General features: G+C 70.9%; 48 protein-coding genes and 2 pseudogenes (1 of these 50 only partly in view). 31 read left to right on the forward strand and 19 right to left on the reverse strand.

Annotated features, from left to right (window positions below; translation table 11 throughout):
- Positions 1-7 precede the first annotated feature (7 nt).
- Positions 8-100 (forward strand): annotated as a pseudogene (locus ACWC21_RS28960) (gluconokinase); the annotation flags it as partial.
- Positions 101-120: 20 nt separating this feature from the next.
- Here the strand turns inward: ACWC21_RS28960 and ACWC21_RS28965 are convergent.
- Complete coding sequence (locus ACWC21_RS28965) at positions 121-405, reverse strand: hypothetical protein (protein ID WP_450886091.1); 285 nt, start codon at positions 403-405, stop codon at positions 121-123.
- 265 nt (positions 406-670) lie between these two features.
- Between ACWC21_RS28965 and ACWC21_RS28970 the strand changes: the two genes are divergently transcribed.
- Both ACWC21_RS28970 and ACWC21_RS28975 read left to right on the forward strand, forming a co-directional pair.
- A complete protein-coding gene (locus tag ACWC21_RS28970) occupies positions 671-1,033 on the forward strand; it encodes an arsenate reductase family protein (RefSeq protein WP_450885941.1) in 363 nt (120 codons plus the stop codon).
- Between the two features lie 120 nt (positions 1,034-1,153).
- Positions 1,154-1,858: a hypothetical protein gene (locus ACWC21_RS28975; RefSeq protein WP_450885943.1), complete on the forward strand. Its 705-nt coding sequence runs from the start codon at positions 1,154-1,156 to the stop codon at positions 1,856-1,858.
- Positions 1,859-1,861: 3 nt separating this feature from the next.
- Here ACWC21_RS28975 and ACWC21_RS28980 read toward each other — a convergent pair whose 3' ends face one another.
- The gene (locus ACWC21_RS28980) at positions 1,862-2,668 is read right to left on the reverse strand and encodes an alpha/beta fold hydrolase (RefSeq protein WP_450886093.1); all 807 of its coding nucleotides are present in this window, start codon (positions 2,666-2,668) and stop codon (positions 1,862-1,864) included.
- A 127-nt stretch (positions 2,669-2,795) separates the two neighbouring features.
- Here ACWC21_RS28980 and ACWC21_RS28985 point away from each other — a divergent pair, with 127 nt between their 5' ends.
- The 7 genes from ACWC21_RS28985 to ACWC21_RS29015 all read left to right on the forward strand — a co-directional run bounded on the left by ACWC21_RS28985 (position 2,796) and on the right by ACWC21_RS29015 (position 10,120).
- Entirely contained in the window at positions 2,796-3,251 is a 456-nt protein-coding gene (locus ACWC21_RS28985; RefSeq protein ID WP_450885945.1) for a MarR family winged helix-turn-helix transcriptional regulator, read from the forward strand.
- 193 nt (positions 3,252-3,444) lie between these two features.
- Positions 3,445-4,473, forward strand: a complete 1,029-nt coding sequence (gene glnII / locus ACWC21_RS28990) for a glutamine synthetase (protein ID WP_450885947.1) — start codon at positions 3,445-3,447, stop codon at positions 4,471-4,473.
- A 275-nt stretch (positions 4,474-4,748) separates the two neighbouring features.
- On the forward strand, positions 4,749-5,330 hold the full coding sequence (locus ACWC21_RS28995) for a winged helix-turn-helix domain-containing protein (RefSeq protein ID WP_450885949.1): 582 nt from the start codon (positions 4,749-4,751) through the stop codon (positions 5,328-5,330).
- A gap of 60 nt (positions 5,331-5,390) precedes the next feature.
- Positions 5,391-6,410 carry an SDR family oxidoreductase gene (locus ACWC21_RS29000; protein WP_450885950.1) on the forward strand — a complete coding sequence of 340 codons (1,020 nt, stop codon included), beginning with the start codon at positions 5,391-5,393 and terminating at the stop codon, positions 6,408-6,410.
- A 53-nt stretch (positions 6,411-6,463) separates the two neighbouring features.
- Complete coding sequence (locus ACWC21_RS29005; protein ID WP_450885951.1) at positions 6,464-7,729, forward strand: sensor histidine kinase; 1,266 nt, start codon at positions 6,464-6,466, stop codon at positions 7,727-7,729.
- Complete coding sequence (locus ACWC21_RS29010; RefSeq protein ID WP_450885953.1) at positions 7,714-8,370, forward strand: LuxR C-terminal-related transcriptional regulator; 657 nt, start codon at positions 7,714-7,716, stop codon at positions 8,368-8,370. Before ACWC21_RS29005 ends, ACWC21_RS29010 begins: the two co-directional genes overlap by 16 nt.
- A 181-nt stretch (positions 8,371-8,551) precedes the next feature.
- Complete coding sequence (locus ACWC21_RS29015; RefSeq protein ID WP_450885954.1) at positions 8,552-10,120, forward strand: DUF1996 domain-containing protein; 1,569 nt, start codon at positions 8,552-8,554, stop codon at positions 10,118-10,120.
- Positions 10,121-10,198: 78 nt separating this feature from the next.
- Here the strand turns inward: ACWC21_RS29015 and ACWC21_RS29020 are convergent, their stop codons facing one another.
- Positions 10,199-10,615, reverse strand: a complete 417-nt coding sequence (locus tag ACWC21_RS29020) for a hypothetical protein (RefSeq protein WP_450885956.1) — start codon at positions 10,613-10,615, stop codon at positions 10,199-10,201.
- A gap of 138 nt (positions 10,616-10,753) precedes the next feature.
- Here ACWC21_RS29020 and ACWC21_RS29025 point away from each other — a divergent pair, with 138 nt between their 5' ends.
- From ACWC21_RS29025 to ACWC21_RS29035, 3 genes are all read left to right on the forward strand, one after another.
- On the forward strand, positions 10,754-11,254 hold the full coding sequence (locus ACWC21_RS29025) for a tetratricopeptide repeat protein (protein ID WP_450885958.1): 501 nt from the start codon (positions 10,754-10,756) through the stop codon (positions 11,252-11,254).
- Positions 11,255-11,325: 71 nt separating this feature from the next.
- Positions 11,326-13,254, forward strand: a complete 1,929-nt coding sequence (locus tag ACWC21_RS29030) for a hypothetical protein (protein WP_450885959.1) — start codon at positions 11,326-11,328, stop codon at positions 13,252-13,254.
- A 64-nt stretch (positions 13,255-13,318) separates the two neighbouring features.
- Positions 13,319-14,035: a TetR/AcrR family transcriptional regulator gene (locus ACWC21_RS29035; RefSeq protein WP_450885961.1), complete on the forward strand. Its 717-nt coding sequence runs from the start codon at positions 13,319-13,321 to the stop codon at positions 14,033-14,035.
- Between the two features lie 3 nt (positions 14,036-14,038).
- Here ACWC21_RS29035 and ACWC21_RS29040 read toward each other — a convergent pair whose 3' ends face one another.
- On the reverse strand, positions 14,039-14,401 hold the full coding sequence (locus ACWC21_RS29040; RefSeq protein ID WP_450885963.1) for a 5-carboxymethyl-2-hydroxymuconate Delta-isomerase: 363 nt from the start codon (positions 14,399-14,401) through the stop codon (positions 14,039-14,041).
- Between the two features lie 91 nt (positions 14,402-14,492).
- Complete coding sequence (pulA, locus tag ACWC21_RS29045) at positions 14,493-19,901, reverse strand: pullulanase-type alpha-1,6-glucosidase (RefSeq protein ID WP_450885965.1); 5,409 nt, start codon at positions 19,899-19,901, stop codon at positions 14,493-14,495.
- Between the two features lie 253 nt (positions 19,902-20,154).
- Between pulA and ACWC21_RS29050 the strand changes: the two genes are divergently transcribed.
- Positions 20,155-21,591: a hypothetical protein gene (locus ACWC21_RS29050; protein WP_450885966.1), complete on the forward strand. Its 1,437-nt coding sequence runs from the start codon at positions 20,155-20,157 to the stop codon at positions 21,589-21,591.
- Here the strand turns inward: ACWC21_RS29050 and ACWC21_RS29055 are convergent.
- The 6 genes from ACWC21_RS29055 to ACWC21_RS29080 all read right to left on the reverse strand — a co-directional run bounded on the left by ACWC21_RS29055 (position 21,566) and on the right by ACWC21_RS29080 (position 29,650).
- A complete protein-coding gene (locus ACWC21_RS29055; protein WP_450885968.1) occupies positions 21,566-23,026 on the reverse strand; it encodes a hypothetical protein in 1,461 nt (486 codons plus the stop codon). The genes ACWC21_RS29050 and ACWC21_RS29055 overlap by 26 nt on opposite strands.
- A 61-nt stretch (positions 23,027-23,087) precedes the next feature.
- Complete coding sequence (locus tag ACWC21_RS29060) at positions 23,088-24,458, reverse strand: alpha-amylase (protein WP_450885969.1); 1,371 nt, start codon at positions 24,456-24,458, stop codon at positions 23,088-23,090.
- Between the two features lie 133 nt (positions 24,459-24,591).
- The gene (locus ACWC21_RS29065) at positions 24,592-26,283 is read right to left on the reverse strand and encodes a glycoside hydrolase family 13 protein (protein ID WP_450885971.1); all 1,692 of its coding nucleotides are present in this window, start codon (positions 26,281-26,283) and stop codon (positions 24,592-24,594) included.
- 54 nt (positions 26,284-26,337) lie between these two features.
- On the reverse strand, positions 26,338-27,243 hold the full coding sequence (locus ACWC21_RS29070; RefSeq protein WP_450885972.1) for a sugar ABC transporter permease: 906 nt from the start codon (positions 27,241-27,243) through the stop codon (positions 26,338-26,340).
- Positions 27,244-27,262: 19 nt separating this feature from the next.
- Complete coding sequence (locus ACWC21_RS29075) at positions 27,263-28,267, reverse strand: carbohydrate ABC transporter permease (protein WP_450885974.1); 1,005 nt, start codon at positions 28,265-28,267, stop codon at positions 27,263-27,265.
- Between the two features lie 108 nt (positions 28,268-28,375).
- On the reverse strand, positions 28,376-29,650 hold the full coding sequence (locus ACWC21_RS29080) for an extracellular solute-binding protein (protein WP_450885975.1): 1,275 nt from the start codon (positions 29,648-29,650) through the stop codon (positions 28,376-28,378).
- 394 nt (positions 29,651-30,044) lie between these two features.
- On the opposite strand from ACWC21_RS29080, the gene ACWC21_RS29085 reads away from it, so the two are divergent.
- Positions 30,045-31,079, forward strand: a complete 1,035-nt coding sequence (locus ACWC21_RS29085; RefSeq protein WP_450885977.1) for a LacI family DNA-binding transcriptional regulator — start codon at positions 30,045-30,047, stop codon at positions 31,077-31,079.
- Between the two features lie 119 nt (positions 31,080-31,198).
- Positions 31,199-32,062 (forward strand): phosphatase PAP2 family protein, encoded by an 864-nt coding sequence (locus ACWC21_RS29090; protein WP_450885979.1) that lies wholly within the window; start codon positions 31,199-31,201, stop codon positions 32,060-32,062.
- A 76-nt stretch (positions 32,063-32,138) separates the two neighbouring features.
- On the opposite strand, the gene ACWC21_RS29095 is transcribed toward ACWC21_RS29090, so the two are convergent.
- Both ACWC21_RS29095 and ACWC21_RS29100 read right to left on the reverse strand, forming a co-directional pair.
- A complete protein-coding gene (locus tag ACWC21_RS29095; RefSeq protein ID WP_450885981.1) occupies positions 32,139-35,123 on the reverse strand; it encodes a bifunctional [glutamine synthetase] adenylyltransferase/[glutamine synthetase]-adenylyl-L-tyrosine phosphorylase in 2,985 nt (994 codons plus the stop codon).
- Positions 35,124-35,162: 39 nt separating this feature from the next.
- A complete protein-coding gene (locus ACWC21_RS29100) occupies positions 35,163-35,633 on the reverse strand; it encodes a MarR family winged helix-turn-helix transcriptional regulator (protein WP_450885983.1) in 471 nt (156 codons plus the stop codon).
- Between the two features lie 58 nt (positions 35,634-35,691).
- Between ACWC21_RS29100 and ACWC21_RS29105 the strand changes: the two genes are divergently transcribed.
- Positions 35,692-36,102, forward strand: coding sequence for a VOC family protein (locus tag ACWC21_RS29105; RefSeq protein WP_450885985.1), 411 nt, complete (start codon positions 35,692-35,694; stop codon positions 36,100-36,102).
- Between the two features lie 213 nt (positions 36,103-36,315).
- Here ACWC21_RS29105 and ACWC21_RS29110 read toward each other — a convergent pair whose 3' ends face one another.
- On the reverse strand, positions 36,316-37,245 hold the full coding sequence (locus tag ACWC21_RS29110) for a DUF72 domain-containing protein (protein ID WP_450885987.1): 930 nt from the start codon (positions 37,243-37,245) through the stop codon (positions 36,316-36,318).
- 90 nt (positions 37,246-37,335) lie between these two features.
- A pseudogene (locus ACWC21_RS29115) lies at positions 37,336-38,135 on the reverse strand (phosphotransferase).
- A gap of 334 nt (positions 38,136-38,469) precedes the next feature.
- Between ACWC21_RS29115 and ACWC21_RS29120 the strand changes: the two are divergent.
- The 12 genes from ACWC21_RS29120 to ACWC21_RS29175 all read left to right on the forward strand — a co-directional run bounded on the left by ACWC21_RS29120 (position 38,470) and on the right by ACWC21_RS29175 (position 51,315).
- Complete coding sequence (locus ACWC21_RS29120) at positions 38,470-39,294, forward strand: helix-turn-helix transcriptional regulator (protein WP_450885988.1); 825 nt, start codon at positions 38,470-38,472, stop codon at positions 39,292-39,294.
- Positions 39,295-39,588: 294 nt separating this feature from the next.
- Positions 39,589-40,533, forward strand: coding sequence for an NADP-dependent oxidoreductase (locus tag ACWC21_RS29125; RefSeq protein ID WP_450885990.1), 945 nt, complete (start codon positions 39,589-39,591; stop codon positions 40,531-40,533).
- A gap of 39 nt (positions 40,534-40,572) precedes the next feature.
- On the forward strand, positions 40,573-41,517 hold the full coding sequence (locus ACWC21_RS29130) for an alpha/beta hydrolase (RefSeq protein WP_450885991.1): 945 nt from the start codon (positions 40,573-40,575) through the stop codon (positions 41,515-41,517).
- 42 nt (positions 41,518-41,559) lie between these two features.
- Positions 41,560-42,501, forward strand: coding sequence for an NmrA/HSCARG family protein (locus tag ACWC21_RS29135; RefSeq protein ID WP_450885993.1), 942 nt, complete (start codon positions 41,560-41,562; stop codon positions 42,499-42,501).
- Positions 42,502-42,531: 30 nt separating this feature from the next.
- Positions 42,532-43,875, forward strand: coding sequence for an FAD-binding oxidoreductase (locus ACWC21_RS29140; RefSeq protein ID WP_450885994.1), 1,344 nt, complete (start codon positions 42,532-42,534; stop codon positions 43,873-43,875).
- Positions 43,876-44,087: 212 nt separating this feature from the next.
- Positions 44,088-44,984, forward strand: coding sequence for an alkaline phosphatase family protein (locus ACWC21_RS29145; RefSeq protein ID WP_450885995.1), 897 nt, complete (start codon positions 44,088-44,090; stop codon positions 44,982-44,984).
- 1 nt (position 44,985) lies between these two features.
- Positions 44,986-46,257, forward strand: coding sequence for an MFS transporter (locus tag ACWC21_RS29150; RefSeq protein ID WP_450885996.1), 1,272 nt, complete (start codon positions 44,986-44,988; stop codon positions 46,255-46,257).
- Positions 46,254-47,273, forward strand: a complete 1,020-nt coding sequence (locus tag ACWC21_RS29155; RefSeq protein ID WP_450885997.1) for a TolB family protein — start codon at positions 46,254-46,256, stop codon at positions 47,271-47,273. The genes ACWC21_RS29150 and ACWC21_RS29155 overlap by 4 nt, the downstream gene beginning before the upstream one ends.
- A 125-nt stretch (positions 47,274-47,398) precedes the next feature.
- Complete coding sequence (locus ACWC21_RS29160) at positions 47,399-48,253, forward strand: helix-turn-helix domain-containing protein (RefSeq protein ID WP_450885998.1); 855 nt, start codon at positions 47,399-47,401, stop codon at positions 48,251-48,253.
- Positions 48,250-48,450, forward strand: a complete 201-nt coding sequence (locus tag ACWC21_RS29165; RefSeq protein WP_450886000.1) for a DUF397 domain-containing protein — start codon at positions 48,250-48,252, stop codon at positions 48,448-48,450. Before ACWC21_RS29160 ends, ACWC21_RS29165 begins: the two co-directional genes overlap by 4 nt.
- 204 nt (positions 48,451-48,654) lie before the next feature.
- Positions 48,655-50,208 carry an alpha/beta hydrolase gene (locus ACWC21_RS29170; protein WP_450886002.1) on the forward strand — a complete coding sequence of 518 codons (1,554 nt, stop codon included), beginning with the start codon at positions 48,655-48,657 and terminating at the stop codon, positions 50,206-50,208.
- Positions 50,209-50,562: 354 nt separating this feature from the next.
- Complete coding sequence (locus ACWC21_RS29175) at positions 50,563-51,315, forward strand: hypothetical protein (RefSeq protein ID WP_450886004.1); 753 nt, start codon at positions 50,563-50,565, stop codon at positions 51,313-51,315.
- Between the two features lie 10 nt (positions 51,316-51,325).
- On the opposite strand, the gene ACWC21_RS29180 is transcribed toward ACWC21_RS29175, so the two are convergent.
- Both ACWC21_RS29180 and ACWC21_RS29185 read right to left on the reverse strand, forming a co-directional pair.
- A complete protein-coding gene (locus tag ACWC21_RS29180; RefSeq protein WP_450886006.1) occupies positions 51,326-51,763 on the reverse strand; it encodes a type II toxin-antitoxin system VapC family toxin in 438 nt (145 codons plus the stop codon).
- Complete coding sequence (locus ACWC21_RS29185) at positions 51,760-52,029, reverse strand: ribbon-helix-helix domain-containing protein (RefSeq protein WP_450886007.1); 270 nt, start codon at positions 52,027-52,029, stop codon at positions 51,760-51,762. The genes ACWC21_RS29180 and ACWC21_RS29185 overlap by 4 nt, the downstream gene beginning before the upstream one ends.
- A gap of 170 nt (positions 52,030-52,199) precedes the next feature.
- On the opposite strand from ACWC21_RS29185, the gene ACWC21_RS29190 reads away from it, so the two are divergent.
- Positions 52,200-54,569 carry an Orn/Lys/Arg family decarboxylase gene (locus ACWC21_RS29190; protein WP_450886009.1) on the forward strand — a complete coding sequence of 790 codons (2,370 nt, stop codon included), beginning with the start codon at positions 52,200-52,202 and terminating at the stop codon, positions 54,567-54,569.
- 411 nt (positions 54,570-54,980) lie between these two features.
- Here ACWC21_RS29190 and glnA read toward each other — a convergent pair whose 3' ends face one another.
- Together glnA and ACWC21_RS29200 are read right to left on the reverse strand one after the other, a co-directional pair.
- Positions 54,981-56,342, reverse strand: a complete 1,362-nt coding sequence (gene glnA, locus ACWC21_RS29195) for a type I glutamate--ammonia ligase (protein ID WP_361437730.1) — start codon at positions 56,340-56,342, stop codon at positions 54,981-54,983.
- 23 nt (positions 56,343-56,365) lie between these two features.
- On the reverse strand, positions 56,366-56,515 hold the full coding sequence (locus ACWC21_RS29200; RefSeq protein ID WP_450886011.1) for a hypothetical protein: 150 nt from the start codon (positions 56,513-56,515) through the stop codon (positions 56,366-56,368).
- 165 nt (positions 56,516-56,680) lie between these two features.
- Here ACWC21_RS29200 and ACWC21_RS29205 point away from each other — a divergent pair, with 165 nt between their 5' ends.
- A protein-coding gene (locus tag ACWC21_RS29205; RefSeq protein ID WP_450886013.1) for a globin domain-containing protein crosses the window boundary here: on the forward strand, positions 56,681-57,015 show its beginning. Its footprint extends 862 nt past the window's final position; only the first 335 of its 1,197 coding nucleotides appear in the window; the start codon lies at positions 56,681-56,683; the stop codon falls past the right edge of the window.

A 57,015-nucleotide genomic window follows, 5' to 3' on the forward strand; every position in this document is an offset into this window, starting at 1 on the left:
GGCAGAGATGCGCACCCCCCACGTCGTCGTGGTCATGGGCGTCGCCGGCACGGGCAAGACCACCATCGGTCCACTGCTCGCCGCCCGGCTCGGCGCGCCCCCAGACCCCGCCGCGACAGCTCAGCGCGAGTACCGCATCAGCGCGCGGACCATGTGGCAGGTCGTGGCCGACGGCGGGTGGATGCCGATGCGCTCCGCCGTGCTCCGGATCGTCTCGTCGCGGGCCTGGTTCGGCACGTAGACACCGGAGTCGAGCAGGGCGATGGCGAGGCGCATGGCCTTGAGGCGGCGGTTGTGGGTGACGTACCACTCCCGGGGGCGTCCGGGCGGCAGCGGGCGCTTCGCCACGGGCGAGGCGCTGGAGTGGACGGACTTCGGCTTGGGCTTCAGTGCGGCAGCGGGCACGGGCATCCTCCTGTCGCGGTCGGGGCACTCCGCCGGGGGTCCGGCGATTCCCTCGAACACTGCTACCAGTCTACCGATCCCCACTGACATTCAGGGAGTCCACCGAGGCTGCCAAAGGACCAGGTGAGCAACGGAACTGGCGTCGTGTCACACCCGATCCGGGAGGGAAGCAGGGGACCCCAGGAAATTCGAACAAAGCCCCTGGACTACCGGCGGCTGACCCGCCTGCCCGGCGGGCGCGGGCAGGCCCGGTTACCGTGAGCCCATGGAAATCTGGATCAACCCCGCCTGCTCCAAATGCCGCAGCGCCATCAGCCTGCTCGACGCCGAGGGTGCCGAGTACACCGTCCGCCGCTACCTGGAGGACGTACCGAGCCAGGACGAGATCAGGGAGGTGCTGGAGCGTCTCGGGCTCGAACCGTGGGACATCACCCGCACCCAGGAGGCGGCGGCCAAGGAGCTCGGGCTGAAGGAGTGGCCGCGGGACCACTCCGCGCGCGACCGCTGGATCACCGCGCTCGCCGAGCACCCGAAGCTCATCCAGCGTCCCATCATCACGGCGGACGACGGCACCGCGGTGGTGGGCCGCACGGACGAGGCGGTGCAGGACGCACTCCGCAGGAAGTGACTCCCCTGTGACCCCCCTGTGACACAGGACACTTGAGAAGACTCCCGCAACCACTGAGTAACTTCGTTCGGTATCTCGTACATAGCGGCGTACGCTCCCCTACCTCTTCAGGAGGCGCGCATGTCGCGTAGGAGAAAGCTCGGTACGAAGAAGAAGATCGCTCTGCTGGTCAGCGCCGCGGCGGTGGCGGGAGGCGGGGCCTTCGCCATGGCGTCCACCTCGAACGCCGCGCAGAGTCCGCAGCAGGCCAAGACCCTGTCGTCGGCCGCGGACTCGACCGTCTGCCAGGGGCTGGCCACGGCCCTCGGCAACAACCAGAAGTTCATCGACGGTCAGAAGGCCGCCCCGGACGCCCAGTCGGCGGCCAGGATCGCCAACCGCCAGGCGGTCATCGACCAGATCAAGGTGCAGCAGAAGGCGTCCGGATGCGTCGTTGGGGAGTCGGCTCAGGGCTCCCAGGCGACGCAGCCGGCGCAGTCCGCGCCGCCGGCGCAGTCCGCCCAGCCCTCCCGGACGGCCGCCGCGGGCGACCCGGGCGGAGCGGGAAACGCCGGCAGCGGCACTGCCGCGGCCTCCGGCCGGCAGGTCTGCAAGGGCTCCACCGTCACGCTCTCCGGCGAGGGCGGTGCCCCGGCGGCCTCCAGCAACCAGTTCCCGGCGGGGACCACGCTGAAGGTCACCAACCTGGACAACAACAAGTCCACGACGGTGAAGGTCACCTCGGTGTCCGGCAGTTGTGTACTGCTGAACAACGCGGCCTTCGAACAGGTCCGGGAGCCCGGCAAGTTCCTGATCCGCCGTGCCGTCATCGAAAAGGTGGGGTGAGGCTCAGGCCGACAGGAACCGACTGAGGTGACCGGCCAGGCCCGCGGGCGCGGCCTGCGGCAACGCATGGTGCGAAACCCCCTCGAGCACCACCGTCTCCGCGTCCGGCAGCACCGCGCCGGCCCGGTCCGCCACCTCGTACGGGTCATGTGTCCTGCTGCTCCCGGCCAGGAGCAGCAGGACCGGCACGTCCAGGCCGCGCAGGGCGTCCGGCGCCGGTCGCGGTCCGGTCACCGGCTTCGCGGAGGGGAAGCCGGCGGCCGCCTCCTGGAGGCGGAGCCAGTCGGGGTCCAGGACCGTTCCGCCGGTCTCCCACTCCAGGAAGGCCCGCACGCGGCGGGGTGAGGGCCGCAGCAGCATCGGCAGGGCGTGGAGCAGGTACGCCGCCTTGTACCCGGCGAAGCACTGGGTCGGGTCCAGGAGGAACAGGCGGCGTACCCGGCCGGGGGAGCGCAGCGCGTGGTGCAGCGCGATCCAGGCGCCGTACGAATGCCCGCCGAGGTCGGTCTCCGCCAGGCCGAGGCCGTCGAGCAGCCCGTCCAGCCAGGCCGCCAGGTCGGCGACCGTACGGGGGTGACGGTCGGCGGCCGGAACGCTGCGGCCGGGGAAGCCGATCAGGTCGGCGGCGAGGACGCGGTGGGTACGGGCCAGGTCGGCCGCCTGGGCGAACCAGGAGGCCGAGGTCGCGCCGCCGCCGCCCGGCAGGAGGAGCAACGGGGGTGCCTCGCGCGGCCCGCAGGCGTGGACGTGTGTCTCGCCGAACGGGGTGGCCACGGTCACCTCCTCCCGCTCTCCCGGCCATTTCGCCATGACCTTGTCGTACGCAACCCGGAAGGCATCGGTGTCGAACCCGGCCACTGGAACCCCCTAATATCTCGTTCGGCGAGATACTCGCCGAACGAGACGAGATGATAGCCGCCCCTCCGGAGGACTCCGCATGCCGACCGCCGAACCGGGCCCCGAGCTGGAGATCGTCCACCTGCTGCGCGCGGTGACGGTCGAACTGGGGCTGCACAGCGCGAGGTTCGCCGACCGCAACGGCATGCACCCGACCGACGTACGCGCCCTGATCGCTCTCATGGACGCCCGCCGGGCCGGGGACGAGATGACCGCCGGGCGGCTCGGCGCGGGGCTGGGGCTCAACTCGGCGGGGACCACGGCGCTGCTGGACCGGCTGGAGCGGGCGGGGCACGTACGGCGGGTGCGCGGCGAGCGGGACCGGCGGAAGGTCGTCGTCGAGGTGGACGAGCGTGCCGTCGAGCTGGGCCGGGCGTTCTTCGGGCCGCTGATCGAGCGGTCGGTGGAGCTGCTGCGTGGGTACGACGAACGCCAGCTGGCCGCGATCCGGGGCTTCCTCGGCGGGGTGCGCGACACGGTCACCGGTGCGGAGTGACCCTTGATACCCCGCTCGGCCCCGCTCACCACGTGAGTCCGGACACAGAACCACCAGGTAACACGGGGTTCACAGTCGGGCAATGATCGGGAAATCGCCCGTTGACAGGCTGCCGGGCATCGACGGCGCCCCAGTGCCGTAGCGCCGCAGCACCCGCAAGTGCGCCCAGACACACCCCGAAGGATGTGGCCCCGTGAGCTTCAAGGCTGAGTACATCTGGATCGACGGCACCGAGCCGACGGCCAAGCTGCGTTCCAAGACGAAGATCCTCGGGGACTCCGCAAAGGGCCAGGAACTGCCGATCTGGGGCTTCGACGGATCCTCCACCAACCAGGCCGAGGGCCACGCCTCGGACTGTGTGCTCAAGCCGGTCTTCTCCTGCCCGGACCCGATCCGCGGCGGCGACGACATCCTCGTGCTCTGCGAGGTCCAGAACATCGACTTCACCCCGCACGCCTCCAACACGCGCGCCGCGCTGGCCGAGGTGGCCGAGCGGTTCGCCGCTCAGGAGCCGATCTTCGGCATCGAGCAGGAATACACCTTCTTCGACGGCTCCCGCCCGCTGGGCTTCCCCGAGGGCGGCTTCCCCGCACCCCAGGGCGGCTACTACTGCGGCGTCGGCGCCGACGAGATCTTCGGCCGGGAGATCGTCGAGGCGCACCTGGACAACTGCCTGAAGGCGGGCCTGGGCATCTCCGGCATCAACGCCGAGGTCATGCCGGGCCAGTGGGAGTTCCAGGTCGGCCCGCTCTCCCCGCTCGAGGTCGCCGACCAGCTGTGGGTGGCCCGCTGGCTGCTGTACCGCACCGCCGAGGACTTCGGCATCTCCGCCACCCTGGACCCCAAGCCGGTCAAGGGCGACTGGAACGGCGCCGGCGCGCACACCAACTTCTCCACCAAGGCGATGCGCGAGGGCTACGACGCGATCATCACCGCGTGCGAGGCGCTGGGAGAGGGCTCCAAGCCGCTCGACCACGTCAAGAACTACGGCGCCGGCATCGACGACCGCCTGACCGGCCTGCACGAGACCGCCCCGTGGAACGAATACTCCTACGGCGTCTCCAACCGCGGCGCCTCGGTCCGCATCCCGTGGCAGGTCGAGAAGGACGGCAAGGGCTACATCGAGGACCGCCGTCCCAACGCCAACGTCGACCCGTACGTGGTCACCCGCCTGATCGTCGACACCTGCTGCACCGCGCTGGAGAAGGCCGGCCAGGCCTGATTCCCGGACTCGCCCGAGGGGGCGCCCGCCGTCATGGCGGGCGCCCCCTCATGTCTGCTTCAATGAGCACATGGCCAGCTTCCGGAAGTGCACCGCGACGGGTCGCCATGACCTCGAGCCCTTCTGGCCGTCCCGTCAGCACCACGACTTCGACCGGGTGTGTTGCCGCGCGGAGAACGCGCGGGCCCTCTAAAGCCGTACCCCCGGCCTTCGGCCAGCGCGACACGACGTACGTCCCTCTCGACGACCTCCTCGCGCGAAAGAGCTGATCTCTCATGGCGACCACCCGTTCCCTCCCCACCCCCACCACCGCCTCCACCGCCCCTTCGGCCCACGGTTCCCGGCACCGGCTGCGCGCCGTGGACCGGGACGAGGTGGTCGACGTCGCGGATTTCCTGCCGCCGGGCGCCACCTGGCTGCCCGCCCCGCAGCACACGCTGCCCACCCTGCCGGGCCGGCCGCCGATGATCGGCTACCTGGTGCTGGTCCCGGCCGACCAGCAGCCGCCGTTCCTGCCCGTCGCGGTGCCCGACCGTCCCGGCACGGCGGACGGCACGGACGCCGACCCGCTGGTGCGGATCGACGCCGTGCAGCGGACCGCGAGCGTGGACGGACGTGAACTCGAGCTGACGTACCTGGAGTTCGAGCTGCTGGCACACCTGGTGGCGCACCCGAACCGGGTGCACACCCGCGACCAGCTGGTCACCACGGTGTGGGGCTACGGCCATGTGGGCGACGGCCGTACGGTCGACGTGCACATCGCCCGGTTGCGCCGCAAGCTCGGAGCCGCGCACCGCGGGACCATCCGGACGGTGCGCCGGGTCGGCTACAAGTACTCACCTCCGGCCGGTCGTTGACGATCTGCTGACGGCAGAGCGCCGTTCCGTTCCGCGGCCCCGGCGGGCAGAGTCACCGGCATGAGACTTCTGACGCTGGGTGGTACGGAGTTCGCGGGACGGGCCGTGGTGGAGGCGGCGCTCGGACGGGGCTGGGACGTCACCGTCCTCAACCGGGGACGGCACGAGCCCCTCCCCGGGGCCAAGGCGCTGCGCGGCGACCGCACCACGCCCGACGGGCTCGGCGCCCTGGCCGAGGGCGAGTGGGACGTCGTCGTCGACACCTGGTCGTGGGCGCCGCGCGCGGTGCGGGACGCGGCGCGGCTGCTGCGGGGCCGCGCCGAGCGGTACGTGTACGTGTCGAGCTGCTCGGTGTACGCCTGGGCCCCGCCCGCCGGGTACACCGAGGACGCTCCCCTGGTCGAGGGCGCCCAGGCCGACGCCGAGCAGACCCGGTACCAGCAGGACAAACTGGGCGGTGAGCTGGCCGCGCTGGACGCCTTCGGCGCGGACCGCTCGCTGTTCGTGCGGGCGGGGCTGATCCTCGGGCCGTACGAGAACGTCGGCCGGCTGCCCTGGTGGCTGTCCCGGATCGCGCGCGGCGGGCCCGTGCTGGCGCCCGGCCCGCGCGCTCTGCCCCTGCAGTACATCGACGTCGGCGACCTCGCCGAGTGGATCGTCGACGCGGCGGAGGCGGGGCTGAGCGGGCCGTACAACCTGATGAGTCCGCAGGGCCACGCCACCATGGGTGAGTTGCTCGACGCGTGTGTGAACGTGACCGGCACGGACGCCGAGCTGCGCTGGACCGACCCGGACGTGGTGCTCGACGCGGGCATCCAGCCGTGGACCCAGCTGCCCGTGTGGACGCCACCGGGCACCGACATGCACGACGCCGTGCACGGCGCGGACGTCTCGCGCGCCGTGGCAGCGGGCCTGCGCTGCCGGCCCGTGACCGAGACCGTGACCGACACCTGGAAGTGGCTGCGGTCCATCGGCGGCACCGCGCCGCAACGCCCGGACCGCCCGCCGCTGGGGCTCGACCCCGAGGTGGAGGCGAAGGTGCTCGCGGCGACCGGAGGTGTACCTGGCCCCACCCTCTGACCGGGGGCTTCGGGCCAGTGACCCGTACTCCCCCGCCGGGAGAGACTGACGGTATGAACACCACCACGAAGAGCGACACGCTCGCGACGCGCACGCGGGCGGCCTTACTGGCCGGCGTACGGGGTCTCGCCCTCTCCTTGTCGATGCTGCCGGTCGCGGTCCTGTGCTTCACGCTGGCCCTGGTCTCGATGGCACTGATCCCGATCGGTATCGGCCTCTTCACGACACCGGCGATCCTGGGCGCCGTACGGAAGTTCGCGGACGTGCGGCGCAGACTCGCGGCCGAGTGGTGCGGGATCGGCATCCCGTCGGCGTACCGGCCGATACCCGCGGACGCCAAGCCCTGGACGCGCACCTACGCCATGCTGCGTGACCCGGCGGTCTGGCGGGACCTGCGGTGGCTGCAGGTCGACATGACGGCGGGGTTCGTCACGGCGCTGCTGCCGGTGATGGTCCTCCTCTACCCGCTGGAGGGGTTCCTGGTCGCCGGCCTGTGGCGGTCGCTCTCCGGGCTCGACGGGTACTGGTACGGCTTCGTGCACGTCACCGACCAGAGCTCCGCGTTCGGCGCTGGAGCCCTGGCCGCCGCGCTCCTGCTCCTCGCTCCCCTGGCCCCGCGGTTGCTGGCCGTCCACTTCAAGCTCACCCGTGCCGTACTCGGTGCGAGCGAGGCCGAACTGGCCGAGCGGGTGCGGGTGCTGACGGAGAGCCGGCGGGACGCCGTCGACACCTCCGCCGCCGAACTGCGCCGCATCGAGCGGGACCTGCACGACGGGGCGCAGGCCCGGCTGGTCGCCATGGGCATGGATCTGGGGACCGTCGAGATGCTCCTCGACAAGGATCCGGCGAAGGCCAGGCAGCTGCTCGCACAGGCCCGCCAGTCCTCCGCCGACGCCCTCACCGAGCTGCGCGACCTGGTCCGCGGTATCCACCCGCCGGTGCTGGCCGAGCGCGGACTCGGCGACGCGGTCAGGGCCTTGGCACTGCGGCTGCCGGTGGCCACCGAGGTGAGCGTGGAACTGCCCGGCCGGGTGGACGCCCCGGTCGAGTCGGCCGCCTACTTCGCGGTGAGCGAGCTGCTCACCAACGCGGTCAAGCACTCCGGCGCCGACCGGATCTGGGTCGACGTCCACCACGCCGAGGGCATGCTGCGGATCACGGTGACCGACAACGGCAGGGGCGGGGCGGTGGCCGGGGCCGGTTCCGGGCTCTCGGGGATCGAGCGGCGGCTGGGTACATTCGACGGCGTCCTGGCCGTCAGCTCTCCCGCGGGCGGCCCCACCATGGTCACCATGGAGATTCCGTGCGCGTTGTCCTAGCCGAAGACCTGTTCCTGTTGCGCGACGGGCTGGTCCGGCTGCTGGAGGCCTACGACTTCGAGATCGTGGCCGCCGTGGAGTCCGGCCCCGAACTCGCCCGTGCCTTCGCTGAGTTGCAGCCGGACGTCGCCGTGGTCGACGTCCGGCTGCCGCCCACCCACACCGACGAGGGCCTGCAGTGCGCGCTGCGGGCCCGCCGGGACCGGCCGGGGCTGCCCGTGCTGGTCCTCTCGCAGCACGTGGAGCAGCTCTACGCCCGGGAACTCCTGGCCGACGGCAGCGGCGGGGTGGGCTATCTGCTCAAGGACCGGGTATTCGACGCGGAGCAGTTCGTGGACGCCGTACGGCGGGTGGCGGCGGGCGGTACGGCGATGGACCCTCAGGTGATCCAGCAGCTGCTGTCCCGGCGGGCGGCCGGCGACGACCAGCCGATGGGCCGGCTGACGCCCCGGGAGCGGGAGGTGCTCGAGCTGATGGCGCAGGGCCGGTCCAACACGGCGATCGCCGCCCAGCTGGTGGTGACGGAACGGGCGATCGCCAAGCACACCGCCAACATCTTCACCAAACTGGGACTCGAGGTGTCGGACGATGACAACCGGCGCGTACTGGCGGTGCTCGCGTATCTGGACCGGGACCGCTGACAGAACGCGGTTTTTTGTAACTTCCGCTGGTCAGACGGAGGTTGGCGGGGCTCGTGCAGAGATTCTCTGATGAATTTGTGAGACGGCTGAACACCTCTGGGGCGGCGCCCGTATGGAATGGCGCCGCTTCACTCCTGTCGGGCGCCTCGATGCTGCCCCGCAAGGAAGTCAGAGGAGTTCCATGGGACGCAACACACGCAAACGCCGTACGCCGCTGGCCACCAAGGCCATCGCCGCCTCGGCAGCCCTAGCGCTCGGCGGGGGCGGGCTGATCTGGGCGAATTTCTACGCTTCGGCGCATGAGTCGAACGACTCGGCGCAGAACCAGGTCAAGTCGGCCGCCGCGCAGCAGGTCGCGACGATCGCCTGCCCGGACGTGGGCCAGAAGCTGACGAACGTACCGGCCAACGCCCAGAAGGGCGTGGCAGTGGAGCTGGCGAACCTCGACAAGCAGGTCACCGAGGCCTACGCCAGGCTCGCCTCCACGCGCCAGGCGCAGGCCGGCGACGCCAGCTTCGTCCAGAACGCGATCGTCGGGCCCCTGAAGGAGAAGCGGGCCGCGACGATCGACCGGATCCGGATCGACATCCAGCGCGTCGGTGGCCAGTTCAACACCTCGCTGGCCCAGCTCGCCGCCTGCACGACGATGACCGCCAACCAGACCACCGCGGGTGGCCAGCAGAACGGCGGCCAGCAGCAGGGCGGTCAGCAGCAGAACGGTGGCCAGCAGCAGGGTGGCCAGCAGCAGAACGGCGGCCAGCAGAACGGTGGCCAGCAGCAGGGCGGTCAGCAGAACGGCGGCCAGCAGCAGGGCAACAACGGCCAGGCCGGCAACGGTCCGACCGCGGCCGACTTCGTGGACATCACGAAGGTCCCGGCCAACGTCCAGGGCAAGCCGCAGAACGGCGGCAACGCCTCCAAGGGCACCTTCACCACCAAGTGCGGTGTGAACGCCAACAAGAACCACAACACCGACAACGTCATCGTGGCGCCCGGCGTGGCCAACGGCGCGCACCACCTGCACGACTACGTCGGCAACCAGAAGGTCAACGCCTTCTCCAGCAACCAGACGTTCCTGCAGGGCGGCACCAGCTGCCAGAACAAGAACGACCTGTCCTCGTACTACTGGCCGGTCGTCCGCATCCAGGACGGCACGCAGGACTTCGACCAGAACAAGGACGGCGGTGGCAAGGAAGGCAACGTCGGCAAGATCCTGACCCCCGTCCAGGCGGAGATCAAGTACGTCGGCAACCCGCAGAGCAAGGTCACCGCGATGCCGCAGTTCCTGCGCATCATCACCGGTGACGCCAAGACCACCACCAACGGTCTGGCGAACGCCAACGCGCACTGGAGCTGCACCGGCTTCGAGAACAAGGTCCAGCTGACCACGCAGTACCCGATCTGCCCGAAGGGCAGCCAGGTGGTCCGCACCTTCGCCTTCCAGAGCTGCTGGGACGGCAAGAACATCGACAGCGCCAACCACCGCACGCACGTGGCCTTCGCCGACCCGGCGAGCGGTGCCTGCGGCAACGGCTTCAAGGCGATCCCGCAGCTGACGATGCGCCTGGTCTACAACATCAACCCGCCGACCATCCAGAACGGCGTCGTGAAGAACGCCTTCGCGGTGGACGGGTTCCCGGACCAGCTGCACAAGGCGGCCACCGACCACGACGACTTCATCAGCGTCACGACCGGCGGCCTGGCGAACAAGATCGCCAACTGCATCAACAGCGGTCAGCAGTGCCAGTGACCCACTGAGGTGGGCCGATGAAGAAGGCCGGTGGCGGGTCCCTCCCGCCACCGGCCTTCGCCGTGTGCGCACCTGACGTCAGCTGTCGTGGGATCCGTGGGCCTTGTGGTTGGTGCCGATCTCCACGTCGCCGCCGAGCTTCTTGCGCAGCGCCTTGACCACCCCGTCGTCGCCGACGGCGACCCACTTGCGGCCCACGAGGTAGTAACCGCCGTAGTCCTTGGCGTCGTTGATCCACTCGCGCTGGCCGCGGTCGGTGGCGAAGGTGGCGAGGATGAACCGGCCGTCGGTGTTCTTGCAGATGGCCTGGCGGAGTTCGTCGGCGTCCGTCTGGATGTTCGGCGAGCACTTCACCTCGGCGGCCAGGCTCTCCAGGCTGCCGGTGGCCGTGGTCGGCACCGCGTCCTTGGCCTTGGTGCCGCCGGAGCCGCAGCCCGCGAGCGCCAGTACGGCGGCGGCGCCCGTCAGGACGAGCATCGGTCGGGTGAGCCTCATCTGTTTCCTCCGGTACCGTCGGGCGAGAAGCATGCCGCAGAGAGCCCCGGCGAGGGGCCCCGCCCTTCGATACGGGCCCTGTGCCCGCTGTACTCAAATCCGGTGCGGCCGCTGGCACACCCGTGCGAAGGTGTGCCGGTGAACCAAGACTGGGAAGATCGCGTCATCGCCGCATGGGCCACCTTCGACGACTATCCGGAGGAGCGTGCGGACGAGTTCCGAGCCGTGATCGACAAGCTCGTCGCGGAGCTGCCCGAGGGCAGCCCGCTCGGCCCGTTCGAGCAGGCCTGCGCCTGGGACTCCACCGGCCACTCGGACAAGGCGGCACCGCTGTACCGGGAGGCGCTCGCGCGGGGGCTGAGCGGCTACAAGGGCCGCCGGGCCAAGATCCAGCTGTCCAGCTCCCTGCGGAACATCGGCCGCGCGGAGGAGGGCGTCGAACTGCTCACCCCCGAACTGGACGCGCCCTCGGACGAGCTGGACGACGCGGTACGAGCCTGCCTCGCCCTGTGTCTGTCCAGCCTCGGCCGGGACCGGGAGGGCCTGTCCCTGGTCCTCGGCGCGCTGGCCCCGCACCTGCCCCGCTACCAGCGGTCGATGGCCAACTACGCGCGGGCCCTGGTCGAGACCGGGGACTGAACCACCCGATCCGGGGGGCACGATCACCCGGATGGCGGGTGACCATCCCCCACCTCGCTCGTTTTCCGGACGTGCAGTCACAGGATGTAGCCCAGCAGCACTCACCCGCCTCCTCCCCGGCCGCCGGCCCGGTCGTCGACGTCGAACAGGCCGAGGCCGCCCTCGTCGAGCACTACCCCCGGCTCGTCCGGCTCGCCTACCTGGTGCTGCCGCCCGGCACCGGCCGGGGCAGGCGCGTCCTGACCGCGCACGCGCTGACCCAGCGCGCCCTGCCCCGGGGCCGGAAGTCGTCCTCGGTGATCCCGGCCCAGTCGACCGGCCGTGACGGCGACCCGGGGTACGCCTTCGTCCGCCTCCAGGTGGTGCGTACGGCCCTGGAGGCGGGCCCGCACCCGGGGCGCAGGCTGTGGCCCACCCGTTCCCAGCTCCCGCCGCTGCTGCCCCAGGTGTGGGGTCTGCGCCTCTTCCCGCGCTCCGGCGGCGCCGACGAACTCGCCCTGGACCAGCAGCTGGCCGCCCTGTCCGGGCCGGCCCGCGCCGCGTACGTGCTGCGCGGCCTGGAGAAGCTCCCCGACGCCGACGTACGCGCGCTGCTGACCGCGGCCGGCGTCCCCGACCCGGACGCGGCGCTGCGCGAGGCCGACGGCATCCCCGCCCAGCACGCGCTGCTCGGCTCCCCCGAGTTCGACCCCTGCTCGCTCCAGGCCCGGCCCACCGACCTGATGCGGCGCAGACAGCAGAGCAAGGCGGCGCTCGCCGCGGCGGCCGCGCTCGCGGTGTGCGGCGCGCTGGTCCTGCTGCCGAGCGGCGGCTGGGGTCCCGACGGCGCGGCCGCCCCCGTGTACGCGCGCAACCCGGCGGCCGAGGCCGCCCTGGACCCGGGACGGCTGGTCCGGGTCTCCCCCACCGCCTGGCGGACCGCCGCCCGCACCGACTTCTCGGTGTGGCCGGCGCGCGGCTCCCTCACCAGGGACACCGCCCTGCTGCGCCGCGCCCTCGCCGTCTGGGCCCGTCCCGGTGGGACGGTCCAGGTCTCGGCGACCCCCGGCACCCAGACCGGCGGCCCGGCCGGGCCGCCGCAGCTGCTGTACGCGGGCGAGGTCGACAACGCCCGCGTGGTGCTGCTGTACGACGGTCTGCGCATCGCCCGCTACGCCGAGCCGAAGGACGGCACGGCGGGCGCAGCGCTCGACTTCGCCCGCGTCGACGGGGCCCGCAAGGCCGAGGCCGGCGCCCTCGTGCTCAGCCGGTCCGACGAGAACGTCCGTTACCTGACCGCTCCCTGGGTCCAGAAGGCGGCCGAACGGGATCTGGCCAAGCCCGGCGCGGGAGCCATGGACCTCAACCTGACCGACGGGGTCACCTCACCGCTGGCCAGCCCGGCCCTGCGGTCGGGTGCCTGCACCTCCTGGAACGTGCTCCAGCTGACCGACGCCTCCGGCACCCGCCTCGTCACCGACCTCGGCGAGCTGACCCCGGCCCGGCTCACCTTCGGGCGGCCCGGCAGGACCGGTGAGGCGTCGGGGGCCCAGGCGCTGCACACCTGGGCGCCGTTCGCCTGTTCGCTGGCCGCCCAGCGCTCCGCCGGGGTGCGCAGCGTCAACGCCTGGTCCTTCGCCGACCAGCCGTTGCCCGACGCGAGCGGCACGGGCAGCTGGGTGTGCACCCGGGCCGAAACCTGGCGCGGCGACGGCACGCTGGTCCTGGCGCAGTTCCAGACGCCGCGCGTGCGGTACGGGGCGGTCGCGGCCAAGGGCACGGACGTGACGGCGTGCGGTCCGCGTGATCCCCATGTGCTGGCCGGTGTGCTGTGGAAGTCCGGCGCGGGGGCCTGGTACCTGCTGACCGCGGGTGGCTCGGACACCGCGTCGATCCGTACGACCGGCGGAGTCACCGCGACCACCGAGGGCAACCTGCTCGCCGTACGGGCGAAGCGGGGAGCCCAGGTGGAGTTGCAGGGCACCCTGAAGGACGGCACCCCGATCAACGGCCTGCGCTGACGCGTCGTCCTCGTCGCCCGACATGTGAACATCCACGGCCGAATTCGATCGGTAAGGTGTTCGCATGACTACCGGGGTTCGCCGCAGGATGGGCGTCGAGGAGCGGCGGCAGCAGCTGATCGGCGTCGCCCTCGAGCTGTTCAGCCGGCGCTCGCCGGACGAGGTCTCCATCGACGAGATAGCGTCCGCGGCGGGTATTTCGCGCCCACTGGTCTACCACTACTTCCCCGGCAAAGTCAGCCTGTACGAAGCGGCGTTGAAGCGTGCCTCGGAAGATCTGGCGGGCCGGTTCGCGGAGCCGTGCGAGGGTCCGCTGGGGGCGCGGCTGCTGCGCGTGATGCGCCGCTACTTCGATTTCGTCGACGAGCACGGGCCCGGTTTCTCGGCGCTGATGCGCGGCGGCCCGGCCGTCTCCGTGGGCGGATCCCACTCGGTGAGCCACGTTTCGGCCACCCACGCGATCGTCGACTCCGTCCGGCAGGCCGCGTACGACCAGATCCTTGTCCACCTGGGGGTCTCCGAGCCGCCCGCGCGACTGGAACTGGTCGTCCGCTCCTGGATCTCGCTCGCCGAGTCGACGGCCCTGATCTGGCTGGACGGCCGGCGCATCCCACGCGCCGAGCTGGAGGTCCAGCTCGTGCACGACTTCGCCGCGCTGGCCGCCGTGAGCGCCGCCTACGACGAGGAGATGTCCGCCCTCCTGCGCGGCATGCTGAAGGAGGAGCCGGCGGACGGCCCCTTCAGCGACCTGGTGACCCGGCTGATCGCCCTCGGTTCCTGAACCTCAGCGCTCGAACTTGCGGTAGGAGGCGTCGAGTTCGCGTACCTCGGCGGAGGCGTGCAGAACGAACCCGTCGTCCGCCACATGCTCGCGCAGCAGCTCGAGGACGGTCTCGGTCAGTTTCGCCTTGGTCTCTTCGGTACGGCCGGCCAGCAGGCCGATCGTGACATGGACGATGGCGTGCTGCTCGTCCTCGGGGTCCTCGTAGCCGAAGGCCGTGAACGCACTGGGGCGGAACTGCGCCTTGCAGGCCTCCGGCTTGGCGGCCGCGATCTCGACCGTCGCGGTGTGCAGGGCGTGGGCGAAACCGGCGCGGTCGAAGGCCGGAGCCATCACGGCGGAGTAGTCGACGGTGATCTGCGGCATGGCGGCGCACTCCTGTTCTATGACAACGAGGTCACCCTAATCCGCCCGGCCCGCCGGTCGTAGGGCGGCGTCGCGATGTCTCGCGCGTTGGTCAACGCCGCGTGAAGACCGCCACGGTGCGCCCCGGCACGGCGAAGGTACCCGATTCCGCCGTGTACGCCGCCGACCTGACGACCGGGTCCGCGCCCGAGGCCTGCTCGGGATGGAGACGGTAGTGCTGCCCGGCGAGCTCGGCGATCCGCTGCTCCTGCTTCTCGGGCGTCGCGTTGAACACCACGACGAGGTCGCCGAGCCGCATGGTGATCACTCCTGGTGTCTCGTCCTTGCCGGACAGCGGGAAGGACAGCCGTGACTGCACCCGGTCGGCCGTGCCGAGGGAGAAGGCCCGCTCCGTCGTGCGGATCCTCAGCAGGTCCCGGTACGCGGCGGAGGCTCCCTCGATCTGCGGGCAGCCGACCCGCACCGTACTCAACAGGGGCTTGGCGTAGGGCCACTTGGACCGGTTGTCGGCCGCCATGGGCAGGCCCCGGCCGAACCCGTTGCCGTCCGCGCAGTTCCAGTGGACGGCGTTGAACCAGTCGCCGCTGTCGAAGGAGTTGCGGTCCAGTGACTTCGAGCGCAGCAGATCGGTGCCGGCCTGGGAGAGCGCCGGGCCCTGCGAGAGGGTGGCGGTGGCCATCGCCAGGACCTGCATACGGGCCCGGTCGGAAGCGGAGGTGTTCCGCGGCAGCTTGTAGGTGAGGGCGTCGAACAGCGACTCGTTGTCGTGCGCGTCGGCATAGGCGAGCGCGTCGCCCAGGGCCTTGGCGTACCCGGCGGGCGCTCCGTTGTAGTCGATCTCCGCGCCGGTGACCTTCTTGCCGCCGGAGTCCGTGAAGCGGTAGGCGGCGAGGTTGCCGGTCAGGCCCACCTTGATCAGGTCCTGGTAGTGCAGGAGGCGGGCCTTCTGCTCCGCCTTCGTTCCGTTGGCCGTCGAGGAGTTGGGGTCGGTGTACAGCCCGGACGCGAAGCCCTGGACGCCGGGGTCGGGGTCGAAGGGGCTGCCGCCGCGCACCGCGTCGCGGGCGCGGTCGGAGAAGGTCGCGACGCCGGTGCCGGCCATGTTCTGCTGCGTGGCCTGTACGAAGCGGGCGTCGTCGGCGACCTCGCCGAAGTTCCAGCCCTCGCCGTACAGGATGATCTTCTTGCCGTCGACGCCGTCCTTGTCGACGGTCAGCGCGTCGAGGGCCTTGCGGACGGCGAGGATGTTGGCCTTCGGATGGTGGCCCATCAGGTCGAAGCGGAACCCGTCGACCTTGTACTGCCTGGCCCAGGTGACGATCGAGTCCACCACCAGCTTGCCCATCATCGCGTTCTCCGGCGCGGTGTTCGCACAGCAGGTGCTGGTGGCCACCGAACCGTCGGCGAGCAGGCGCTGGTAGTAGCCGGGCACGATCCTGTCGAGCACGCTGGTGTCCGCCTGGCCGCTCGCCGCCGTGTGGTTGTAGACGACGTCCATGACGACCCTGAGGCCGTCCTGGTTGAGCGCCTGCACCATCCGGCGGAACTGGACCGTGCGGGCCGTGCCGTCCGGGTCGGTGGCGTACGAGCCCTCGGGGACCGTGTAGTGGTACGGGTCGTAGCCCCAGTTGTAGGCGTCCTTCGCCGCGGTCCTGGCGACGCACTCCTGCTGCTGGTCGGAGTCGGCCGGATAGGAGGCCAGGTCGCAGTCCGGCGCGGCCTGGTCGGCCTTCCGCTCGGGGATGGTGGCGATGTCGAAGGCGGGCAGGAGATGGACGTACGAGGTGCCCGACTTCGCGAGCTCGCGCAGGTGCCTGGAACCGTCGCTGTCCTGGTCGGTGAAGGCCAGGTAGGTGCCCTGGTCCTTGACCGGGACGGTCGGGTCGGCGATCGAGAAGTCCCGGATGTGCAGTTCCTGGATCTGCGCGTCCTTCAGCGGTACGGCCCTGGGCTTGCGCAGGGCCGACCAGCCGTCCGGGGCGAGGGACCTGTCGTTCAGGTCGGCGACGAGGCTGCGCCGGGAGTCCGCGGTGAGGGCGACCGAGTACGGGTCGGTGACCTCGTTGGTGACCACCCTGCGGACGCTGGGCGCCCAGACCTTGACGACGTACCGGTAGGGCTTGCCCTTCCAGGCCTTCGGGCCGGTCACGGACCATACGCCGGTGGCCGCGTCGCGGCGCATCCGCACGGTGGTGCCGTCGACGTCCAGCGACACCTTCTGCGCGGTGGGCGCCCAGACGGCGAGGGTCGGCCTACCGTCCCGGAACACCGGCCCGAGCTTCGCCTTGGTCGCGCCCGGGTACAGGTCGTCGAGCACCCCCGCGATCTGCACGCCGGTCGCTGCCAGGACGGCACCGTTCGCGGCGCGCTGCGAGGCGACCAGCTGACCTTCCAGTGCCTGCCGCACCCGGTCCCGGTCGCGCGGGTCGACGGACCAGGCGGTGTAGTCCTTCAGGTGCGGGAACTTCGCCTTCTGGGCGTCGGTGAGCGTGGTCTTCGACAGCCGCAGCCAGCGTTCGTCGTCGCTGGCCAGCGTCCCGTCCTTGACGGTGATCGAGCCGTCGCGGGAGTACAGCAGCTGGGTGGAGGCGGCACCGTCGGCGCCGTTCCAGGCGAGCGTGTTCCGGTCGATCCAGATCGCCTTGGAGGTGGTCAGGTCGAGGGCGGCGGCACTGCCCGCGGGCTGCGGCAGCAGGTACTTCTCCTGGCCGTTCAACAGCCACACCTCGTAGCCGTTGTTCTTGAGGTCCAGCGACTGGTCGGTGGGGAGATCCTTGTCGTCGCCCTTGTGGATGATGTAGCTGAGGCTGGTGGCACCCTCGTTGAGCGGTACCTCGAAGACCGCGCCATAGGCGTCAGTCTTCACCGGTTTCAGGGGGTTCGACCAGTCGGTGGGGTTCGCGGCACCCGTCCAGACGTGCAGGCCCCATCCGTCGTAGTTCCTGTCCGCGCGGTGGTAGTGGATGACCGCCTTGGTCCTGTCCTGCGCCGGGTAGCCGGGCTTCTCGGTCAGTACGTCCGTCTTCCCCTGCTCGACCCACACCTCACCCGTCCTGGTGACGTCGATGGACCGGTCGGCGGAGACGTCCTTGTTGCCGTCCTTGTCGACGACCAGGAAGCCGACGTTCGAGGCGCCCGGCTTGAGCCTGACGTAGGCGAAGGCGCCGTAGGCGTCCCGGCCGGTGAAGGGGTGACCGGCGGGCCAGGTGGTGGACTCGCCGTCGGCGATGTCGCCCCAGGCGTACAGGCCCCAGTCGGCGTAGTCGCCGTCGGTGCGCTTGTAGTGGACGATGGCGTAGTCCCGGGAGGAAGCCGTGGGGACCTCGGGCGCGGGCGGGGTGCCGGTGGTGCTTTCGGCGGTGGCGCTCGCGGTGCGCCCGGCGGAGTCGACGACGACCGCCTTGTAGCGCAGGGCGGTTCCGGCGGGCACGTCCTCGCCGATGACCTGGGTGACCTTGTACGGGGCGTGGTCGGCGGAGCCGAGGATGTGCCACTTGCCGTTTCCGGCCTGGGCGGCGAAGACGACGCGGTCGAGCTGTCCCCCGGTGACGTCGGCGGACAGCTCGACGGTCCCGGTGGCACCGGACTCCGGGGCCTTGAGGATGATGGTGGGCTTGGTAGCGGGCTCGGCGAGGGGGCCGGCGGCCTTGTAGACGACGGCCGAACCGGCGGGGACGGTGAGCGTGAGCCTGTGGTCGCCGTCGGACTCCACGGTGTCCTTCGTCCCGTACACGCCCCGGTACGACATACCGGCCGAGCCGGTCGCGAAGGCGGCCCTCCGCACCTCCCCCGCGTTGTTGAGGGCGACGACGTACTCCTGGCCCGTCCTGGCGTCCGTACGGGTGAAGGCGTAGATCCCGGCGCCGTCGGCCGCGTACCGCTCGGTCTGGACTCCGTCCGTCAGCGCCGGGTTGGCCTTGCGGAGCCTGGAGAGGGCGGCGATCTCCCGGTAGAGCGGTGCCCCGGTGTCGTAGGAGTCGCTCGCGTGGGTGCGGTCGGTGCCGATCTCGTCGTCGTCGAGGTAGTCGGCGACCCTGGAGGCGAACATGGTCTGGCGGGCGTCCTTGTCGCCGCCGGAGCCGGTGAAGCCCTGCTCGTCGCCGTAGTAGACGACCGGGTTGCCGCGGCTGAGGAACATCAGCTCGTTGGCCAGCCTGTCCTTGGCCAGCAGTGCGGCGTCGGACGCCTTCGGGTTGTCCTGGTTCAGGAAGTACCCGATCCGCCCCATGTCGTGGTTGCCGAGGAAGGTGACCTGCTCGTAGGCGTTGGCCTTGCCGGTCGTGTACTTGTAGTCGTCGCCGAAGACCGACGCCAGCTTCCGCGCGCTGCCGCCCTGGGAGGCGTACGAGCGGGCCGCGTCCTGGAAGGGGAAGTCGAGCGTGGCGTCGAGGCGGCCGCGGGTGACGTACGGCGACGTGACCGACGTGTCGGCGGAGTAGACCTCGCCGAACATGAAGAAGTTCCTCCGGCCGTGCGCGGCGGCGTACTTGTCGAGCGCCGTCGCCCACTGGGTCCAGAACTCCATGTTCACGTGCTTGACGGTGTCGATCCGGAATCCGTCGACACCGAAGTCCCTCACCCACCGCTCGTAGATCTTCTCCATGCCGTGGACGACCTCGGGACGTTCGGTCCACAGGTCGTCGAGGCCGGAGAAGTCGCCGTAGGTCGCGGACTCGCCGGCGTAGGTGGAGTCGCCCCGGTTGTGGTACATCGTCGGGTCGTTGAGCCAGGCCGGGACCTTGCTGTCGCCGGTGACCCGCGGGGTGCGCGGGAAGGAGCCGGCGTCCACGGACGGGAACCTCCTGCGGCCGTCCGCGTAGTCGGCGTCGTCGAACGGCCGCCCGTCCTTCGTCAGGTAGGGGAAGGCGCCCTTGGACAGGTAGTCGTACGATTTCTCCTGATAGTCGACGACGTCGGCGGTGTGGTTGGTGATGACGTCGAAGAAGACCTTCATGCCCTTGGCGTGCGCCTTGGAGATAAGGGTCCGCAGGTCCTTGCCGGTGCCGAAGTGCGGGTCGACCTGGGTGAAGTCGGTGATCCAGTAGCCGTGGTAGCCGGCGGAGACTCCGGTACCCCCACTGCCCGTGCCCTGCACGGGGCGGTTCCTGAAGATCGGCGCCATCCAGATGGCCGTGGTGCCGAGCCCCTTGATGTAGTCGAGCCGCCTGGTCAGGCCCTTGAGGTCGCCGCCCTGGTAGAAGCCCTTGTCGGTGGGGTCGTAGCCGGTACTGAGACGTGAGCCGGTCAGGCCACCGCGGTCGTTGGACGCGTCTCCGTTGGCGAAACGATCCGGCATGACGAAGTAGAACTGCTCGCGCGTGTCGTCGTGCCGGGCCGGCTGGGCGGCGAGCGCGGCGTCGGAGGGCGGTGGCGGCGGGGTGGCGGCGTGAGCCGCCGTCGGCTGGATCAGGGCGGCCGCGAGAGCGGCGGCGGTGACCGTCGCGGCCCGTCTCGCTTGGCGCGTACGGCGCCACCGAGGCGCCGGCCATCTCGGTATCACAGGCGGTAACTCCTTGCGGCTACGGCTCTCTTGGGCCCGACCCCGACACCGCGGACGCGGCTGCCCACCGGGCGACCGCGTGACCGTACCGCCGACGAAATACTTACAGCAAGAGGCATGAAAGCAACGGCAAGAAGTTTCACTCCGGTTGCCGGATGCGCCTAACGGGTGAAGAGTGGCTTATGTGACGCATGTCGGCCCGTAACGAACGAAGGGTCGCCCTCGGCGACTTCCGCCCGCACCTGGACGCACCATGGCCAGACTCCCCCGGCGACACATCCTGCACCTGACCGGCATATCCGCCGTGACCGCCGCGGCGCTCGCGCTGCCCTTGACCCCGATGGCGTCAACGCCGCCCTCACCTGGGCCTTCGTCGCCGCCTTCGCCCGGCCCGTCGACGCCCGGCGCGTCACCGCCAGGTCAGTCGCCGCCGGACACCACCCCTTCGCCCCCGCCCTCCCCGGCCGATACGCCCGGGACACCGAGCCCGTCCGATACGGGGGGTTCGGACGGTTCGCCGGGGAATGGCGAGTCGCCCCCTTCTGCCGGTGACGACACCCCGGACTCCCAGGCTCCGAAGCAGCAGAAGAAAGAGCTTGACGACGCAACAAAGGTTCTGGAGCAGAAGAAGGCGGAAGTCCCGGGGGAACTGGCCCCGAGCGTCGAGCAACTGACCGCCACGCTGCGCGCGGTGGACGCCCCGGGGACGCCGCCCCAGAACCGCGACGCGGTCATCCGGACCGCACGGTCGGTGAGCTCCGCCCTGGCGGTGATCGACGATCCGGGGACGCCGCGTGCGGTGCGGGCGCAGTTGACCGAGCTCGTGAAACAGGTGGCCTCCACCGTGGGGGCGGCGGACAGCCCGGGGATACGACCTGAGATGCGGCGCGCGTATTTCTATGCCGCGGACAAGTCGGCAAACGCCTATCGCCTGATCGACAACCCCGAGACACCGCCGGCGGTGGCACACGCCGCGAACAGGATCATTGCGAACCTGGCCCGATCCGCGCAGCACGACGCGAAAGGGAAGTCTTTCAAGGAGCAGAGCTCGACGCGCACCGGCCAGGAGCCCGGACCGGCTGTGCTGCAACTGGCGACGGTCCTGGCAGCACTCGGCGACCAGCACTCGTCCGACGACGGAGGCCGGAGCTCTTTGGCCCAGACGGCGGGCGAGGCGAGTTCGTCGCTGGACGGATCGAACGATCCTGGGGCATCGGACGATGCACAAGAGCAAGCGCGACAGGAACTGCAGAAGCAGCTCACTGAACTGGAGAAGGGGTTCGACAAGTACCTGTCCGCTCAGCCCCTGCCGTCCGAACAGCTGGGCAAGGCAGCCGAGGTCTGCACCAACGCCATTTTCGAGACAGCCTCGGAGGGAACGCTGGCCAGATACCTGGAGAGCGTTCTTCCGCATACGTGGAACACGGCGGGCGTCAGCGATTTCTGGAAATCCGAAGAAAAAGGGAACGATTCCCTCGAAATCTTCACCCAGTTGCGGAACGAGCACATCACCGACGCCCCGATGGCCATCAAGCAACTCGTCCCCAAGCTCGCCGACTCGGTGCCGGCAAGCCAGCTTTTCACCGCTGTCGGCAGCTCGGCGCTGCACTGCCTACGGGCCGCTTCGCAGCTCGACCAGAACGGGATCGATTCGGGGACCTGGGTCAAGATGGCCGAGGAGCAGAAATAGAACGCGTCAGTTCCGCCAGGGACACCTCCGTTCTGGTGTAGACCGTGGACAGGCCGAATCTCTCGACTTCCCTCCTCTCCTCCTGGAGAGGGGGCGCTCCCGGTTTCTCGAAGTGGTACGAAGAAACGGAGTATTCCGGGGGAGCGCTCGGGCCCCAGCCCGCCAACACATAGCGAGGGCCGTGTGTCACGTTGACCAGGTTGTTGTTGTGGCGCACCTTGCCGAGGTACAAGAGGCGATTCCGGCACCAGCCCGTCAGGCAGCAGAACTTTCCCTCTCTCGCGTGCCAGGACGGGTGCTGCACTTCGAACGCACTCACATCGATCCGTCCTCGGTCCTTCCTCATGAAGGTGAGCTGGAGGTCGACGCTCAGCAGGTCGTACTGGGCGCTTCTGGGAACCTGGAGAACGTGCTCCCGAGTGTCCTCCTGCCCGCTTTCGAGTACTTGCCCGGGCTCATAGAAACGCCCTCTGCTGAGGGCGGTGTAGGACAGCTGATCAACATTGGTTTCCGAATCCTCGGCGTTCTTCTGGCGGTCGACACTCCGCTCCCACTCGTCCGCCGACGTGTCCCCCTTCTCGGAGTACTTCGCAGTCCTTCCGTAGACCGAGAAGTCATCGATGACGATGTACACCGAATACGCTCCGGTGTTCTTCACGGAAAGCTTCAGCGGCACCTGAAGGAATGGGTGCCGGGGATCCGCACGTGCCGTACCGAATTCGGCATTGAGAGTGAAATGCAGGGGGGCCGCTGTGGGGGCGTACATGGTCGAGTACGTCAGACTCAAAGCGGTGAAGAGAGTCGATACGGCCACTCCGGCGGCGAATTTCCTGGGATGCGGAACTCCCTTCCAGGATCTTTCCCGGAGCAACAGGCACAGTGCCCACACGGACCAGAGCCAGAGAGGCATGAACGCCAGCATGTAGGGCGTGTATTCCCTCTCGTCCAGCCACATGAGTATGAGCAGGCTGTCGGTGGCCAGCGCTATGAGGACGCCGAGCAGTGAGAGCGCACCGGAGATTCCGGACCGCCGTTTTCCCCACTGATCGATTGCCGCCGCCGCTGCCGCGATCTGCACCAGACCGGACAGGACGAGCACGGCCCCGGTCACCCGTTGCGCGAAGGTCAGTGCGCCGAAGACGTCCGGCCTTCCGATCGTCACGTTGAGGACCGCGGAAGCGAGCAGTCCCGTCGCCATCAGGACGCTGACCGCCCGCCTTCTCCAGGTCCGGTCCGGCCACGTGTCGCTGCCCCCGCCGCGCCAGTACACGTACGCCGGGTCGTCCACGTCCACGTCGGGGTGTCCGAGACGGGTCAGCAGTTTCCGCAGTTCGCGCAGCGTCCAGACACCGCCGACAGCGTCGCCGCCTACGGTGACCCGGCGCAGACCCCGGCCGTCCGGTGCCTCGACGACGATCCAGGGACGGATGCTCATGGAGCAAGCCTCGGACCGGAGCGGGGACGGCGCACGCGCGGTTGCTCCGGTCGGGCGAGGTTCAGCAGCTCGACTTGCCGGCGTAGATCGCCAGCGCCATGTTCGAGCCGAGAGTGGCGGTGAACTGCCCGCCGGAGTCGACGGTGACCGTCGTGTTGCTCTGGACGTTGCAGTACGTGCCCGCCGGCAGCGAGGTCCGGTAGGTCCGGCTGAGGGACGAGGACTCGTGGTTGACGGCCACGTAGCCCTTGCCGCCCCGCCCGAAGGCGATCGCGTTGTTGCCGTCGTCCCACCAGTCGGTGACGGCCTGCCCCCGGGTCGCGTTGCGGAAGGCGACCATCGACCTGATCTCCGGCCAGGCGTGCTGGCACTTCCAGCCGTCCCGCCAGCAGGCGTTCACGGTGCCTCCGTTCGGCGGTCCGGCGTCGGCGTCCGTCCACTCGTACCCGGAGTTGATGTCCGGGGCGCCGTAGGGCCAGGCCAGCATGAAGACGTTGGCGAGGGTGTAGTCGGCGCCGTCCTTGTAGTTCAGGGTGGAGCCGTTGCGCTCGGTGTCGTGGTTGTCGACGAAGACGCCGGCGACCGAACTGCTGAGGTAGCCCCAGCCCTCGCCGTAGTTCTTCAGGTAGGCGAGCTTCTCGTTGTGGAAGACGCGCTTGAGATCGTAGGCGTAGCGGAACTCCTGGACGTCCCCGTTGCCGGTGTACTCGGACGGCTGGACCGCCTCGCCGGCGCCGTAGATGACCTCCTGCTTCCAGTAGGCGGAAGGGTTGTTCAGACGGGACTTGATGTTGGCCAGGTCGTCCGCCGGGATGTGCTTGGCGGCGTCGATGCGGAAGCCGTCGACGCCGAGGGAGAGCAGGTCGTTCAGGTAGCCGGCGATGGTCTTGCGGACGTACTCCTCGCCGGTGTCCAGGTCGGCCAGGCCGACGAGTTCGCAGTGCTGGACGTTCCAGCGGTCGGAGTAGTCCGTCACCGGGGAGGTGCAGTCGTCGAAGTCGTGGACGGAATACAGTCCGGGGTAGTCGTACTTCGTGTACGAGGAGCCGCCGGTGCCGGTGCCGGAGCCCGCCGACATGTGGTTGACGACCGTGTCCACCACGACTTTCACGCCTGCCGCGTGGCAGGTGTTCACCATGTCCTGGAAGGCCGCGCGGTCGCCCAGCCGTCCGGCGATCCGGTAGCTCACCGGCTGGTACGACGTCCACCACTGCGGGCCCTGGATGTGCTCGGCGGGCGGGGAGACCTGGACGTAGCCGTAGCCGGCCGGGCCCAGCGTGCTGGTGCACTCCTTGGCGACCGAGGCGTACTTCCACTCGAACAGGACGGCGGTGACGTCCTTGGTGCCGGGTGGGGAGGCGTGCGCGATAGTCGGGTTCATGACAAGGGTCGCCGTGAGGGCCAGCGCCCCGAGAAGAGTTCTGCGTGCCATGTGGGGTCCTTCACCGTTGAAGGCGCTTGCTGAAAAATTCCAGCCACGTTGCGATGACGCAGATGTTAAAGGCCCGCCGCCTGAAAAGGCAGCGGGCCGGGTGAAGTTGATGCAAGAACTTGCCGAGGGACCGTCAGACGGCCGTGAACCACACCGTCGTGTCGGCCGGCACCTTCGCCTCGCCGTCGGCCTCGGTCACCTCACCGCTGGTGAGCAGCACCCGGCCGTACGCCGGGGTCGTCACCGCCTCCCCCGTGGTGTTCGCGACGCACACGAACTCCCCGCGCCGGAACGCGAGGACGCCCTCGGGGGCGCGCAGCCACTCCACCGCGTCGCCCGCACCGAGCGCGGGGTGTTCCCGGCGGGCGGCGATCGCGGCGCGGTACAGCTCCAGCGTCGAGTCCGGCACACCGGTCTGCGCCTCGACGCTCAGCTCCCCCCAGCTCGACGGCTGCGGAAGCCAGCTGCCGCCGCTGCCGAAGCCGTACGAGGATCCCGTGCGGGTCCACGGGATCGGCACCCGGCAGCCGTCGCGGAAGCCGTCCTGGCCGGCGCCCCGGAAGTACGCCGGGTCCTGGCGCACCTCGTCGGGCAGGTCGACGACGTCGGGGAGACCGAGTTCCTCGCCCTGGTAGACGTACGCCGAGCCGGGCAGGGCGAGCATCAGCAGGGTGGCAGCGCGCGCCCGGCGCAGGCCCAGCGCACGGTCGCCCGCCGCGCGGATCTGGGTGCCGAGGCCGGGCGGGTTGGCGAAGCGGGTGGCGTGCCGGGTGACGTCGTGGTTGGACAGCACCCAGGTGGACGGGGCGCCGACCGGGCGCATGGCCTCGAGGGTGCGGTCGATGACCTGGCGGAGTTCGTCCGCGTCCCACGAGGTGCTCAGGTACTGGAAGTTGAAGGCCTGGTGGAGTTCGTCCGGACGGACGTAGTGGGCGGTGCGCTCGACGGTCGGGGTCCAGGCCTCGGCGACGAAGATCCTGTCCTCGGAGTACTCGTCGAGGATCAGCCGCCACCGGCGGTAGATCTCGTGCACGCCGTCCTGGTCGAAGAACGGCATGACATCGTTGCCCAGCAGCTTCACCTGGTCGTGGACGCCGAGGTCGGGCAGCCCCGCCGCCTTGACGAGGCCGTGGGCCACGTCGATGCGGAAGCCGTCCACGCCCATGTCCAGCCAGAAGCGCAGGATCGAGCGGAACTCGTCCCCCACCGCCGGGTGGTCCCAGTTGAAGTCGGGCTGTTCCGGCGCGAAGAGGTGCAGGTACCACTCTCCGGGCGTGCCGTCCGGTTCGGTGACCCGGGTCCACGCCGGGCCGCCGAAGATGGACTCCCAGTCGTTGGGCGGGAGCGCGCCGTCCTTCCCCTTGCCCGGGCGGAAGTGGTAGCGGTCCCGCAGCGGCGAGCCGGGGCCCTCGGCGAGCGCCCGCTTGAACCACTCGTGCCGGTCGGAGGAGTGGTTGGGCACGATGTCGACGATGACTTTGAGACCGAGCCCGTGCGCGTCGCGGATCAGGGCGTCGGCGTCCAGCAGGTTGCCGAACATGGGGTCGACGGCGCGGTAGTCGGCCACGTCGTAGCCGGCGTCGGCCTGCGGCGAGGCGTAGAACGGGCTGAGCCACACGGCGTCCACGCCGAGGTCGCGCAGATAGGGGAGTCTGGAGCGCACGCCCTCCAGGTCGCCCATGCCGTCGCCGTTGCTGTCGGCGAAGCTGCGCGGATAGACCTGGTAGATCACCGCGTCCCGCCACCAGTCGCGGCGCTGGGCGACGGTGGCGACGGCTGACTCGGTAACAGGGCTGGATGCCGGGTCGGCGGAGTGCTGGCTCATGGCGTCCTTGTGATGGGTGCTTGCAGTTCGGTGAAGAGGCGTCCGCGGTCCGGTTCAGCCCTTCGTGCCGCCGGCGGTGAGGCCGGTCACCAGGTTTTTCTGGACAAGGTAGAAGAACACGGACACGGGTATCGAGATCAACACTGCGGTGGCGGCCATATAGTTCCACTGCGCGTCGTGCTCGCTGACGAAGCTCTGCAGCCCGACGGCGAAGGTGTACTTCGAGTCGTCGAGCATGAAGGTGGTCGCGAAGGCGACCTCGCCGACGGCCGTGATGAAGTTGTAGAAGGCGGCGACGGCCAGCCCCGGGCGGGCCAGCGGCAGGATGAGCCGCGCGAAGGTCCCGAAGGGTGTGAGCCCGTCCACGCGGCCCGCTTCGTCGATCTCGAAGGGGATGGTGTCGAAGTATCCCTTGAGCAGCCAGGCGCTGTACGGCACGGCGGTCGTGCAGTTGATGACGATCAGGGCCCAGTAGGTGTCGATGAGGCCGAGCTCGCTGAAGATCTCGTACATCGGCACGATCAGGATGGCGATCGGGAAGGCCTGGGTGAGCAGCAGCACCCACATCAGCGGCCTGTAGCCGGGGAAGCGCATCCGCGAGACGGCGTAGCCGGTGGTGGCGGCGACGAAGACGCCGATCAGGGTGGTGCCGAGGGCCACGATCATCGTCGACTTGAGCCAGTCGAAGAAGGCGGTGTGCCGCAGCACGAAGTCGTAGTTGGAGAAGGTGAGCTCGCCCAGGATCTTGCCCGGGTGCAGGTAGTCGTCCTTGTCGGGGCCGAGGGACAGGAAGATCAGCCAGGCCACCGGGGCGAGCGCGACGAGACTCGCGAGGGTGAGGCCGGTGTGCAGGAGGGCGGCGCCGAGCGGGCCGCGCTCGCCGCGCCGGCGGTCGCGGCGGGCGGGCCGCGCGGCGGGGGCGGGCCCGGCGGGTGTCTTTTCCAGGGTCGTGGTGCTCATGGCGGCGGCTCCTGCGGCGTCAGACGGCGAGCTGGTCATTGCGCTTCAGCCAGCGGAAGTAGAAGGAGGTGAAGACGGTGAGGACGGACAGCAGCAGTACGCCGTACGCGGCGGACTGGGCGAAGTCGCGCGGCTGCTGCCCGAAGCCCAGGTAGTAGGCCCAGGTGACGAGGATCTGGGCGTCGGGCGCGCTGGTGGGGCCGAACAGCAGGAAGATGATCGCGAACTGGTTGAACGTCCATATGACGCCGAGCAGCACCACGGTGGAGCTGACCGAGCGCAGGCCCGGCAGGGTGACGTGCCGGAAGCGCTGCCAGGCGCTCGCGCCGTCCATCTCGGCGGCCTCGTAGAGCGAGGAGTCGATGGACTGCAGGCCGCCGAGCAGGGAGAGCATCTGGAACGGCACGCCGCACCAGGTGTTGACCATGATCGCGGCGAACCGCTGCCAGAAGGTGTCCTCCAGCCACTGCGGCTGGGGCAGGTGCAGCGCGTGGAGGGCCTGGTTGAGCACGCCGGAGTCGGAGAGCATGATCCGCCAGGAGAACACGGTGACGAAGGTCGGCACGGCCCAGGGCAGGACCAGCAGCACCCGGTAGAGGGTGCGGCCGCGCAGCTTCTCGTTGAGCATCAGCGCGAGGCCGAGGCCGATGGTGTAGTGCAGGGTCACGCAGGCGACCGTCCAGAAGACGGTCCACAGGAAGTGCGACCAGAACCGGTCGTAGGACAAGGGGCCGAACAGGATGTCCTTGTAGTTGTCGAGCCCGATGAACCGGTACGTGGCGTCGATGTGGTTGACGCCGATGGTGCGCGCCGAGTTGAGGCTGTTGGCGTCGGTCAGGGTCAGGTAGAAGCCGCGTATCAGCGGGTAGCCCACGATGACGCCGAGCACGAGGACCACCGGTGCGATCATCGCGTAGGCGTACCAGTGCTTGCTGAATCCGTGTCTGACGCGCTGCCCCAGCCCGGGCCGGGGCGCGCGGTCACCGCGGCGCTCGCCGGTCGCGCGGTCGATGGCGACTGTCATGGTTCGACAACCTTCTCAAGGGCCTGTGGATCAGGGGACGGGCTGGGGCACGGGCCGGTGGCCGCCGGATCTCTCCCCCCCCTGTAGGGATCCGACGGCCACGCGGGGTCACTTGCCGAAGTCGGGCACCAGCTTGGTGATGGCGACCTCGGCGTTGCCCAGGCCCTTGTCCAGCGACTCCTTGCCACCGGCGATCTTGGGGAGCTCGATGTCCAGCGGCCCCCACAGGGAGCTGTACTCGGGCAGCGCCGGGCGCGGCTGGGCGGCGGCGAGGACGCCCTGGTAGCCGGCGATACCGGGGTCGGCCTTGACCTGGGCGGTGTAGGCGTCGTCCCGTGTGGGCAGCGTGGAGTTCTTCAGGGCGATGGCCGACTGGGACTTCGCCGAGGTCATGAAGTTCACGAACTTCAGCGCCGCTTCCTGGTGGGCCTTGTCCGAGCCGGCGTAGACGGACAGGTTGTGGCCTCCGGTCGGGGCGCCCGCCTTGCCGGTGGAACCGGCCGGGACGGTCGCGATGCCGAGGTTGGACTTGTCCTTGAAGGCGGAGCCCTTGTAGAAGTTCGTGATCTCCCAGGGGCCCTGGATGATCGCGGCGACCTTGCCGTTGACGAAGGCGTCCTGGATGTGGGCGTAGGCGTCGGCCGTGGTGTCGGCCTTGTGCAGGCCCTTGCCGGAGAAGAGGCCGAGCCAGGTGCCGTAGGCCTTCTTCGCGGCGGCGGAGTCGACGGTGATCTTCTTGGCGGAGGCGTCGACGGTGTCGGTGCCCTCGCCGTAGAGGAAGGTCTGCGCGTAGTAGGCCTGGGTGGAGCCCCAGTAGCCGTCGACACCGGTCCTGGCCTTGACCTTGGCGGCGTCCGACCTCAGCTCGTCCCAGGTCTTGGGGGCCTCGGTGACGCCGGCCTTCTTGAACAGGGCCTTGTTGTAGACGAGCGCCAGGGTGTCGGTGACCAGCGGCACGCCGTACGTCTTGCCGTCGTACTGCGCCTGGGTGATCAGGCTGGACTTGAACTTGTCCTTGTCCGCGAGGGCCTCGGTGCCGTCCAGCGGCAGGAAGTAGCCCTTCTTGGCGAAGGCGGGGGTCCAGCCGACCTCGGAGCGCAGGATGTCCGGGGCGCCCTGAGAGCCGGCGGCGGTGTCGAACTTGTTCTGCGCCTGGTCGAAGGGCACGTTGACGTACTTGACCTTGATGTTCTTGTGGGCGGCCTCGAACTGCTTGATCAGGGCCTGGTACGTCGGCGCCTCATTGGTGGCGTTGGAGGTGTCCCACCATGTGAGGGTCACCGGGCCGTCCGACTTTCCGCTGTCGCCGTCGCTCCCACCGCACGCCGTCGCCGTGAGGGCGAGGGACGCCACCAGCGCGGAGGCCGCTATGCCACGCCGCATGAGTTCTCCTTGAGGGTTGAGCCCGCGTGCCGCGGGGGGGCGGTCCCGTCCGCCACCCCTGCCGTCTTGCCGACTGCGCCGTTCCGGGCGGCCGGGCGACTGGGAAAGTAACAGCGATGCAAGCGCCGCGAAAGACCTTGCAGCAAAAAAATGCAAGACGGTGGGCGGGTTACCGTGTCGTGACCTGTCCTCGACCCGCTCGCAACCGGGTTTCCGGGCCGCTCAGCGGGGAGGGGGACACTTGTGCAAGACTCTGCAAGCTCTTTCCACGCGAGGCCGACCAGAAGGACGAGGGAGCGCGATGACGCAGCAACCGGCAGCGGGCCGTCCGACCGCCCGTGCACGGCGTCCGATCGGTGGGCAAGGCGATTCCAGGCCGGTACAGTCCATGCCTGTGACCACACGGCTTGCGGACATCGCTGCGCAGGCGGGGGTGAGCGAAGCGACCGTCAGCCGCGTCCTCAACGGGAAGCCGGGCGTCGCCGCCACCACCCGTCAGTCCGTGCTCGCCGCGCTGGACGTGCTCGGCTACGAGCGCCCGGTCCGGCTGCGGCAGCGCAGCGAGGGCCTGGTGGGCCTGATCACCCCTGAGCTGGAGAACCCGATATTCCCCGCCCTGGCGCAGGTCATCGGCCAGGCGCTGACCCGGCAGGGCTACACACCGGTGCTGGCGACCCAGACCCCGGGCGGGTCGACGGAGGACGAGCTGACCGAGATGCTCGTCGACCGGGGGGTCGCCGGGATCATCTACGTCTCCGGACTGCACGCGGACACCACCGCCGACATGGAGCGCTACGAGCGGCTGCGGGCACAGGGTGTGCCGTACGTGCTGGTCGACGGCTTCTCGCCGAAGGTGCAGGCGCCGTTCATCTCCCCCGACGACCGGGCGGCGATGACCCTGGCGGTGACCCACCTGGTCTCGCTGGGCCACACCCGGATCGGCCTGGCACTCGGACCGAAACGGTTCGTCCCGGTGCAGCGCAAGATCGAGGGCTTCGTGCGCGCCATGCAGGACCAGCTGGGCCTGGGCGCCGAGGCCGTCGAGTCGGAGCTCGTGCAGCACTCCCTCTACACGCTGGAGGGCGGCCAGGCCGCCGCCACCGCGCTGATCGACCGGGACTGCACGGCCGTGGTCTGCGCCAGCGACATGATGGCCCTGGGCGCGATACGGGCCACCCGGCAGCGCGGCCTGCGGGTCCCCCAGGACGTGTCGGTGGTGGGTTTCGACGACTCCCCGCTGGTCGCGTTCACCGACCCGCCGCTGACCACCATCCGCAAGCCGGTCCCGGCGATGGGCCAGGCGGCGGTGCGGACGCTGCTGGAGGAGATCGGCGGGACCCCCGCGCCGCACAGCGAGTTCGTGTTCATGCCGGAACTGGTGGTACGCGGGTCGACCGCGTCGGCCCCCGGGGACCGGAAACGCCCCTAGGGCGACCGGACCGACCTCGGTGGCCCGGGACCCCGAGTGCCCTCGTTGTACGACGCGCGAACGGGGCACGGCCGCGCGATGATCCGACCTTGACCGCTTTTCTGGCAGACTCTGTGCCTATGGGCGATTCGACCGTGACTGAGCCGGAAGGTCGCGAACAGAAGACCGTTCCGCACCCTGTCACGGACGGAGTGGCCGCCGGTGTGCTCCGCCGGATGCGCGTTCCGCGCCACCCCCGGCTGTGGTTCGAGATGCTGCTCATCACGGTCAGTTACTGGACGTACTCGATGGTCCGCAACGCGGTTCCGGAACAGCGCGGTGAGGCACTGCGCAACGCCGACTGGATCTGGCAGCTGGAGCACCGCCTCGGGGTCGCCGTCGAGCAGTCCGTCAACCAGACCGTGAACGCGGTGAACTGGCTGATCGTGGGCATGAACTACTACTACGCGACGCTGCACTTCGCGGTGACGCTGGGCGTGCTGGTATGGCTCTACCGCAGGCATCCGGGCCGGTACGCGGCGGCCCGGACGGTGCTGTTCGCGACGACGGGCGTGGCCCTGCTCGGCTACTACCTGTTCCCGCTCGCCCCGCCCCGGCTGATGCGCGGCGGCGGCTTCGTGGACACGGTGGCGATCCACCAGACCTGGGGGTCGATGGCCTCCGGCGACCTGAAGCACATGTCGAACCAGTACGCGGCGATGCCGTCGATGCACATCGGCTGGTCCCTGTGGTGCGGGCTGGCCCTCTTCGCGCTGGCGGGAGTGCCGTGGGTGCGCGTGCTGGGGGTGCTGTACCCGGCGGCGACGCTGCTGGTGATCGTCGCCACCGCCAACCACTTCTGGCTCGACGCGGTCGGCGGCGCCCTGTGCCTGGGCTTCGGCCTCACGGCGGCCCGGGTCTGGTACGGGTCCCTGCCCCACACCCTGCCACGGGTGACCCGGGCCCGGACGGCGCCCGAGCCGGTACCGGCCGGCGAGGCGTGAGGCGGCCCTCGCGGACTCGGCCCCCGCGGACCCAGCCCCCGCGGACCCAGCCCACACGGACCCAGCCCACACGGACTCAGCCCTCGTAGAAGAGTTCCTCCACCACTCCCCGCGCCCGGCGCGCCGTACGGCGGTACGCGTCGAGCATGTCGCCGGCGCGCCCCTCGCCGTAGCCCAGGTAGCGGCCGACGGCGGCGAGCTCGCGGGCGTCGGAGGGGAAGGTGTCGCCGGCCCGCCCGCGGACCAGCATGACGGCGTTGCGCACACGGGTCGCGAGGACCCAGGCCTCGTCGAGGGTCTCGGCGTCCTCGGCCGGGATGAGTCCGGCGTCGCGGGCGGCGGCGATGGCCGCCCGGGTACGGGTGGTGCGCAGCCCGGACTCGCGGCGGCCGTGCCGGAGCTGCAGCAGCTGCACGGTCCACTCGACGTCGGACAGCCCGCCGGGCCCGAGCTTGGTGTGCAGCTTCGGGTCGGCGCCGCGCGGGAGGCGTTCGGACTCCATGCGCGCCTTCAGCCGGCGGATCTCGCGCACGGCCTCCTCGCCGAGGCCCTGCTCCGGGTAGCGCAACGGGTCGACCAGCTCGATGAAGCGGCGGGCGAGGTCCTCGTCCCCGGCGACCGGCTCGGCCCGCAGCAGCGCGTGCGACTCCCAGGTCAGGGACCAGCGGCGGTAGTAGGCCTCGTAGGACTTCAGGGTGCGCACCAGCGGTCCGGACTTGCCCTCGGGGCGCAGGTCGGCGTCGATGAGCAGGGGCGGGTCGGCGCTGGGCAGCTGGAGCAGGCGGCGCATCTCGGCGACGACCTTGTTCGCGGCGTCCGCGGCCTCCCGTTCGTCCACGCCGTCCTGCGGTTCGTGCACGAACAGGACGTCGGCGTCGGAGCCGTAGCCCAGCTCGTGCCCGCCGAAGCGGCCCATGCCGATGATCGCGAACCGGGTGGGCAGGGTGTCGCCCCAGCCCTCGCGGACCACCGCGCGCAGGGTGCCGGCGAGGGTGGCCGCCGTGAGGTCGGAGACGGCGCCGCCGACCCGGTCCACCAGCGCGCCCTGGTCGGGCTCGGCCGGGTTGGCCTCGGTGCCGTAGGAATCGACGATGTCCGCGGCGGCCGTGCGGAACAGCTCCCGGCGGCGGACGCCGCGGGCCGCGGTGACGCCCTGGGCGGCGCTGCCGGCACGGCCCACGGCGGCGAGGATCTCCTGCTCGAGGTGGGCGCGGGAGCGCGGTTCGAGGCCGCCGCCGTCGCCGTCGCCGAGCAGGGCGACCGCCTCGGGGGCGCGCATCAGCAGGTCGGGGGCGAGACGGCCGGCCGACAGGACGCGGGCCAGGTTCTCCGCCGCCGCGCCCTCGTCCCTGAGCAGCCGCAGGTACCAGGGGGTCTTGCCGAGGGCGTCGGAGACCTTGCGGAAGTTGAGCAGGCCGGCGTCCGGGTCCGCGGAGTCGGCGAACCAGCCGAGCAGGACGGGGAGCAGGGTGCGCTGGATGGCGGCCTTGCGGGTGACGCCGGATGCCAGGGCCTCCAGGTGGCGCAGTGCGGCGGCGGGGTCGGCGTAGCCGAGGGCGACCAGGCGTTCCCGGGCCGCCTCCGGGCTGAGCCGGGCCTCGCCCGGGGCGAGCTGGGCGACGGCGTCCAGCAGGGGCCGGTAGAAGATCTTCTCGTGCAGCCGGCGGACGACGGCCGCGTGCCGCTTCCACTCACGGTTGAGCTCGGCCACCGGGTCGGCGCGCAGACCGAGGGAGCGGCCGAGGCGCCGCTGGTCCGCCTCGTCCTCGGGGACGAGGTGGGTGCGGCGCAGCCGGTAGAGCTGGATGCGGTGCTCCATGGAGCGCAGGAAGCGGTAGGCCTCGTCGAGCTGCACGGCGTCCGCCCGGCCGACGTAGCCGCCGGCCGCGAGGGCCTGGAGGGCGTCGAGGGTGGTGCCGCTGCGCAGCGACGGGTCGGTGCGGCCGTGCACCAGCTGCAGCAGCTGCACGGCGAACTCGACGTCCCTGAGGCCGCCGGGGCCCAGCTTCAGCTCGCGCTCGACCTCGGCGGCGGGGATGTTCTCCACCACGCGGCGGCGCATCTTCTGCACGTCGGCGACGAAGTTCTCACGCTCCGCGGCCTTCCAGACCAGGGGTTCGACGGCAGCGACGTACTCCTCCCCCAGATCGAGGTCCCCGGCCACCGGGCGGGCCTTGAGCAGGGCCTGGAACTCCCAGGTCTTGGCCCAGCGCTGGTAGTAGGCGAGGTGGCTGCTCAGCGTCCGCACCAGCGGACCGTTTCTGCCCTCGGGCCGGAGGTTGGCGTCCACGGGCCAGATCGAGCCCTCGACGGTCGTCTCGGAACAGATCCGCATCATGTGCGAGGCGAGCCGGGTGGCGGACTTCAGGGCCTTGCCCTCGTCGACGCCGTCGGCGGCCTCGGCCACGAAGATGACGTCGACGTCGGAGACGTAGTTCAGCTCGTGGCCGCCGCACTTGCCCATCGCGATCACCGCGAGCCGGCACGCCTGGGCGTCGGCGGGCGCGGCGGCACCGGCCAGGGCGAGGGCGGCGCGCAGGGTGGCCGTGGCCAGGTCGGCGAGTTCGGCGGCGGTCTCGGCGACGTCCGTGGTGCCGCACACGTCGCGGGCGGCGATGGACAGCAGGCAGCGGCGGTAGGCGACGCGCAGGGACACGGGGTCGGTGGCCTCGGCCAGCCCGCGCTCGAACTCCTCCACCCCCGGGTGCAGGTCCCTGGGTTCGTAGGTGACGAGGGCCTGCCAGTCGTGCGGATGCCTGGCGAGGTGGTCGGCGAGCGCGGCGGACGCGCCGAGCACGCCCAGCAGCCGGTCCCGCAGCGGCTTGGCCGCTATGACGGTGTCCAGCAGCTCCCGGCCCTGCTGCGCCTCCAGCAGCCGTACGAGTCCCAGCAGCGCCAGATCGGGGTCGGCGGTCGCGCCCAGCGCCTCCAGCAGCACCGGGTCGTTCCGCACGGCCGCCAGTTCGGCGCTGTCCAGCAGCCGCTCGGCGGCCGACGGATCGGTGAAGCCGTGCCGCAGCAGCCGCGTGAAGGTACTGCTTCTGCGCCCCGGCCCCGCCATCCCCGGCCTCCCTCGGATCAAGGTCGTACTGGCCAGAGCCTAACCGGAGTCCCCGCCACGTGCCCCGTCCCGGTCAGTGCGCGCTTCCTCGTACAGCCGCAGCAGGAGCCCGTGCAGTACGGCGGTCTCCTCGGCGCTGAGGGGCGCGAGGACCGTGTCCTGGACGGCCGTGGCGTCGGCCTGGAGACCGGCCAGGGTGCGCCTGCCGGCCGGTGTGACGGCCACCAGCACTCGGCGGCGGTCCGCGGGGTCGCGGTCCCGGGTGACGTCTCCGCGCCGGGTGAGTTCGTCGAGCAGCTTGGCCATGTCGCTGGTGTGGATGGCGAGCAGGTCGGACAGCTCGCGCTGGGCCCGCGGCCCGAAGTCGGCGAGCGCGGCGAGGGTCGCCATGTGCCACAGGCGCAGCCCCCTGGAGCCGAGGCGCTGCGCGAGTTCCCCTCGGGCGTGCTTGCCCACCTTGGACAGCAGATAGGTCGTGAGGGCGGTGAGGCTCGGGGGTGTACCGGACATGCGGCCCATTGTATGGTCACCACCAATCGTTGGTCGCAACCTACGAATAGGAACCCTGATGGACGCCCTGCACCCCCGCCTGCTCGTCACCCGGTTCACCGACTGCTTCCGGTTCTACGACGCCGTCCTGCCCGAGCTGACCGGCGCCGAGCTCGTCCAGGGCGACGAGCAGGGGCCGTACGCGCACTGGGACGTCCGCGGCGAGGGCGCCGTGACGCTGTTCGACCGGGCGGCGATGGCCGAGGTGGCGGGAACCGCGAACCTGCCGGCGTCCGCGCCCGCCCCGTCCCAGGACGCGGTCATGCTGGTCACCCGGGTCGACGACGTCGACACCGCCCATGCTCTCTGCCTGTCCCACGGCGCCCACGCCGTCACGGCCCCGGCGGCCCGCCCGGAATGGGGCCCGACCCTGCGCACCGCACATGTCCGCGATCCGGAGGGCAACCTGCTGGAACTGCAGTCGTACTGAGCCGCGGCCCCCCGGGCCCATGTCAGTGCCGGCCAGCATTACTCAGCCCGTCTGGGGGTGCCCCCTCTGGGGGAGTTTGAGGACGAGGCCGTTCAGGCCGAAGGGGGGTCCAGGGGCCGCAGCCCCCTGGCGGGGTCGAAGGGGCGGAGCCCCTGGGGACGGGAAGGGCAGGGGCGGGGGGCGAGAAACGCCCGGCCCGGCCGCACGCACCGGTCAGCTCCCCGCCCCGCCCCCACCCACCGCCGCCGGCGCCCGCCGCACCTGGTGGGGCAGCGCCGCCGACACCAGCAGCCCCCGCATCATCGCGGCCGCCCGGACCGCCGCGTCGGCGCAGCAGTTGTTGAACAGCAGGTGCAGCCGGTCCGTGCGTTCGGCCAGGGACCGCACCGCGGGCAGCCACTCCGCCAGCTCCCGCTCGGTGTACTCGTGCCGGAAGCGGTCCTCCTTCGTACCCGTCCCCCACTGCGGACTGCGCCCGTGGAACCGGACGACGCCGAGCCGCCGCGCCGCCACGGGCACGACCGGCGGCATCGAGGTGGGCAGCCCCTGCACCGTGTCGACGGCCACGGCCGCCGCGTCCAGGTCCGCGAGCAGCGCGACGGTGGACGCCTCGCGGTCGGGTCGCCACCACCCCGGGTGCCGGAACTCCACGGCGAACGGCCACCCCCGGGCCCGTTCCCGGCACCGCCCCAGGAACGCCTCGGCCTCCGCCCCGGGAGCGAGCGACGGCGGGAACTGGAACAGCAGGGTGCCCAGGCGCCCCGCCTGCCGCAGCGGCTCCAGCGCCTCGGCGTACCGCGCCCACACCTCGTCGAGCAGACCCGGATCGGCCTCGGCCGACCACCGCCGGGCCAGCGCGGGCCGTAAGTCGGCGGGCAGCGCCGCCGGCCGCGTCGGATGCCCCGTGAGCAGGGAGAACGCCTTGACGTCGAAGACGAAGCCGTCCGGGGTGCGCTCCACCCACAGCCCGCTGGTGCGCGCACTGGGCAGCGCGTAGTACGCGGAGTCCGCCTCCACCACCGGGAACTGCTCGGCGTAGTACCGCAGCCGCCCCTCGGCGTCGCGCCGCCCGCGCGGATACCACCCGCTCGTCACCAGCGCCCGGTCCGTCCAGGAGCACGTCCCCACCAGAATCTCCGCCATGCGTCCGTGGGTACCCAGGAGCGTGTTACCCAGAAGCACGCGAGTTCGCGGATTCCCGGAGGGGAGTTTGTCCTCGAACGTCCGGGCCGGTCAGTTCAGCAGGGCGGCCGTGAACGTCTGCCGGTGGTCCACCAGCCAGGTCTGCACACGGTCCCAGCGTTCCCATCCACCACGCTCGGCCAGCGCCTGGAGATAGACGGGGTCACCGTCGGCCACGCGGCGGGCGACGAAGGCCCGGCAGACCTCCGTGGCCTGCTCGACGACACCGGGCAACTCGGCGCGCTCCCCCGCCGAGAGGCCGTAGCCGTCGGCAAGGATCCGCAGCCGTGCGGCCGCGTCCAGCCCGGAGGGGTGGAGGGCGGCTGCCTATCCGGGATCGACCATGGGCACCCAGTAGCGGGCGGTCATGGCGATGTCCCAGAGGGGGCGGCCCGGGGCCGCCAAGTCGAAATCGATCAGGGCAGCGGCACGGCCGTCGCGGAAGACGACGTTCTCCGGGCACACGTCGTTGTGGCACAGCGTCGTTCCCCCCTCCGGGTCGGCCAGGTCCCGGGGCCACTCGGCACGGGTGTCGACCGCGATGGCCGCGCCGGCCTCATGCAGGCGCCGCAGCAGGCTCCCCACCGATGCGAGGGCAGCCTTCGTCATCGCCCAGTCCGGGAACGGCGGCAGAGCAACCTCGCCTGGGACGAAGGTCAGCTGCTCACGGCCGTCCGCGGTGAGACCGACAGGGGCCGGCGCCGCGTCGAAGCCGTGCTCCTTCAGCGCGAGGAGATAGGCATGCAGAGCGCGCGCGTTGCGCGGCGCCGGGCGCTCGACCAACGCATCCCGGCGGAGGACCGCCCCCGCGTTCGCCATCCCCCGACCAGCGCCTCACCTTCAGCTGTCATGACGATCACGCTAACGCCGGATGAGTTGTCCGGGGTCCGCGCGGTCGTGAATACGCGCGCCGGGTGTCGAGCAGGACGACCTGCTGCGGAGTGCGTTCGACGCCGGCGTCGCCGCGTTCGGCGGCCGGTCCCCGGAGTTGTCGACCCGTTACCGCTCCTGACTCACGAGTCGCGGGACGCGGGACGCGGCGTCGTCGCCGCGCCGCCATGGGGTCGCCGAGCATGCGACATGAGCCTGGAACGCCGGTCCGGTGTCCTCGCCCCTCCGGTACGGTTGACCTCGCCGACCGGACAGTCCCTCGGCATGCGTCTTTTCGTGGGGGCGGAGAGAAAGATGGACCGGGTACTGCTGGCCGATTTCCTCCGGGCGCGTCGTGGGGCGCTGCAGCCCGAGGACGTCGGGCTCCCGCGCAGTGCCCGTCGCCGCACCGGCGGACTGCGGCGGGAGGAGGTCGCCGCGCTGGCCGGTATGTCGGCCGACTACTACAGCCGGATCGAGCAGCGACGCGGTCCGATGCCCTCGGAGCAGATGCTCGCCGCACTCGCCCGGGCGTTGGACCTCAGCCTCAGTGAGCGGGAGTACCTGTTCGAGCTCGGCGGACACGCGGCGCCGCGGCGGGGCCCGGGCGACGATCATGTCAGCCCCACCATGAGGCGCATCGTCGAGCGGCTTTCCGACACCCCGGCACTGGTCTTCTCCCGTTTCGGCGAGACCCTGCTGCAGACTCCTCCGGCGGTCGCCCTGTTCGGCGACTACACCCGGTTCAGCGGCATGTCGCGCTACCTGGTGTACCGCTGGTTCACCGACCCGGCGCAGCGTGCCCTCTATCCCGCCGAGGACCACGAGCTGCGGGGCAGGGTCTTCACCGTGGAGATCCGGGTGGCGTACACGGCGGACCCCGAGGGCAGGGCCGGCGAGATCGTCGCGGCGCTGCTGGAAGTCAGCCCGGAGTTCGGCGAGGTCTGGCGGCGACACGAAATAGACGTCACCCACCACCACGACCTCAAGCGCTACCTGCATCCCGAGCTCGGCGAGCTGGAGATGTACGGCCAGCGTCTGGTGGACCCCGACGCGGCCCAGGAGCTGCTTGTGTTCTCCGCGGCGCCCGGCTCACCGAGTCAGGAGAAGCTCCAGCTCCTGGCCGCGGCGGTGAAGTAGCCCGCCGGCTTCCCGGTGTGCCGGGTGCGCTCGTGGTGCCCCGTCTCGCTCAGCCACGCCTCTGCCTCGACGCACCGTTAGACGCGGACAACTAGTCCCTGGGTAAGCAGGACCTTCATCCGGGTTCCGGTCGACGCGATGCTTGATCAGTCGCACACGGAAGTGGGCGACTGGGCACCTCCGGCTGTCGGCCTGCTCACACCACACGGTCCGTGCTTCGCATCCGAAGCACGCCACGGCCCAAAAGTGATTCAAATTTGAATCACATCTCGCAACGAAAGTCGAGGGATTCCGATGAAGGCAGTGCGTTTCCACGAGTACGGCGAGCCGGGCGTCCTGCGTCACGAGGACGTCGAGCAGCCCGTCCCCGGCGCCGGGCAGGTTCTGATCCGGGTTGCCGCGACATCGTTCAACGGCGTCGACGGCAACATCCGCGGGGGCTTCATGCAGGGTCCCATCCCGGTGACGCTGCCGCACACTCCCGGCATCGATGTCGCCGGCACGGTCGAAACGCTGGCTGCGGGCGTGACCGGCGTCCAGGTCGGTGACCGGGTCGTCGGTTTCCTGCCGATGACGGGCGACGGCGCGGCCGCGGAGTACGTGGTGGCTCCGGCCGGGATCCTGACGCCGGCGCCCGTCGGCATCCCGTTGGCCGATGCCGCCGCGCTGCCGCTGGTGGGTCTCACCGCCTGGCAGGCGCTGTTCGACCACGCGAAGCTGACGGCGGGACAGCGCGTGCTCATCAACGGCGCGGGCGGCGCGGTCGGCGGCTACGCCGTGCAACTGGCCAAGAACGCCGGCGCGTACGTGATCGCCACGGCCGGTCCGCGCAGCGCCGAGCAGGTCCGGGCGGCGGGCGCCGACGAGGTCGTCGACCACACCACCACCGAGGTCACCGCGGCGGTGACCGATCCGGTCGACGTCGTGCTCAACCTCGCGCCGATCGACCCGGCGCGGCTGGCCGCTCTGCTCACCCTGATCCGTTCCGGTGGAGTGCTGGTGAACACCACGGTGTGGATGCCCGCCCCCTCCGACGAGGAGCGCGGCGTGCGCGGCATCGACCTGTTCGTCGACAGCGACGCCGAGCAGCTGTCGCGGCTGGTGGCGCTGATCGACTCCGGCGAACTGCGCGTCGACGTGGCGCAGCGAGTGCCGCTGGCGGAGCTGGAGGCAGTCCACGTCCAGGCCGCCAAGGGCGAGCTGCACGGCAAGGTCGTCATCGTCGCACCGGCCGCCTGACACACCGTCACATCTGAGCAGGACAGTAAGGAAACAACCATGTCACTCTCACTGGATCCCGAGATCGCCCAGGCGCTGGCCCCGATGGCCGACGCGGGCCTCACGCCGCCGCCGGTGGGCGACATCGCGGGCCGCCGCGCCGTCTGGGAGCCGATCATCGACGCGGCGGGAACGGCCCAGCCGATCCCGGCCGACGTGCGGACCAGCGAGCACCACACGACTGCCGACGACGGTGCGCGGATCAGGCTGCGCTGGTACACCAAGGACGATGCGACGCCGGGCCCTGCGGTGCTGTTCTTCCACGGCGGCGGGTACATCTTCGGCCACATCGACCTCTTCGACGGGCCGGTCTCCCGCTATGTGTCCGCCAGCGGCGTGCCGATGCTGTCGGTCGAGTACCGCCGCGCCCCCGAACACCCCTTCCCGACGCCGCTCGAGGACGCATACACCGCGCTGCGCTGGCTGCACCGGCACGCGGATGAGCTGGGAGTCGACCCCGGCCGGATCGGCGTGATGGGTGACAGCGCCGGCGGCGGCATGGCCGCGGCCGTGTCGATCCTCGCCCGCGAGCGAGGAGGCCCGCGAATCGCCCGCCAGATCCTGCTCATGCCGATGCTCGACGACCGCACCACCGGACCCGACCCGCACATCGAGCCGTACCTGCTGTGGTCCTACGACGACAGCCGCACCGCCTGGCCGGCCCTGCTCGGCGACGCCGCCGGCGGGCCCGACGTCCCGGCCACGGCGGCCCCGGCCCGGCTCGAGGACGCCACCGGCCTGCCCCCGGCCTACATCGAGGTCGGCCAACTCGACGCCTTCCGCGACGAGGACACCGCCTACGCGACCAAGCTCAGCCGCGCCGGCGTACCCGTGGAGTTCCACCTGCACCCCGGCGCCCCGCACGAGTTCGACTCCATCGCCTTCGCATCCGACGTCGCCCGGCGCGCCGTCGCCGACCGCGTACGCGTCCTGAAGTCGCTCTGAACCTCGCTCCAGCACGAACGGAAAGATCACAGGAGGATTCCGATGTCCCACGACAACGTCATCACGGTGCTCGGCGCGACCGGCACCCAGGGCGGTGCGGTCGCGGCCGCGCTGCTGGCCGACGGCGGCTTCACCGTACGGGCGGTGACGCGCGACGCCGCCTCGCCGAGGGCGCGGACCCTGGCGGGGCGCGGCGCCCACGTGGTGGAGGCGAGCCTGACCGACGAGGACAGCCTGCGCCGGGCGTTCGACGGTGCGTACGGCGCGTTCCTCGTCACGCCGTACTGGGAGCATCGTTCGCCCGCCCGGGAGCTGGCCGAGGTGGAGAACCTCATCAGCGCGGCCCGGGCAGCCGATCTGCGGCACGTCATGTGGTCGACGCTCGAGGACACGCGGGAGGCGATCCCGGCCGACGACAACCGGATGCCGTTCATCGGCGACGGGTACCGGGTGCCGCACTTCGACGTGAAGGGCGGGGCCGCCGACGCCCTGTTCGCCAAGTCGGGCCTGCCCACGACGTACCTGCTGCTGTCCTTCTTCTGGGACAACCTGCTCACCCTCGCCAGACCGCAACGGGACCCCGACGGGACGCTCGCCCTGCACCTCCCGCTCGGTGACGCGGCCGTCGCGGGCGTCGCCTCCGACGACATCGGCCAGGTGGCGCTGCGTGTACTGCGGCAGCCGTCGGAGACGATCGGCGCCACCGTCCCCGTGGCCGGCGATCACCTGACCGGTGAACAGATGGCGGCGGCCCTCGCCACGGTGCTCGGCGAGCCGGTGGCCTACCGCCCGCCCAGCCACGACCAGTTCCGCGGCCTCGGCTTCCCCGGCGCCGATGAGCTGGGGAACATGTTCCAGTACTACGCCGAGTTCTCCGGGTCCTACCTCGGTCGCCGCGCCCGCGAAGCTACGCGCGCGTTCAACCCGGATCCCCTGAGCCTGACCGACTTCCTGGTCGCGCGTCGTGCCGAGCTCGAAGCCTGACCGGCAGCCCGGCGACTCGGAGGAATGTCCATGACCAGCGCCGACAACACCCCGCCGTTCAGTCCGCCCGGAACCCCGGCCTACGCGGAGGCGGGCGCCTCCTTCCAGCTCGCGGCACCGGTCGATCCGGCCGGGGCGTTCACCGCCCGCTCGATCGACGACGTCGTCCGCGCCGTCGCCGCCGCACGCCGGGCGGGCCGGGCGCTGCGGCTGAACACCACCGGCCACGCGATGGGCCGGACCGCCCCGTTGACCGGCTCGCTGCTGCTGCGTCCGCTCATCGACGCACCCGTCCGCGTCGATCCGGAAACCCGGACGGCCCGCGTACCCGCCGGCAGGACCTGGGGCGACGTCCTGCCCGAGGTGACCCGGTACGGGCTCACCGCCCTGCACGGCTCGTCCTGCGGTGTCGGCGTCATCGGCTACCTGCTAGGCGGCGGCATCAGCTTCTACGGCCGCCGTTTCGGCCTCGCCGCGAACTCGATCCGGTCCCTCACCGTCGTTCTGGCCGACGGCGAGGTCATCGAAGCGAGCACCACGCACCGCCCGGATCTGTTCTGGGCGCTGCGCGGTGGCGGCGGCGGGTTCGGCGTCGTCGTGGAGGCGGAGATCGACCTGGTCCCCATGCACCGCGTCCTCACGGGTATGGCGGTCTGGGACCGCGCCGACGCCGCCCGGCTCGCACCGGCCTGGCAGACGTGGGCGAGGAACGCCCCACCGGACATCACCACCAGCTTCCGCGTGCTGTCCCTCCCGCCGCTGCCCGTCCTCCCGCCGTACCTGGCAGGCAAGCGCGTGGTCGCCCTGGACGGCGCGGTGACGGTCTCGGCCGAGTCCGACCTGCCTGCCGCCCAGCGCGTCCTGGACGAGATGCTGTCCACGCTGTCCGCGATCGCCCAGCCCGTGGCGAACACGTGGGCGGTCGCCCCGCCGCAGGCCCTGCCGCTGACCCACATGGACCCGCTGCAACCGGTGCCCTTCGACTCGGACTCCGCGTTGGTCCACGAGATCGACGCGGCCGGCTGGGCGCACACGCTGGACGCGGGGCCGAGCCTGGTGGCGCTCGAACTGCGCCAGCTCGGCGGCGCCTTCGCCGTGGCCCCGCCGAACGGCGGCGTGCTCGGCCATCTGTCGGCACCGCTGCTCTATCACGGGGTCGGCCTGGCCGGCGAGGTGACCGCGAGGGACCTCAAGGCGGTACGAGCCGCCATCGGGCCCTTCCTGACGGGTTACACGGCGCCCAACTTCGTCGACCACTTCGCGCAGCCCCAACGTACGCACGACGACCACACCCGTGTCCGGGTGGAGCGCGTGCGCCTCGCCGTCGACCCGGCCGGCCTGTTCGCCGGCGATGTCGCGCCGACCCGTGACTGAGCCCGGACGTCATCCGCCTGCCCAGGGAAGTGGGCCCGCTTCCCCCGGCCGGCGGAGTACCGGCCGACCTCGCGGGACCCCAGCGGCCCGACCGGGACAGTTCACCCGGTCTTCACTCGCCGTGCCGGACACCGTGACGCGGGGTAGTGTTGACGTGCGCATGCTCTGTCAGCACCGCCAACCCCGCTCTCCCCCCCCCTCCGGAGGTTGATGTGTCCGGCAGTTCTGCCAAGTCCGCGTATCGCCGCGCCCGTACCGCGGTGGCGTCGGCAACCGCCTTCGCCGCTGCCGCGGTCGGCCTGTGGGCCGGGCTCGGCGGTGAGTCCGCGCACGCCGCGGGCGCCGTACCGACACCCGACCACGTGATCGTCGTGGTCATGGAGAACCACGCCTACAGCCAGGTCATCGGCTCCTCCAGCGCCCCGTACATCAACTCGCTCAAGACCGGCGGAGCCAACCTCACCCAGTCGTACGCCATCACCCACCCGAGCCAGCCGAACTACTACGCCCTCTTCTCCGGCTCCACCCAGGGCGTCACCGACGACAGCTGCGTCAATCCCGGCTTCTCCTCCGCCGCCAACCTCGCCTCCGAGGCCATCGCCGCGGGCCGCACCTGGGCCAGCTACAACGAGTCCCTGCCCAGCCAGGGCTCGACCACCTGCAGCAGCGGCAACTACGCCCAGAAGCACAACCCGTGGTTCGGCTTCGGCAACGTACCCACCTCGTCGGCGAAGACCTTCGCGCAGTTCCCGACCGACTACTCCACCCTCCCCCAGCTGTCCTTCGTGATCCCCAACCTGTGCAGCGACATGCACGACTGCTCGGTGTCCACCGGCGACACCTGGCTGAAGAACAACCTGGGCGCCTACGCCACCTGGGCCAAGACCCACAACAGCCTCCTGGTCGTCACCTTCGACGAGGACAACCGGCTCAGCGGCAACCGCATCCCGACCGTCCTCTACGGCCAGCCGGTGACCCCCGGATCGTCGTCCGCCACCACGTACAACCACTACGACCTGCTGCGCACCCTGGAGGACACCCAGGGCCTGACCGCGCACGCGGGCAACGCGGCCTCCGCCAAGGACATCACCGGGATCTGGGCGTCCTGAGGTGTACGTTGCGGACAGCCGCGCGAGTACACCCGACGCGCCGGCGTCCGCGAACGGCGCCGTCCGGCTCCCCGCCGGGCGGCGCCGTGCCGCGGTCGCCCCCACCGTGCTCGCGCTGGGCACGGTCAGCCTGGTCACCGACGTGTCGTCGGAGATGGTGACGGCGGTGCTGCCGCTGTACCTGGTGACGGGCCTGGGCCTGTCACCCCTGGGCTTCGGTCTCCTGGACGGCGTCTACAACGGCTTCTCGGCACTGGTCCGGCTCGCCGGGGGCCATCTGGCCGACCGGGGCGGGGGCCGCCACAAGTGGGTGGCGGGGCTCGGCTACGGCATCTCGGCACTGTGCAAGCCGCTGCTGCTGCTCGCCCACACCCTCACCCCCATCGGCCTGGTCCTGGCCGCCGACCGCACCGGCAAGGGCCTGCGCACCGCCCCGCGCGACGCGCTGATCTCCCTGTCGTCCACGCCCGAGACCCGCGGCCGGGCCTTCGGCGTGCACCGCGCGATGGACACCGCGGGCGCGCTGCTCGGCCCGCTGGTCGCCTTCCTGATCCTGCGGGCGACGGTGGACGGCTACGACGCGGTGTTCACGGTGAGCTTCTGCGTGGCGGTGCTCGGTGTCCTCGTCCTGGTGCTGTTCGTACCGGGAGGCGGGGGCCGGCCCACCGCGACCGGGGAACGCCCCACCCTGCGGGCCGCCCTCGGACTGCTCCGCCACCGCGACCTGCGCCGCATCACGATGTGCGCCCTGCTGCTGGGCCTGGCCACGGTCAGCGACTCCTTCGTGTACCTGCTGCTGCAGCGCAGGCTGGGCGTCCCGGACCGCTGGTTCGCACTGCTCCCACTGGGCACGGCGGCGGCCTTCCTGCTGCTCGCGATGCCGCTGGGCCGGCTGGCGGACCGGGTGGGCCGCTGGCGGGTCTTCGTCGCGGGCCACGGCGCGCTGCTCCTCGCGTACGGGCTGCTGCTCACGTCCTGGCACGGCGCGGTGCTGCCGTACGCGGTCCTCCTGCTGCACGGCACGTTCTACGCGGCCACCGACGGCGTCCTCATGGCGGCGGCCTCGGACAGCGTCCCCGAGGCCCTGCGCTCCTCGGGGCTGGCCCTGGTCCAGACGGGCCAGGCGCTGACCCGTTTCGCCTGCTCCCTCGGTTTCGGCGCGGCCTGGACGGTGTGGGGCGACCGCACGGCGCTGGCGGCGGCGACGGCGGCTCTGGCGGTCTGCGCGGCGTTCTCCTTCACCCTCCGCCCGAAAGGCACGGCAACGGCATGACGGTACGGAACCGCATCCTCGTACTGCTCGCGGCTCTTCTCGCACTCGCCGGGGTCGCCACGGCCTCCGTACTGCACGCGTCGGCCCGCGCGGACCGCCGCGACCGGACTCAGGCGGGCGGCCCTCGGGTCACCTCGGGCACGGTGACCCTCACGCGACCGGGCCGCATGGTGTTCCGCAACATGGCCTGGGGCCCGCACCGCGACGAGCTGACCACCGTCTCCGCCTCCGACCCGTCCGGCCCTCGCACCGCCTCGGGTGTCAAGTGCCTGCGTTTCTACGTCGCTTCGGGCACCGGCGTCTGCCTCCAGGCGGTGCACGGGGCGGTCTCGGACACGTACCGGGCGGTGATCCTGGACGCGCGTCTGAAGGTGACGGCCCATTACGACGTGCCCGGCATACCCTCCCGGGCCAGGGTCTCGCCGACCGGCCACTTCGCCGCCTGGACGGCCTTCGTCGGCGGCGACTCGTACGCGGGCACGAACTTCTCGACCCGCGCGGCGATCGTGGACACCCGCACGGGGAGGCTGATCCCGACCCTGGAATCCTTCCGGATCCTCGAGGACGGCCACACCTACCGGGCAGCGGACGTGAACTTCTGGGGCGTGACCTTCGCGTCCGACGACCGCACGTTCTACGCGACGTTGGCGACGAAGGGCACGACGTACCTGGTCCGGGGCGACCTGAAGGCCCGCACGGTCACCACCCTCCACACCAACGTGGAATGCCCGTCCCTCTCCCCCGACGGCACCCGCATCGCGTACAAGAAGCGCGTCCCCGGCCTCTCGAAGGACGCCCCCTGGCGCCTCTACGTCCTGGACCTCCGCACGATGCGCGAAACCCCGCTCGCCGAGACCCGCAGCGTCGACGACCAGGCGGTGTGGCGGGACGACCACACCCTGGTGTACGCCCTGCCGGGCGACTACGGGGCGGACCTGTACGAGATGCCGGCGGACGGCTCCGGCGCCCCTCACCGTCTGCTGACGTCCGGAGTGTCGCCCGCGTTCGTCCACTGACAGCGGCAGCAGCCGCAGGGTGTCACCCGATGGCGTGCCAACAGGTGCGTTCGCGTCACCGGGCGCCTCGCCCATGCCTAGCGTGAGCTACGTCGCGATACGACGCGTGGGACGGAGGGGTTCGGATGTCGGTGGACGGTGAAGCGGACGAGCCGGGGTGGGATGTCGACCCGGACGACGACTGGGGTGTGGCCGTGGTCGCCACGGTGGGGCGGCAGTTGAAGCTGCGGCGGGAGGCCGTGGGGATGCGGGCGGCCGAGTTCGGGGCGGCGGCGGGATACGGCGAGGACCTCGTCTACAAGATCGAGGGCGGGAGGCGGATCCCTCGGCCCGAGTACCTGGAGAAGGCGGACGAGGTGCTGGGGGCGGGTGGGTTGCTCGCCGCGATGAAGGAGGACGTGGCGAAGGTCCGGTACCCGAAGAAGGTCCGGGACCTGGCGAAGCTGGAGGCCAACGCCGTCGAGATCGGGCTGTACAGCAATCACAACATCCACGGCCTGCTTCAGACCGAGGAACACATGCGCGCACTGTTCGACGTCTGGCTTCCCGCCCACACGGAGGAGGACACCGAGCGCATGGTGGCCGCCCGGCTGGCCCGGCGCGCGGTCTTCGAGAAGTCACCGGCGGCGGCCCTCAGTTTCGTCCAGGAGGAAGTGACGCTCCGCCGTCCGGTCGGAGGCACAATGGTGTGGCGGCGACAGCTCCAACGCCTCCTGGAGTTGGGGAAGTTGCGGAACGTGTCGATTCAGGTGATGCCGACCGCCTCCGAGGACCATTTCGGGACGGGCGGATTGATCGAGGTGCTGAAGTTCCCCGACGGCACCGCGGTGGGGCGCTCCGACGGAGCGTTCTGCGGACGGCCGGTGACCGACCCCAAGCAGCTGAGGATCCTTGAGCTGCGCTATGGCATGATCCGCGCCCAGGCCCTCACGCCCCGAGAGTCGCGAGCCTTCATCGAGCAGATGCTGGGAGAGACATGATGCGCGATCTGAACTGGTTCAAGAGCAGCTACAGCAGCAGCGGGGACGGCAACGACTGCGTCGAGGTCGCCATAGCCCCCGGCACCGTCCGCGTCCGGGACTCCAAGCATCCCCGGGGCCCCCGCCTCACCGTGACACCCACCGCCTGGGCCGACTTCCTCTCCCTCACGGCAGACCGTCCTGATCCGTTGCTATGAGCGTTCCTGGGGGCGGCTTTCCTGGGAGTGCCCCAACAGCGGGCCCATGACGTTTCAGCCGTCGAAGAGGTGCGCGGCAGCCGAGTGACTGGGAGCACGTTCGATACACGCCCTACTACCATGCACTCATTCGACGATCGGACGATCACGGGTACGGGCATGCGGGCACGGCACGGGCGTCCAGGGGCGGGACACGGGGATTTCATGAGTGAGGCACATCCGTTACGAAGCCGCAGACCGGGCCTCTCGGTCGGTGCGCGCATCATCGCCGGGGTCGTCCTCGCCGTGATCGGGGCCGTCGGCGCCTGGCTCCAGCACGACACTCCCGGCCGTCGTGCGGAGCCGCGTACGGAGTTCACCGCGCACAACCCGCCCGCCGGTCTGCCCACCGCGCTCACCACCGGCCAGCACCTCCACTGGTCCCGCTGCACCTCGCCGCCCACCGCGCGCACGGGCTACGACTGCGCCGCGATGAAAGCCCCCCTCGACTACCGGAAACCAGACGGCAGGACGATCGACGTCGCCCTGATCCGCCGCAAGGCCACCGGCCCGAACGCCCGCCGCATCGGCTCGCTCGTCCTCAACTTCGGCGGCCCCGGCGTGTCCGGCGTGATCGGACTGCCCGCACGCCTCAACCAGTACAAGCCGCTCCTCGACCGCTACGACCTGGTCTCCTTCGACCCGCGAGGCGTTGGCGCGACCATCCCCGTGCGCTGCGGGAAAACCGCGGACGACACCGGCTACGACGGGGCCGACGCCTGCGCCAAGCACTCCGGGGCGCTCCTCCCGTACATCGGCACCTCGCGCACCGCGCGCGACATGGACCTGATGCGCTACCTCCTCGGCGACGAGCGGCTGCACTACTTCGGCGTCTCGTACGGAACGGCGCTCGGCGCGGTCTACGCCCACCTGTACCCGTCGCACGTCGGACGGCTCGTCCTCGAAGCGTCCGTCGATCCGACCGAGGACCTCGACGAGGAGCAGGTGTCGCAGGTCAAGGCGGTCCAGGCGGCGTTCGACCGGTTCGCTGCGCACTGCGCGGCCCATATCCGCCACTGCCCGACCGGCGACGGGCCCGAGGAGGCCGCGCGACGCATGGCGCGCCTGGCCGACCGCCTGGAGAAGAAGCCCGCTCCGGCCGGCGGCGGAAGGAACCTCGACGCCGAGGGCCTCGCGTACGCCGTCAGCGACCATCTCGATCTCGGCACAGACGGGTGGTCACCGCTCGCCAGGGCCCTCACCGCGCTGATCGACCACAACGACGGCCGTCCGCTGAGCAAGGGCGCGGACGACATCGGCTCCGCCGACCGCCCGGCGGCCCCGCGCGACATCAGCCGCGCCGCCCAGACCGCGATCACCTGTGCGGACTCCAGCCTGCGCCCCGGCTTTGAACGCCTCGACAGGGACGAGGCCCGCGTCAAGGCCGCCTCACCCGTCTTCGGCGCGGCCTGGTCCACCGGTGTCTACCTCTGTTACGACTGGCCGTTCGACGGCGAGCGCGCCACGCCCCAGGTGAACGCCGACGGCGCGGCCCCCGTCCTCGTGGTCGGCGGCACCGGCGACCCGACCACCCCCTACCCCGGCGCCCGCCACATGGCCCGGGCCCTGGGCGACGGTGTCGGCGTACTCCTGACGGCCGAGGAGGAGGGCCACGGCACATACCCGCAGAACCGCTGCGTCGCGGAGACGGTCGACCAATACCTCCGCACGGGCCGCACCCCGGCCCCGGGGACGGTGTGCCGGGGCAGCATGTCCTGAGGCCCGTACGAATCCGCCGGGCGGCCGTCAGCACACCGGTTCGCCCACAGACAGCCGGCGTGCACCACCACGCCGGCTGTCTGTGGGCCTTCACATCCCTCCGGCGCCCCCAGGAGCCGACGCTCACCACCGCCGCCGAGGCGAGCGCGGAGACTGACACGCAGCTGCCCAGCGCAACCTCTTCAACCGGCGTCTCGGCCAGCTCTACCACTGCCTTCAGAAGCGCGAGCTGTTCGACGAACGAACGGCCTTCCCCATCCGACCTCCCGCTGCGGCTTGACGAGCTGGCGTCCTGAGGTGTCTACGCTGATATAGGGGGCATCGCGACGCGGCCGATCTCGCGGGGTGATCAAGATGCTCGACCTGTCCGCCACGTTGCAGGACATCCCGGCGGTACGGGGCCGCGCCCCCTGGCCGGGACACGAGTACGTCAAGGGGTGGGGCGTGTTCGCGCTGCCCTTCGACTCCGGTCATGTGCTCGCGCTGCGCGTCTTCCCGGAGAACGACTTCGGCCCGTTCCGCACGCTGTGGCACCGCGATCCGGACGGCGACTGGACGATCGACGTCGACGGGGCACGGCTGGACACCGCGTGCCCCAGGTACTACGGCGCCGCGTGCGTCCGCACGGGGTACGCGCACATTGAGCTCACCTGGACCGGCCCGGCCTCCCTGCGCGTGACGATGGACTCTCCCCCGCTGGACTGGACCCTCACCGCCACCTCGACCCGGCTCCTGGACCTGCTGAACACCGTCGGCGGGGCGCTGCCGCTCTCCACCTGGCGCACTCCTGCCTGGCTCCGGGCGCGGCAGCGGCTGGCCCGCGCGCTGGGGATGGGCGATCTGCGCTTCCACGGGGTCATGCCGAGCGGCCACACCGGAACGCTCATGCCCCAGCGGATCTACTTCGTCGATACCTCACGGGCCGTGTTCGACGGCGTCGACCTCGGCCGCCCCACCCACCTGCCGGACTGCCCGCGTATCGGCGCCTCGCGCCTGCCGGCCCGCGGTGTCCTCGCCATCGGCCAGGCGGTCTGGGAGATCCTTGACCCCGCCGAGTACGAACGCGCCCGCTCCCACTCCGACGCGGGTGGTCGCTACGCCGAGTGAGAGCGCCAGATCAGACATCGTCCGGAAGGATCCGGAAGTGGGTGTGGCCGCCGGACAGCGGACGGACGGCACGGAAGTCGCGGAGGTCCCGGGTGAGTACGGCGTCCGTGCCGTACTCAGCGGCGAGCGCCACGTTCACGGCGTCCACCAGGTCGAGGTCGAGCGATCCGTACCGTGCTCGTACGGCCAGCGCCGCGTCGAGGATCTCGGGTGTGGGCGGAGCCAGGACGAGCCGCATCTGACGCACCCGCGCCGTGAGTGAGCGCAGGATTCCGTCCGCTGCGGCCCGCCCGGCCCGGACGGTGGCCACCTGATGGACCTCGGTCAGCGCCAGGGGCGTGGCGACGAGGAAGCCACACTGGTCCGCGGCCTTCCTGGCCGCCTGGTGGTCGGGATCGGAGCGGTTGAAGAGCGTGAGGATTCCGGAGGTGTCGGCGATGGCGATCAAGCCGCGTGTTCCCCGTTCCGGCGTTCCCGCGCCTCGTAGCCCTCGGTCACCGCAGCGCGAACGTCCTCCCCGGTGACGGGACCGCCGAGGTCGAAGGTCTCCTCGTCGGACACGAACGGCTCGTCCCAGACCCGGTGCGCCAAGGCGATGCGATGGATTCCCTCGCGGATTATCTCGGCCTCGGAGACGCCCATGCGAGCGGCGGCGTCCTTGATCAACGCGAGGTCGCTGTCGTCGGCATAGACATTGGTGCGCTTCAGGGCCATACCGTCATGGTACAGGACCTGTACCAGTGGCGGAGCGCGATCGGCGCCGGTCAACGTGCGACCGCCGGTTCTCCGCCCCCGGGGTGGTTTGCCCACCGGACCGCTGCCGCCGTCACCGGACCGCCCGGAGACTCGGGTCGAGGCGGCGCGGGTCGCCGGGAGGGGGCGGTATGGCCGAGAACGGGATCCTGATCGCGGTGCGGGAGCACCAGCGGGACGAGGGTGCGAGCGCCGAGCAGTTGCGGCGGATCCGGGACGCGATCCAGGCGGGCGGGTTCGGGGTGCGCTGGGCGGTCGGTGCCGCCGACGCGGAGGCGGTGCTGCACACCGAGGCCGGGCTGGCGGCGGCGCTGGTGGCCTGGGACCTGCCCGGGGACGGGGGCGAGCCCGGCGGGGCCGCCGTGCTGCGCCGGATCGGGCGGCGCTTCCAGGACCTGCCGGTGTTCCTGGTGATGGCGGACGACGGCGTCCAGGACCTGCCGCTGTGGGTGTCGGAGTCGGTGGTGGGTTACGTCTGGCCGCTGGAGGACACCCCGGGTTTCATCGCGGGGCGGGTGACGACCGCCGCCCGCGCGTACCGGGAGGCGGTCCTGCCGCCGTTCTTCCGGGCGCTGCGCCGCTTCGACGACGCGCACGAGTACTCCTGGCACACCCCGGCCCACTCCGGCGGCGTCGCGTTCCTGAAGTCGCCCGCCGGGCGGGCCTTCCACGACTACTTCGGTGAGCGCCTGCTGCGCAGCGACCTGTCGATCTCGGTCGAGGAGCTCGGCTCGCTGTTCGAGCACACGGGCCCGATCGGCGAGGCGGAGCGGAACGCCGCCCGGGTCTTCGGCGCCGACCTCACCTACTTCGTGCTGCACGGCGACTCCACCTGCAACCGGCTGGTCGGCCACTTCAGCGTCACCCGCGACGAGATCGCGCTGGTGGACCGCAACTGCCACAAGTCGGTGCTGCACGGTCTGGTCGTCTCCGGCGCCCGTCCCGTCTACCTGATCCCCACCCGCAACGGTTACGGCCTGGCGGGCCCGCTGCCCCCGGCGGAGCTGGACGCCGGTGCGGTGGCGGACCGGATCGCCACGCACCCGCTCGCGGCAGGGGCCGTCGCCCCGCACGCCCAGTACGCGGTCTTCACCAACTCCACCTACGACGGCCTGTGTTACGACGCGGCGGCGACGGCGAGGGCGTTCGCGCCGAGCACGCCCCGCCTGCACTTCGACGAGGCGTGGTTCGCGTACGCCCGTTTCCACCCGCTCTACGCGGGCCGCTACGGCATGTCCGTGGACGAGGAATCCTTCCCGGGTCCCGACCGGCCCACCGTCTTCGCGACCCAGTCCGCGCACAAACTGCTGGCCGCGCTGTCGCAGAGCGCCATGGTGCACGTCCGGCCCTCGCCCCGGGCGCCGGTGGAGCACGACCGGTTCAACGAGGCGCTGATGATGCACGGCACCACGTCGCCGCTGTACCCGATGATCGCCTCGCTGGACGTGGCCACCGCCATGATGGACGGGCCGCAGGGCCGGTGGCTGGTCGACGAGGCGGTGACCGAGGCGGTCCGCTTCCGCCAGGAGCTGGTGCGGGTCGGGCGGCGCATCGAGGCCGCCGGGGACCGGCCGCCGTGGTTCTTCGGCGTGTGGCAGCCCGAGACGGTGACGGACCCGGCGAGCGGCAAGCGCCTTCCCTTCGACGAGGCACCGGCCGAGCTGCTGGGCACCGAGCCGTCCTGCTGGACCCTGGAACCGGGCGCCGACTGGCACGGCTTCCCCGGGCTGACCGAGGGCCACTGCATGCTGGACCCGATCAAGGTCACCCTGACCTGCCCGGGGATCAGCGCCACCGGCGAGATGGCGGACACCGGTATCCCGGCCCGCGTCCTCACCGCCTACCTGGCGACCCGGAACATCGTCGTGGAGAAGACGGACAGCTACACCACGCTGGTGCTGTTCTCCATGGGCATCACCAAGGGCAAGTGGGGCACGCTGCTGGACGCCCTGATGGACTTCAAGGCGCTGTACGACGGCGCGGCCCGGCTGGACCGCGTACTCCCCGCGCTCGCCGCCGCGCATCCCCAGCGGTACGCCGGCCTGACGCTGCCCGAACTCTGCCAGGAGATGCACGACCACCTGCGCTCGGTCCGCCTCGTGGAGCTGCTGGACACCGCCTTCCAGCAACTGCCGGAACCGGTGGCCCCGCCCCAGCTCTGCTACCAGCGCCTGGTGCGCGGCGGCACCGAACGCGTCCGCCTCACCGAGGCGGCGGACCGCATCGCCGCGGCCATGGTCACCGTCACCCCGCCGGGCATCCCGGTCCTGATGCCCGGCGAGAACACCGGCACCGCCGACGGCCCGCTACTGCGCTACCTCACCGCCCTGGAGTCCTTCGACCGCCGCTTCCCGGGCTTCGCCAGCGAAACCCACGGCGTGACCGTGGACGAGGAAACCGGCCACTACCTGATCGAGTGCCTGCGCCCGGAGGAACCCCCTCAGCAGGCCACCACCCCGGCCCAACGCCATGCCCCCGAGCCGGTCCATCCGCCCCGCTGAACCGCCGAGGGCCGAACCTGCACCGCCAAGAGCAACGACGCTTCAACGGGCCCGGCCACGCCGCTTCCGGACAGCCGCCCCCAGCGTGTCCCCACCGTCACGATCACTCCCAGCGACACGGCCATGGCCACGGCATCTCCCCACGAGTGCCCGAGCCACAGGTGCCACAGCACGGCGGCCACCCCGTACACGACAGTCGTTCCAGCCAGGACCACCACTGATCGCCGTCCCCGCCGCCCTCCCTGCCGTGGGCGCCCGCCCGCTCTCCGCTGCCGGTGCTCCGTCATGCACAGTCGACCACCCCGGACACACTTCCTGCCTCCCGGCCGGACGGCCCGGAGACGGCCCAGGTGAGGTGAGACACCTCGGGGCCGCCGGTCCACGACCGGCGGCCCCAGGCGTCGCCCCGCCCTACAGCACCGGCAGGTTCTTCCGCAGCTCGAACGCCGTCACCTCGGAGCGGTACTCCTCCCACTCCTGGCGCTTGTTGCGCAGGAAGAAGTCGAAGACGTGTTCGCCGAGGGTCTCGGCGACCAGGTCGCTGTTCTCCATGAGGGTGAGGGCCTCGCCGAGGTTCTGCGGGAGGGGCTCGATGCCCATGGCGCGGCGTTCGGCGTTGGAGAGGGCCCAGACGTCGTCCTCGGCGCCGGGCGGGAGCTCGTAGCCCTCCTCGATGCCCTTGAGGCCGGCGGCCAGCAGCAGCGCGTACGCCAGGTACGGGTTCGCGCCGGAGTCCAGGGAGCGGACCTCCACGCGCGCGGAGCCGGTCTTGCCGGGCTTGTACATCGGGACGCGGACCAGGGCCGAGCGGTTGTTGTGACCCCAGCAGATGTAGGAGGGGGCCTCACCGCCGGCGCCGGCGGTGCGCTCGGAGCCGCCCCAGATGCGCTTGTAGGAGTTGACCCACTGGTTGGTGACCGCGGAGATCTCCGCCGCGTGCTTGAGCAGGCCCGCGATGAAGGAGCGGCCGACCTTGGAGAGCTGGTACTCGGCGCCGGACTCGTAGAACGCGTTGCGGTCGCCCTCGAAGAGCGAGAGGTGCGTGTGCATGCCCGAGCCCGGGTGCTCGGAGAAGGGCTTCGGCATGAAGGTCGCCTGCACCCCCTGCTCCAGCGCCACCTGCTTCATGACCAGGCGGAACGTCATGATGTTGTCCGCCGTGGAGAGCGCGTCGGCGTAGCGCAGGTCGATCTCCTGCTGGCCGGGGGCGCCCTCGTGGTGGGAGAACTCCACCGAGATGCCCATCGACTCCAGCATGGTGATCGCCTGGCGGCGGAAGTCCATGCCGATGTTCTGCGGGGTGTGGTCGAAGTAGCCCGAGTTGTCGGCGGGCGTCGGGCGGGAGCCGTCGAGGGGGCGGTCCTTCAGCAGGAAGAACTCGATCTCGGGGTGGGTGTAGAAGGTGAAGCCCAGGTCGGAGGTGCGGGCCAGGGCGCGCTTGAGGACGTAGCGCGGGTCGGCGAAGGACGGGGAGCCGTCGGGCATGAGGATGTCGCAGAACATGCGGGCCGTACCGGGGGCCTCGGCGCGCCAGGGCAGGACCTGGAAGGTGGAGGGGTCCGGCTTGGCGATCATGTCGGACTCGTAGACCCGGGCGAAGCCCTCGATGGCGGAGCCGTCGAAGCCGATGCCCTCGTCGAAGGCCTGTTCCAGCTCGGCGGGGGCCACGGCCACGGACTTCAGGAAGCCCAGCACGTCCGTGAACCACAGGCGTACGAACCGGATGTCGCGCTCCTCCAACGTCCGGAGCACGAACTCCTGCTGCTTGTCCATCTTCCGCTTCCCATCCTTGCTGGTCAGGCCGCCTGTCCCCGGTCCCACGGGAGGCGGTCGGGCACCTGAGCATCCCACCACAACACCATTTCACGCGTGTTGCCGACCTTGATCGCCCGGCCGTCCAGGCACTGAACGGCCGCGGTACGGCGGGTGTACTGCTCTTCGCCCATCTTGCCCCCTGGGAGTCCCCCGTGTAACGGGCGGCCCGCTTCGGTTCCGGCCTCCGTCGTGAGCAACACCACGCCCCTTTAAGTTGCATTTCAAATGCAAGTTTAAATAGCGTCTGGATCAGTGCCGGACCCGTGTCGGGTCCGTCGATCCTGGAGGAGTCCGCCATGCTCTCCGAGCAGTCCGCAGCCACCGTCCGCGCCACGCTCCCCGCCGTCGGCGCCGCCATCGGCGAGATCACCGAGCGTTTCTACGCCGGCCTCTTCGCGGCCCACCCCGAACTGCTGCGCGACCTGTTCAATCGCGGCAACCAGGCCGCCGGCACCCAGCGCCAGGCCCTCGCCGGTTCCATCGCTGCCTTCGCCACGCACCTCGTGGACCACCCGGACCGGCGGCCGGACGCCATGCTGTCCCGCATCGCGCACAAGCACGCCTCGCTCGGCGTCACGCCCGAGCAGTACCGGGTCGTGCACGAGCACCTCTTCGCCGCCATCGTCGACGT

It is taken from the genome of Streptomyces sp. NPDC001348, from assembly GCF_053597535.1.

What these genes read in the sequence shown, in the direction of transcription:
- ACWC21_RS28970 (WP_450885941.1), top strand. Translation starts at nt 671, where the DNA reads ATGGAAATCTGGATCAACCCCGCCTGCTCCAAATGCCGCAGCGCCATC.
- ACWC21_RS28975 (WP_450885943.1), top strand. Translation starts at nt 1,154, where the DNA reads ATGTCGCGTAGGAGAAAGCTCGGTACGAAGAAGAAGATCGCTCTGCTG.
- ACWC21_RS28980 (WP_450886093.1), bottom strand. Translation starts at nt 2,668, where the DNA reads ATGGCGAAATGGCCGGGAGAGCGGGAGGAGGTGACCGTGGCCACCCCG.
- ACWC21_RS28985 (WP_450885945.1), top strand. Translation starts at nt 2,796, where the DNA reads ATGCCGACCGCCGAACCGGGCCCCGAGCTGGAGATCGTCCACCTGCTG.
- ACWC21_RS28995 (WP_450885949.1), top strand. Translation starts at nt 4,749, where the DNA reads ATGGCGACCACCCGTTCCCTCCCCACCCCCACCACCGCCTCCACCGCC.
- ACWC21_RS29000 (WP_450885950.1), top strand. Translation starts at nt 5,391, where the DNA reads ATGAGACTTCTGACGCTGGGTGGTACGGAGTTCGCGGGACGGGCCGTG.
- ACWC21_RS29005 (WP_450885951.1), top strand. Translation starts at nt 6,464, where the DNA reads ATGAACACCACCACGAAGAGCGACACGCTCGCGACGCGCACGCGGGCG.
- ACWC21_RS29015 (WP_450885954.1), top strand. Translation starts at nt 8,552, where the DNA reads ATGGGACGCAACACACGCAAACGCCGTACGCCGCTGGCCACCAAGGCC.
- ACWC21_RS29020 (WP_450885956.1), bottom strand. Translation starts at nt 10,615, where the DNA reads ATGAGGCTCACCCGACCGATGCTCGTCCTGACGGGCGCCGCCGCCGTA.
- ACWC21_RS29035 (WP_450885961.1), top strand. Translation starts at nt 13,319, where the DNA reads ATGACTACCGGGGTTCGCCGCAGGATGGGCGTCGAGGAGCGGCGGCAG.
- ACWC21_RS29040 (WP_450885963.1), bottom strand. Translation starts at nt 14,401, where the DNA reads ATGCCGCAGATCACCGTCGACTACTCCGCCGTGATGGCTCCGGCCTTC.
- ACWC21_RS29050 (WP_450885966.1), top strand. Translation starts at nt 20,155, where the DNA reads ATGGCCAGACTCCCCCGGCGACACATCCTGCACCTGACCGGCATATCC.
- ACWC21_RS29055 (WP_450885968.1), bottom strand. Translation starts at nt 23,026, where the DNA reads ATGAGCATCCGTCCCTGGATCGTCGTCGAGGCACCGGACGGCCGGGGT.
- ACWC21_RS29060 (WP_450885969.1), bottom strand. Translation starts at nt 24,458, where the DNA reads ATGGCACGCAGAACTCTTCTCGGGGCGCTGGCCCTCACGGCGACCCTT.
- ACWC21_RS29065 (WP_450885971.1), bottom strand. Translation starts at nt 26,283, where the DNA reads ATGAGCCAGCACTCCGCCGACCCGGCATCCAGCCCTGTTACCGAGTCA.
- ACWC21_RS29070 (WP_450885972.1), bottom strand. Translation starts at nt 27,243, where the DNA reads ATGAGCACCACGACCCTGGAAAAGACACCCGCCGGGCCCGCCCCCGCC.
- ACWC21_RS29075 (WP_450885974.1), bottom strand. Translation starts at nt 28,267, where the DNA reads ATGACAGTCGCCATCGACCGCGCGACCGGCGAGCGCCGCGGTGACCGC.
- ACWC21_RS29080 (WP_450885975.1), bottom strand. Translation starts at nt 29,650, where the DNA reads ATGCGGCGTGGCATAGCGGCCTCCGCGCTGGTGGCGTCCCTCGCCCTC.
- ACWC21_RS29090 (WP_450885979.1), top strand. Translation starts at nt 31,199, where the DNA reads ATGGGCGATTCGACCGTGACTGAGCCGGAAGGTCGCGAACAGAAGACC.
- ACWC21_RS29095 (WP_450885981.1), bottom strand. Translation starts at nt 35,123, where the DNA reads ATGGCGGGGCCGGGGCGCAGAAGCAGTACCTTCACGCGGCTGCTGCGG.
- ACWC21_RS29100 (WP_450885983.1), bottom strand. Translation starts at nt 35,633, where the DNA reads ATGTCCGGTACACCCCCGAGCCTCACCGCCCTCACGACCTATCTGCTG.
- ACWC21_RS29105 (WP_450885985.1), top strand. Translation starts at nt 35,692, where the DNA reads ATGGACGCCCTGCACCCCCGCCTGCTCGTCACCCGGTTCACCGACTGC.
- ACWC21_RS29110 (WP_450885987.1), bottom strand. Translation starts at nt 37,245, where the DNA reads ATGGCGGAGATTCTGGTGGGGACGTGCTCCTGGACGGACCGGGCGCTG.
- ACWC21_RS29120 (WP_450885988.1), top strand. Translation starts at nt 38,470, where the DNA reads ATGGACCGGGTACTGCTGGCCGATTTCCTCCGGGCGCGTCGTGGGGCG.
- ACWC21_RS29125 (WP_450885990.1), top strand. Translation starts at nt 39,589, where the DNA reads ATGAAGGCAGTGCGTTTCCACGAGTACGGCGAGCCGGGCGTCCTGCGT.
- ACWC21_RS29130 (WP_450885991.1), top strand. Translation starts at nt 40,573, where the DNA reads ATGTCACTCTCACTGGATCCCGAGATCGCCCAGGCGCTGGCCCCGATG.
- ACWC21_RS29135 (WP_450885993.1), top strand. Translation starts at nt 41,560, where the DNA reads ATGTCCCACGACAACGTCATCACGGTGCTCGGCGCGACCGGCACCCAG.
- ACWC21_RS29140 (WP_450885994.1), top strand. Translation starts at nt 42,532, where the DNA reads ATGACCAGCGCCGACAACACCCCGCCGTTCAGTCCGCCCGGAACCCCG.
- ACWC21_RS29155 (WP_450885997.1), top strand. Translation starts at nt 46,254, where the DNA reads ATGACGGTACGGAACCGCATCCTCGTACTGCTCGCGGCTCTTCTCGCA.
- ACWC21_RS29160 (WP_450885998.1), top strand. Translation starts at nt 47,399, where the DNA reads ATGTCGGTGGACGGTGAAGCGGACGAGCCGGGGTGGGATGTCGACCCG.
- ACWC21_RS29165 (WP_450886000.1), top strand. Translation starts at nt 48,250, where the DNA reads ATGATGCGCGATCTGAACTGGTTCAAGAGCAGCTACAGCAGCAGCGGG.
- ACWC21_RS29170 (WP_450886002.1), top strand. Translation starts at nt 48,655, where the DNA reads ATGAGTGAGGCACATCCGTTACGAAGCCGCAGACCGGGCCTCTCGGTC.
- ACWC21_RS29175 (WP_450886004.1), top strand. Translation starts at nt 50,563, where the DNA reads ATGCTCGACCTGTCCGCCACGTTGCAGGACATCCCGGCGGTACGGGGC.
- ACWC21_RS29185 (WP_450886007.1), bottom strand. Translation starts at nt 52,029, where the DNA reads ATGGCCCTGAAGCGCACCAATGTCTATGCCGACGACAGCGACCTCGCG.
- ACWC21_RS29190 (WP_450886009.1), top strand. Translation starts at nt 52,200, where the DNA reads ATGGCCGAGAACGGGATCCTGATCGCGGTGCGGGAGCACCAGCGGGAC.
- glnA (WP_361437730.1), bottom strand. Translation starts at nt 56,342, where the DNA reads ATGGACAAGCAGCAGGAGTTCGTGCTCCGGACGTTGGAGGAGCGCGAC.
- ACWC21_RS29200 (WP_450886011.1), bottom strand. Translation starts at nt 56,515, where the DNA reads ATGGGCGAAGAGCAGTACACCCGCCGTACCGCGGCCGTTCAGTGCCTG.